Raw genomic sequence first — 54,685 nt, 5'->3', positions numbered from 1 at the left:
TGGACCGCATGTACAAGGAACATCCCAAGGGCCAGGCGCCCGCGGCCATGGAGGCGCTGGCCGGCAAGATCCGCGATGCCGATGCCTTCGTCTTCGTGACCGGCGAATACAACTGGGGCGTGCAGCCGGGGCTGAAGAACCTCACCGACCACTTCCTGGAGGAATGGTTCTGGCGGCCGGCGGCCATCGCCAGCTATTCGGCCGGCCGCTTTTCTGGCGTGCGCTCGGGCACGGCCTGGCATTCGATCCTGTCGGAGATGGGCATGGTGGTGATCTCCAGCACGCTGGCGGTGGGCCCGATCTCGCAGACGCTGGACGAGGCGGGCGAGCCGACGGGCGATGCCGGCAAGTCGCTGGCCAAGGCCTTTTCGCGCTGGGCGGACGACCTGGCCTGGTGGACGAATGCGGCGCGGGTGCAGCGGGCGACGCAGGCGCCGCCGTACTGATCAAGCCGAAGGCGCGGGCGAACGGCCGCGTCGCAACAGCGCTTCCAGCCCCTCGAACAGCAACTCCGACACCAGCGCCAGCGCCGCCGCCGGCAGGGCGCCGGCCATCAGCAGCGCGCGGTCGTTGAGCGCCAGGCCGGTGACGATGCGCTCGCCGAAGCCGCCCGCGCCGATGAAGGCCGCGATGGTGGCCGTGCCCACGGCGATGGTGGTGGCGGTGCGCACGCCGGCGATCAGCGTGGGCAGGGCCAGCGGCAGTTGCACCAGCCGCAGGTTCTGCGGCCCGGTCATGCCCAATGCAGTGCCGGCCTGGGTGAGACCCGCAGGCACCTCGGCCAGGCCGGTGACGGCATTGCGCATGATCGGCAGCAGCGCATAGAGCGTGAGCGCCACCAGCGCCGGCAGCGTGCCGATGGCGCCCAGCAGCGAGATCAGGATGGCCAGCAGCGCCAGCGAGGGCACGGTCTGCAGCAGCCCGGTCAGGCCCAGCACCAGCGCCCGCAGCCGCACATGGGCGAACACCGCCATTGCGAGCGGCACGCCGATCAGCACCGCGAGGCCGACCGACACCGCCACCAGCATCAGGTGCTGGCGCGCCAGCCGGCCCAGGTCGGGCCCGAAGAGCTTGGCGACGAAGCCGCGCGCGGCCTGCGCGTCCGGGCCCGCGCCGCCCGCGAGGAAGTCGCGTGCGATGTCGGCGAAGGCCGTGCCCTGCAGTTCGGCCCGGGCGTTCATGCGGATCATGGCGGCCTCGTCGATGCGGCCTTCCAGCTTCTGCAGCGCGGCCCAGGCCGCGGGCAGGCGCTCAGGCAGGTCCAGGCGGTAGAGCAGCACCGCGTCGTAGCGCGGGAAGTAGTGGCGGTCGTCCTCCAGCACCGTGAGGCCCAGGTGCTCGATCTTGGCGTCGGTGGTGTAGATGTCGATCACGTCCACCTGGCCCGCGCCGATGGCGTCGTAGGCCAGGCCATGGTCCAGCCCGGTGGGCCGCTGCGGTAGGCCATAGCGCGCCGCCACGCCGCGCCAGCCGTCGGCGCGGCCGATGAATTCGTTGGTCAGGCCCAGGCGCAGTTCGGGGTGCTTCGCCAGATCGCCCAGCGTTCGGATGCCCAGGCGTTGGGCCTCGGTGGCGCGCATCGCCAGCGCATAGCCGTCGTTGAAGCCCAGCGGCACGGCCATGCCCAGGCCCAGCGGCTGCAGCGCGGCGCGCATCGCGTCGGGTGCGAGCGGCTTGGCGCTCTTGAGGATCTCCAGCGCGATGGTGCCGGTGTATTCGGCATAGAGGTCGATGCCGCCCGAGCGCAGCGCCTCGTAGACGATGGCCGTGTTGCCCAGGCCCTGGCGCACCGTCGGCGGGCGCTGCAGATGGGGCGCGGCCGTCTGGGCCAGCACCTCGGCCAGGATGTACGACTCGGTGAAGCGCTTGGAGCCGATGCGCAGCTCGCCCGTGTCGCGCTGCTGGGCCCAGACGGCCTGCATGGCGAGCAGTGGCAGCAGCAGGAAGGCCAAGCAGACGCGAAGGCGGGCAGGGCGGACGGTGGCGGTCATTGGGCCAGTATGGCCGGGCTGCGCGTGCGGCGCGCGTGGCATTGCCGCCGCCCATGCGTCAGCTGGCGCCGTCTCGCTTGCTGGCCGTGGTGCTGGTCAGTACGCGCTGCGGGTGGGGGCCGCGCCCGCCTGCCGCCACCGTGCCGCACTCGCATCCAGCGCGCCGCGCAGGGCCACCAGATCCAGCGCCGTCGCCACGAAGAGCGCGCCCAGTTCCAGGCACTGCCGCGCCCGCGCTTCGTCCACCATCAGGATGCCGGGCGCCTTGCCCGCCGCCCGGATGCGTCCGATGGCGTCGTCGATGGCGGCATCCACCTCCGGGTGGCGTGGGTTGCCCGCATGGCCCATGCTGGCCGAGAGGTCGGCCGGGCCGATGAAGATGCCGTCCACGCCCTCGACCGCGGCGATGGCCTCGATCTGGTCCAGCGCCTCGCGCGTCTCCACCTGCACCAGCACGCACAGTTCCTCATGCGCGCGGGCCACGTAGTCGGCTGTGCGGCCGAAGTTGCTCGCGCGCATGGAGCCGCCCATGCCGCGCAGGCCGGCAGGCGCATAGCGGGTGGCGGCGACGGCGGCGCGGGCCTCGTCGGCGTTCTGCACGAAGGGCAGCAGCAGGCTCTGCGCGCCCACGTCCAGGTAGCGCTTGATGAGCACCGGGTCGTTCCACGCGGGGCGTACCACCGGCGCGCAGGGCGCGCAGCCGGCAGCCGGCTGGGCCGCCGCCACGGCCTGCAGCTGCTGCAGCATCAGCGGCACGTCGCTGGGTGTGTGCTCGGTGTCCAGCAACATCCAGTCGAAGCCGGCGCCGGCCACCAGCTCGCTCACGTAGGGCGAAGGCAGGGTGGACCAGACGCCGATCTGCGGCCGGCCCTCGGCCAGGGCCTTCTTGAAAGGGTTGGGAAGCAGCGCCATCGCAACTCCTCAGCCGAAGTGGCAGGCCACGCTGCCGAAGTCGCCGTAGTCGGCCACGATGGTGTCGCCCTGCACCACGTCGATGGGCCGGATGAAGGAGCCGGCCAGCACCACTTCGCCCGTCGCCAGTGTCACGCCGTGCCGGTGCAGCCGGTTGGCCAGCCACGCGATGCCATGGCCCGGATGGTTGAGCACGCCGGCGGCCAGACCGGTCTCTTCCACCTCGCCGTTGCGGCTGACGATGGCGCCGATGCGTCGCATGTCGATGTTCAGGGCGTCGGGCCGGAAGGGCCGCCCGCCCAGCACGATGGCCGCATTGGCCGCGTTGTCGGCGATGGTGTCCAGCACGGTGCGCGTGCGGCCGGTGGCCGGGTCCACGCGCTGGATGCGCGCGTCCAGGATCTCCAGCGCCGGCACCACGTAGGCCGTGGCGTCCAGCACGTCGAAGAGCGTGCAGTCGGGCCCGGTCAGCGGCTTGGCGAGGATGAAGGCCAGCTCCGCCTCGACCTTGAGCTGCAGGAAGCGCCCGGCCGGAATGGTGGCGCCATCACGGTAGAACATGTCGTCCAGCAGCACGCCGAAGTCGGGCTCGTCGATGCGCACGGCGCGCTGCATGGCCTTGGAGGTCAGGCCGATCTTGTGGCCCTTGACGGTGCGGCCGGCCTGCTGCTTGAGCGCCATCCAGGCGGCCTGGATGGCATAGGCGTCGTCCGTGGTCATGCCCGGATGGGCCAGCGACAGCTGGCCGCAGGGCACGCGGCTGCGCTCGGCTTCCTCCAGGCGTGCGGCGGCCTCGCGGCAGGTCTCGGCGCTGAGGGTGGTGCTCATCGCGGCTCGGCCTCCACCACGTTGCGCAGCACGCCGACGCCGGTGACCTCGACCTCCACCACGTCGCCCGGCTGCAGGAAGCGCGGCGGGTCGAAGCGGATGCCGGCGCCGATGGGCGTGCCGGTGGCGATCACGTCGCCGGGCAGCAGCGGCGTGAAGATCGACAGGTAGTGCACCAGGTAGGCGAAGTCGAACATCAGGTGCTCGGACGTGTCGTCCTGCCGCGCCTCGCCGTTCACGCGGGTCTGCACGCGCAGGTTGCCGAAGCCGGCCGGGTACTCGTCGGCCGTGACCAGCCAGGGGCCGATGGAACCCGAGCGGAACCAGTTCTTGCCCTGCGTGACGTTGAACTTGGCATGGTGCACCCAGTCGCGGACGGTGCCTTCGTTGATGCAGGTGAGGCCGGCGATGTGGTCCAGCGCAGTCTCGCGCGCGATGCGCCGGCCGCCCTGGCCGATCACGATGCCGATCTCGCCCTCGTAATCCAGCTGCTGCGATTCGGCCGGCTGCAGCAGCGCCTCGCCATGGCCGCTGAAGGAGTCGGGCACGCGCATGAAGATGCTCGGGTAGCGGGGCAGGTCGCTGCCGTCCTTGTACTCGGCGTTGCGGTGCGCGTAGTTGACGCCGATGCAGAAGATGCGCCGCGGTTCGCGTACCGGCAGATCGAGTTGCACGTCGGCCAGCGCATGGTCGGCATGGGCGCCGGCCCAGGCCTCGCGGGCCTGGGCCATGGCGGCCTCGCCGCCGGCCAGCAGTTCGCGCACGCCGGCGAGGGTGGGCAGGCGGCGGCCCAGGTCAACGACGCCCTGGCCGGATGCATCGAGCGCGCCCCAGCTTGCACGGCCCTGGTGGGTAAAGCTCAGCAGCTTCATGCGGCCACCTCCGCGTGGGCGTCGAAGCCGAAGAAGGCGGCGGCGTTGTCCACCAGGATGCGGCGCAGCATGGCCTCGTCGGGGACGAAGCGCGTGAGCAGGTCGAGCAGAGCGCCCTCGTTGGGCGGCTGCTTGAGCGAGATCGGATGCGGCCAGTCGCTGCCCCACACGCAGCGGTCCGGCGCCGCGTCGATCAGGCGGCGCGCCAGCGGCACCACGTCGTCCCACGGCTCGCCGCTGTGCGAGAGCTTTTCGGAGAGCGACAGCATCACCCAGAAGTTGCCGCGCTGGAACAGCTCCAGCAGGCAGCGAAGGCTGGCGTCGGCCTCGCCAGCGGCGGGGTCGGCGCGGCCCATGTGGTCCACCAGCACCGGCACGTCCAGGTGGGCGAAGGCCTTCATCTGCTCGGCCACGCCCTTCGGCTCGGGCTGCACCTTCACGTACCAGCCCAGCTCGCGCACGCGGCCCAGGGCGCGGTCCATCTCGGCCGGGCCGAAGCTGATGCCCAGGCCGCCGCGGGTGAAGCGGGCGCCGCGCACGCCGGCGTCGTGCAACTGCTGCAGGTAGGCGTCGTCGCGCTCGATCAGCACCGCGGCATTGGCACAGCCCATGTAGCGGCGCGGGCCGTCGCCGTTGAGGCCGGCCAGCGCATCGAGCACCACCTGGTGATCGGCGCCGTAGGTGGTGGCCTGCACGATCACGCCGCGCTGGATGCCCAGCGTGGCATGCAGGCGCTGGGCCACCTGCCAGGTGGCGGTGGGCATCTCGTAGGCAGCGCCGGGGCGCACGGGGTAGCGATCGGGCGGGCCGAAGACGTGGAACTGGCTGTCGCAGGACAGCGGCGGCAACGGCCTGGCCGGCGCGCGCGGATGGGGGTCGAAGGGCAGGTAGTCGGGCATGGGGCAGTCGGGCGAATCAGGCGATGTAGGCGGTGAAGACGCACTCGATGAGCTTGCCCATGTCGAGCTCGGGTGCGTGGATGGCATGGCGCGCAGGGCGCGTGGCGGCGTCGGGGAACATCTCCAGCCAGGGCACGTTGAGGGCGGGCCGCTGGCTGCGGTCCTTCATCCACACCGTGACCTTGACCACGTCGGCCGTGCTGCCGCCGGCGGCCTCGACGATGCGGCGCAGGTTGTCCAGCATGTGGCGGCACTGGGCCTCGATGCCTTCGGCGACCTGGCCGGTGGCCGGGTCGGTGCCCAGCACGCTGCCGCTTTCGACCAGCGGGCCGATGCGGCAGGCGGCGGGAATCGGGTTCTTGTGGCTGAAGCCGCCCACGTAGACGGCGGTGCGGCCGGCGGGCGCGGCGCGCCCCAGGCTCACTGGGCCGTGATATTGGCCTGCTTGATGATGGGGATCCATCGCTTGTCTTCCTTGTCGAGGAACTGGGTGAATTCGGCGGGTGTCATCGCGCGGGCCTGCGAGCCCAGCACGTTGAAGCGCTCCTGCACGGCCTTGTCGGCCAGGATCTTCTGCAGCGCCTGCGACAGCTTCTGCACGATGGCATCGGGCGTGCCCTTGGGCGCCATCAGGCCGGTGAAGGTCTCGGTGCTGAAGTCCTTGAAGCCGGACTCCTGCAGCGTGGGCACGTCGGGCAGCTGCGGCAGGCGCTGCGGCGACGTGACGGCCAGCGGCCGCGTGCGGCCCTGCTGGATGAAGGGCTGGGCCACCGACACCTGGTCGAAGTTGAAGTCCACCTGGCCGCCCAGCAGGTCGGTGGTGGCGGGGGCGTTGCCCTTGTAGTGCACGGTGACCCAATGGGCACCGCTTTCGCGCTGCAGGTATTCGCTGACGAGGTGGTTCTGCGTGCCGGCGCCGGGCGAGGCCATGGTGAGCTTGTTGCCGGGCTTCTTGCCGGCGTCGATCAGCTCGCCGATGGTCTTGTACGGCGTGGAGGGGCTGACCTGCAGCACCAGCGGCGTGAACGAGACCGAGCTCACCGGCACGAAGTCGCGCCGCCATTCGTAGGCGTCGCGCTTGAAGATGGTGGGCGAGAACAGCAGTGGCCCGTTGGCCGTCATGAAGAAGGTGTAGCCATCGGGCGCCGCCTTGGCGACGAACTCGCCGGCGATCAGCCCGCCCGCGCCGGGCTTGTTGTCCACCAGGAAGGGCTGCTTGAACTGGGCCTGCAGCTGGTCGCTGATGATGCGCGCCGCCCCGTCCACATTGCCGCCGGGCGGGTAGGGCAGCACCAGGCGCACGGGCTTGTCGGGCCAGTTGCCCGCGCCTTGCGCTTGCGCTGCCACGGGGGCGAGGGAAATGAGGGCGCCGGCGGCCGTGGCCGCGGCCAGGCACAGGGCCTTGGATCGATGCATGGTTTGTCTCCGTTGGGCTGCTCGGGCAGCGGTCGCGTGTGGCCCCACTGTAGGAAGCGAAGGCATGAACCTGCAATGCGAACATCGCGGATAAGTCCATGATGTGGACTTTCCGGCTTCGCGGCCTTCGGGGCGCGCGTCCACAATGCGGACCATGCAGATCGACCCCCACACCCTCACGCCCGAAGCCACCTACCGCCTGCTCAGCGGCCTGGTGGTGCCGCGGCCCATCGCGTGGATCAGCACGCTCTCGCCCACCGGCGTGGTCAACCTCGCGCCCTTCTCCTGCTTCACCTTCGTGTCGAACAAGCCGCCGCTGCTGGGCGTCAACGTCGGCCGCAAGGCCGGCCGGCGCAAGGACACGGCGGCCCACATCCACAGCCGCGGCGAGTACGTGGTGCACATCGGCGATGCCTCGCAGCTCAACGCCATCCACGAGAGCAGCGAGGAGCACCCCGAGGACGTGAGCGAAGCCGAGCTGCTGGGCCTGGCCACGCTGCCCGGCGAGACGGTGGCCGTGCCGCGCCTGCGCGATGCGCCGGTGGCCATGGAATGCCGGCTGTCGCAGGTCATTCCCTTCGGTGACACGGGCGCGGAATTCATCGTCGGCGAGGTCACGCGCTTCCACCTGCGCGACGGCCTGATGAACGATGGCAAGGTCGAGACGCTGGCGCTCGATCCCGTTTGCCGCATCGGCGGGCCCAACTACGCCACGCTCGGCCGCATCGTCACGCTGCGGCGCATGCAGCAGACCGAGAAGTCGGTCGTCTGATCCCACCGCATCACGAATGCCCGGCAGCGAGAGCGCCACCGCACCGACCACTGGCGCGCAGTCCGTGCGGCGCGCCCTCGCCGTGCTGCGCATCGTGGCGGCGGGCCAGGAGCACGGGGTGCGCCTGCTCGACGTGGCCCAGGCCACCGGGCTGAACCGCGCCACCGTGCACCGCCTGCTGCAGGTGCTGGTGGAAGAGGGCGCGGTGGAGCAGGACGCCGCCACGCGCCGCTACCTGATCGGCGGCGAGGTTTCGTTGATGGGCCTGGCGCGCTCGGCCGGCTTTCCCTTGCGCGCGGTGGCGGCGCCGCACCTGCAGGCCCTGGCCGAGGCCGAGGGCGAGACCTGCTTCCTCACCATCCGCAACGGCGACGACTCGGTCTGCCTGGCGCGGCATCCGGGCAGCTATGTGGTGAAGGTGCTGTCCATCGAGGTGGGCGCGCGCCGGCCGCTGGGCGTGGGCGTGAGCGGCCTGGTGCTGCTGGGCGGCCTGTCCGACGACGAGCGCGCCGACACCATCGCGCGCAATGCGCGGCGGCTGCGCGCCCTGCGCATCGAGCCCGAGGAACTGCGCCAGCGCCTGCGGCTGCTGCAGCGGCGCGGCCATGCCTACGCGCCGGTGGGCGTGGTGCCGGGCACGCGGGCGCTGGCGGTGCCGGTGCGCCATCCGGAGGGGCAGATCCTCGCCGGCCTGGCCATCACGGCGATCCGCGAACGGTTGCCGGACGAGCGGGTGCCGAAGCTGGTGCAAGCCATGGAGCGGCATGCCCGGCTCATCGGCCAGCAATGGGCGCAGCGGGAGCAGGCGCGTCGGCGCTGAGCTCGTCGGGCGCTGCCCGGTCGTCATTGCAGGTGTTCGAAGCCTTCGCACACCCCGCACGAAATTCGGCGCTTCCCGGCATCGGGCCGGCTGCCTAGCATCCGCACCCGCGGGCGGCCGGGGCGACAAGCCTCCGACCCCTCGACCACGACACCCTCCTTCGAAAGACCCTTGCCGATGTCCTCTCCCACCTTCTCCTGGCTGCGCATGGCCGGCCTGGCCCTCGCGGCCGTGCTGGCTGCCGGCTGCGCCTCCACCCAGAGCATCGCGCCGACGGCGGCTTCGACGACCGCCGCGCCAGCACCCACCGCCGCCGCACCCGTGCGCGTCAAGGTCTTCGTGGCCGCCATGTTCGAGATCGGCCAGAACACCGGCGACCGCGCCGGCGAGTTCCAGCACTGGTACGAGCGCTACTGGCGCAGCAGCGCGCCCATCGCGGTGAAGGGTGCGCTGAGCCCCGTGTATTGCAATACCGATGGCGTCTGCGGCGCCGTGCTGGGCATGGGCAAGGTCAACTCGTCCTCGTCGATGCAGGCCATCCTGCTCGACCCACGCTTCGACTTCTCCGAGTCGTACTACATCCTGTCGGGCGTGGCCGGAACGCCGCCCTCGCGCGGCACCATCGGCATGGTGAGCTGGGCCACCTGGCTCGTCGACTACGACCTGGGCCACCGCTGGGCACCCGAAGAGAACACGGCCGGCGCGCCCACCTTCATGCCGCGCAAGGGCTACGAGAACTACCGGCGCTTCCAGCTCAACCCGGCCCTGGTCGGCTGGGCCGTGAAGCTGTCGGCCGACACGCCCCTGGCCGACGACGACAAGGCCCGCGCCTACCGTCTGCGCTACCCGGACGCCGCGGCCCGCCGTGCGCCCTTCGTGGGCACCGGCACGCACATGACGGGCGACACCTTCTTCCACGGCCCTGGGCTGTCGAAGGAGGCGCAGTACATCGCCAAGCTCTACGGCGCCGACGACTACGTCATCACCGAGATGGAGGCTGCGGCCATCACGCTGGTCATCAACCGCACCCACGGCACCAGCCGCGTGATGAGCCTGCGCGGCGCCGTCAACTTCGACCAGGGCAATCCGCGCGAGACCACGCTGGCCCACCTGGACCCGGCTCCGGGGGAGACGGCGGGCGGCTTTGCCGAGACGGTGCTGAACATCGAGCGCGTGGGCTCGCGGGTGGTGGACCACATCGTCGCCAACTGGCCGCAGTGGCGCGTCGGCGTGCCGCCTATGACGCCCTGAAGCCGGGCCGGCACTGGGCCGCCGCTACAGTGCCCGCATGCATGCCAGCGTCCTCAAGTACTTCGTCGAAGTGGCCCGCTGCGGTTCGGTGCGCAAGGCCTCCGAGCGGCTCTTCGTCGCGGCCAGCGCGGTCAACCGCCAGATCCTCAAGCTGGAAGAGGAACTGGGCTGCGAACTCTTCGACCGCCTGCCCGCCGGCCTGCGCCTGAACCCGGCGGGCGAGCGCCTGCTGCGCCATGCGCAGGAGACCCTGCAGCAGTACCAGCTGGTGCGCACCGAGATCGACGCCCTGCGCGGCGAGCGCAGCGGCGAGGTCCGCGTGGCTGCCATGGATTCCTTCTTCGAGGAGCTGTTGCCCGCCACGCTGGAGGAGTTCCTCCAGGTCTTTCCCGCCGCCACCTACAGCCTGGCTGCCGTGCAGCCGATGGCCGTGCCGCCGATGGTCCTCGCGGGCGAGGCCGATGTGGGCCTGTGCTTCCTGCACCGCCTGCCGGCCGGCGTGGACGTGGTCGCCCGCGCCCGGCTGCCGCTCGGCGTGGTGATGCCGCCCGGCCATCCCATGGCGGCGCTGGGCGAGGTGCCGCTGGACGAATGCGCGCGCTATCCCTTCCTGCGCTCGGGCACGCAGCCGGTCATCGATGCGGCCCTGTCGCCCGCCTTCGCGGCCTTCTGGGAGGCGATGACGCCAGCCGCCACCTGCAACTCCACGCCGCTGCTCAAGCGCCTGATCCGCGCGGGGCGCGGCGTCTCGTGCTTCTCCAAGATCGCCTTCATGCAGGAGCTGGCGCGGGGCGAGCTCGTGTGGCGCCCGTTCGCCCTGCCGGCCGTGAATGCACTGCAGGTGGGCGTGCTGCTGCCCTCGCAGCGCAGCGTGCCCGGCGTGTGCCGCGACTTCGCCGAGCGCATGGCGCGGCGGCTGGCGCAGCTGGAGCGGGCGGCGAGCGCGCTGTAGCCCTCGGCGTGTCGCGGGCCGCTTTCCTACGGTCAATGCCGCCCCTCGCCGATGCCCGATGCCGACGGCAACGCGCTCCCGAAGCGGCCTTCGGCCGTCAGCATCACCTCTTCCACTTCCTGCCCGACGATGCCCAACAAGACCGCCGACCGCGACCCCGCCCCGTCCCCACGCCGCCGCCAGCATCACCCGCCCAGCGTGGTGGGCGCCCACCACGGCATGCTGGAGCTGGCCTCGGTGACCATCGCTGGCTACAACCTGGAGGTCAAGGACGACGAGGGCTTCATCGGCGACCGGGCCAGCCAGGGCGCCTTCCGCGACCTGCTCGACGACTGGCGCCGCCGCTGCCGCGAGCGCGGCGAGGCCGATCCCTTCGGCAAGCTGCCCTCGCGCAAGCTCAGCAAGAAGCGCATCGACAAGGCCCTGGCCGATTCACCCAACGTGGGCGCCGACCTGGTCAATGGCGCCATCGAAGAGTTCGCCATCGAGCTGACCCACATCATCCAGCGCTTCATGCGGCAGAAGTCGTGGAAGGGCGTGCAGCGCATCGTGGTGGGCGGCGGCTTTCCCGAAAGCGATGCCGGCGAGCGCGCCATCCTGGAGGCCGCGGCCCTGTGCCATGTGCAGGAGTTGCCCGTCCAGCTGGCCCGCCTGCGTCACGAGGTGGACGATGGCGGTCTCATCGGCTGGGTGCACCTGGCCCCTGCGCACTTCGTGGAGCACGACGACGCATTGCTGGCCCTGGACATCGGCGGCACCAACGTGCGCTGCGGCGTGGTGCGCTTCCGCCGCGACAAGGCCGAGGACCTGTCGCGCGCCGATGTGGTGTGGCGCGAGAAGTGGCGCCACGCGGACGACAAGCCCAGCCGCGCCGCCCTCGTCGAGCGGCTGGCCCAGATGCTGGAGGAGGCCATCGAGTTCGCGCACCACAAGAAGATCAAGCTGGCACCCTTCGTCGGCATCGCGTGCCCGGGGCTGATCCGCGAGGACGGCACCATCGCCCGCGGCGCGCAGAACCTGCCCGGCGACTGGGCGGCCGACACCTTCCACCTGCCCACCCACCTGCGCGAGCGGCTGCCGCTGATCCGCCATCAGCCCACCCAGGTGCTGATGCACAACGACGCGGTGGTGCAGGGCCTGTCGGAGCTGCCCTTCATGCGCGACGTCAAGCGCTGGGCCGTTCTGACCATCGGCACGGGCCTGGGCAATGCGAGCTACGTCAACAACCGCATCGACCGCGAGGCCGTGCGCAGGATCGACAAGAGACGCTGAGCCGTCACAGCTGGAACGCGATGGTCAGCAGCAGCCCTTCGGCCACATCGCGCATCAATCCCGGGCGCCGTGGGCGGTACGGCTGCCCCGCCGCGGCCAGTGCCTCGACCCAGTCCGACAGCCACGCCACATCCTGCGGGTCGTAGAACACCGTCGCGGCCTCGTGGTTGAGCAGCAGGCTGCGCAGGTCGAGGTTGATCGAGCCGCACAGGGCCAGGTCGTCGTCCACCACCACCGCCTTGGCATGGGCCATGAAGGGCAGCATGCGGAACTGCACGCCGGCCCGTGCCAGATCGCGCATGGCGCGGCTTCGCACGAAGTCAGCCATGCGATGGTTGGACTGCTGCGGGATGGCCAGCGTCACCTGCACGCCGCGGCGCGCCGCCAGCCGCAGCGCGTCGCGCAGTCCGTCGCCCGGCACGAAGTACGGTGACACCGCCAGGATTCGGTGCTCCGCACGGAAACAGGCGCCGATCAGCAGCGACTGGGCCGTGTCCTCGGCCTGGTCCGGCCCGCTCGGCAGGAACTGCACCAGGCGGCCATCGGACACGTCCTCGATGGGCGGCACCGTGCGCGGCGTCTCCTCCTCCACCGAGGCCCAGTCCTGCGCGAACTGCCGGGCGGCTGCCGCTGCTGCATCGCCCTGCACGTCGAACGACAGGTCGACCCAGGGCCGCTCGCCGTCGCCGTTGCCGGTGAAGTACTCGCCCGCCAGGTTTCGTCCACCGCTCCAGAGCCAGCGGTCGTCGGCGATGGTGAGCTTGCGGTGGTTGCGCAGGTTGCGCGGTCCGCCGGCGCGCAGGCGCAGCAGCGGCCGGAAGACGCGGACCTCGCCGCCAGCCGCGCGCAGCGCGTCGAAATAGCGGCGAGGCAGCTGCAGCGCGCCGAAGCCGTCCAGCAGCACGCGCACCTGCACGCCGGCCCTGGCCCTGGCCGTGAGTCGCTCGACCACGGCCTGGCCGAGCGGGTCGCTGCCGATGATGAAGGTGCAGACGTCGAGCCGCCGCTCGGCGGCATCGATGACGGCCCAGAGCGCCTCGCGGGCGCCTTCGCCGTCACCGTGGAAGCGCAGGGCACAGCGGCTGGGCGGCGCCAGGCCGAAGCTGTCCAGCAGTTCGGCGGCCCAGTGGGCAGGCAGGGTGGCGCGAGCGGGTCGCGGCGGCACGGTGGGCCGCAACTTGCGCTGGCCGAACATCAGGTAGGCCGGCAGCGCCAGGTAGGGCATCAGCAGCATGCCCAGCACCCAGGCGATGGCGGCCGTGGGCGCCCGCTGCTCGCGCCGGCCGCGGGTGGTCAGCACATACACGAGCAAGGCCAGCACGACGGCCAGGAAATGCTCGGAGATGCTGGGCAGCCAGGGCGCGAAGGAGTGGAGCATGGGCCGAGCTTCGCATACCCGGCCCGCCTCGGACTCAGCTTCCCCAGACCTCTTGCGCCGTCTCGATCACCAGGCGCAGCTTCTGCCGCTGCGCTTCGACGGCGATGTTGTTGCCGTGCACGGTGGACGAGAAGCCGCACTGCGGCGACAGCGCCAGCTGCTCCAGCGGCGCGTGCCTGGCGGCCTCGTCGATGCGCCGCTTGAGCTCGTCCTTGCTTTCCATCTCGCCGAACTTGGTGGTCACCAGGCCCAGCACCACGGTCTTGCCCTTGGGCAGGAAGCGCAGGGGACGGAAGTCGCCGGAGCGGTCGTCGTCGTACTCCAGGAAGAAGGCGTCCAGGTTCATCTCGGCCAGCAGGGCCTCGGCCACGGGCTCGTAGTTGCCGGCCGCCGCGTGGGTGCTCTTGAAGTTGCCGCGGCACAGATGCATGGCCAGCAGCATGCCTTCAGGCTTGTGGGCCACGACCTTGTTGATGAAGCCGGCGTAGCGATGCGGCAGCTCGTTGGGGTCGTCGCCGCGCTGACGGGCGGCCTCACGCATCTTCTCGTCGCACAGGTAGGCGAGGTTGGTGTCGTCCATCTGCACGTAGCGGCAGCCGGCGTCGTAGAGGCTCTTGAGCTCGTCGCCATAGGCCTTGGCGACGTCGTCGTAGAAGGCCGGGTCCAGCTCGGGGTAGGCCGTCTTGCTGATGCCGGCCCGGCCGCCGCGGAAGTGCAGCATGGTGGGCGAAGGGATGGTCACCTTGGGCGTGCAGCCGGCGGCAACCTGGCCCTTGAGGTATTCGAAGTCGGCGCGCTGGATGTCCTTGGCGTGGCGCACCTTGTCGATGACGCGGATCACCGGCGGGGCCAGCTCTTCGGTGCCATCGGCCTTCTTGACCGTGACCGGGATGTCGGTCTTGACGCCGCCCAGCTGCTCCAGGAAGTCGATGTGGAAATACGTGCGGCGGAACTCGCCGTCGGTGATGCTCTTGAGGCCGACGTCCTGCTGGAACTTGACGATCTCGGCGATGGCCTTGTCCTCGACCTCGCGCAGCGCCTCGGCGCCGATCTCGCCTTTGGCCTTCTTGTCGCGGGCCTCCAGCAGGTATTGCGGGCGCAGGAAGCTGCCGACATGGTCGTAGCGGGCGGGCAGTTGCATGGTGTCTCCTGAGAGAGGGGAAAAAAGAACGCCGCCCAGAAGGACGGCTGAGGGATCGTAGCCGCGGACCCTTCGGGATCAAAGGGCCGCGCAGCGGCTTGGGGGGTGCCTCACAGATCCAGCACGAGCAGCGGCGTCTTCGACCGCGAGCAGCAGGGCGTGAACTGGTCGTTGGCCGCCCGCTCGTCGTCGGTGAGGTAGCAGTCGCGGTGGTCGGGCACGCCTTCGAGCACGCGCGTGATGCAGGTGCCGCACACGCCCTGTTCGCACGAGACCATGATCTCCACGCCCTCGGCGCGCAGGGCCTGCACGATGGTCTGGTCCTTGGGGATGCGGTAGGTCTGGCCGCTGCTCGTGAGCTTGACCTCGAAGGGCTGGTCGCCGCTGGTGTCCTGCGCCGCGGCGGCAAAGTACTCCAGGTGGATCTGCTGCGCCGGCCAGCCGTTGGTCTTGGCGGTGTTCACCACATGGTCGATGAAGCCGCCGGGACCACAGACGTAGATCTGCGTGCCGGGCTCGGGCGTCTTGAGCAGTTCGGCCACGCGCAGCTTCTGCGCGTCGGGGCCGTCGTCGTGGTGCAGGTGCACCTTGTCGGCGAAGCCGCTGGCGACGATCTCCTCGCGGAAGGCGGTGCGGGCGGGCGATCGGGTGCAGTAGTGCATCTCGAAGTCCGCGCCCCAGGTGGCCAGGCGCTGCGCCATGCACAGGATGGGCGTGACGCCGATGCCGCCGGCCAGCAGCAGGCTGCGCGGCGCATCGTGCAGCGCAAAGTGGTTGCGCGGTGCGCTGATGGTCAGCACGTCGCCTTCCTTGACCAGGTCGTGCACCGCGGCCGAGCCGCCGCGCGAGGTGGGCTCGCGTAGCACCGCGATGCGGTAGCGGTGGCGCTCGGCCGCGCTGTTGCACAGCGAATACTGGCGCACCAGCCCGTTGGGCAGGTTGACGTCGATGTGCGAGCCGGCGCCGAAGCCCGGCAGCGGGCGCCCGTCGGCGCTCACCAGTTCGAGCGCGACGACGCCCTCGGCCTCCTGAGACTTGCGCTGGACGCGGACCTGCAGCGACGTCATGCGGCCACCGCCTCGGCCGCCGGTGCGCGCTCGGCCGCCAGCAGGCGGTCGATGATGCGGCGTGACTGCACGCCGCCGGCATCGATGTTGAGCATCAGCAGGCGCCGCGCCGGATGGGCCAGCAGCGAGCGTTGCTGGGCTTCGAGCATCTCGGTGTCCTCGGCGAAGACCTTGCCCTGGTTCTCGCGGATCTGCGCGGTGAGGGCCTCGTCCTTGACGTTGAAGTTGCGCGCCATGCCCCAGAAGTACCAGTGCGAGGTCTCGGTCTCGGGCGTGATGAAGTCCACCACCACGCTGTAGACCTTCTTGTCGGCCGGCGCGTGGTAGCCGCCGTGGCCGGCCAGGGCCACGCCCACTTCGATCATCACGTGGCTGGGCGGCGTGAAGCGGCAGACCTGCCAGCGGTCCACCGGCTGGTCGTCGGGCAGGCCGTTGCCGCGCAGGTTGGCCTGCCAGAAGGGTGGCGCCATCACGTTGTCCATGAAGCGGCTGGTGACGACCTGCTCGCCCTCGGTCTTGGTGGTGACCGGCGTCTCGTCGATCTCCTTCTGGCCGATGCTGGTGCTGTGCACGTAGGTCTCGTGCGTCAGGTCCATCAGGTTGTCGATCATGAGCCGGTAGTCGGCCTGGATGTGATACAGCCCGCCGCCATAGGCCCAGTCGGGGTTCTGCGCCCATTCCAGGTGATGGATCTTGGCGGGGTCGGCCTGGGCCTGGTCGCCGGTCCATACCCAGATGAAGCCGTAGCGCTCTTCCACCGCGAAGCGCTTGATGCAGGGGAAGCCGCCGACGCGCTGGCCGGGCATGGAGATGGTCTTGCCTTCCTCGCCCATCACCAGGCCGTGGTAGCCGCAGACCAGCTTGCCTTCGCACACCTGGCCCAGCGACAGCGGGGCACCGCGGTGTGGGCAGAAGTCTTCGAGTGCAACGACACGGCCACCTTCGCCACGGTAGAAGACGATGCGCTCGCCGCAGATGGTGCGGCCGAGCGGCTTCTGGGCGATCTCATCGGGGGTACAGGCCACGTACCAGGCGTTCTTGGGAAACATCGGGGGGTCCTCGGGAATCGGCTTGGGAATGGCGCGATTATGGAAAGCGACCGCGGCGATGTATACAGAACAGTCAACCAAACTCGCGAAAACCTCGGGAAAACCACTAAATCATGCTTTGATCTTTGTCGCAATGTATACAGATAGACTCTGTCACCATGCAAGACGCAGCCGCTTCCAACCCTGCTGACGCCGGCGCCTCCCAGGCGGTGCGGGCCCAGTTGCGGCTGCGCGAGATGATCCTGGCCGGCGAGTTGCCGCCCGGCGAGCGCGTGGGCGAGGTCGCCATCGTCGAGAAGCTGGGCATCTCCCGCACGCCCATCCGCACGGCACTCGTCCGGCTGGAGCAGGAAGGTCTGCTCCAGGCACTGGCGCACGGCGGCTTCGCGGTGCGCTCCTTCTCTGAGCGCGAGGTGTCCGACGCGATCGAGCTGCGCGGCACGCTCGAAGGGCTGATGGCCCGTCTGGCCGCCGAGCGCGGTGCGGCCCCGGCGTTGCTCGCCCAGGCCGAGGAGAGCCTGGCCGACATCGACGCCGTGCTGGCCCGGCCCCGCCTGGACGATGCCGACTTCCTGCGCTATGTGGAGGCGAACCAGCGCTTCCATCGTCTGCTGGGCCAGATGGCCGACAGCAGCGTGCTGCAGCGCGAGCTGGACCGCGCGGTTCAGATGCCCTTCGCCTCGCCCTCGGGCTTCGTGGTGGTGCAGGCCAATTCGCCCCAGGCGCGCGACATGTTCATCGTGGCGCAGGACCACCACCGCGCCATCCTCGAAGCCATCCGCCACCGCGAGGGCGCGCGCGCCGAGGCGCTGGTGCGTGAGCATGCACGCATCGCCCAGCGCAATCTGCGCGCAGCCATGCGCGACCGCGAAGGCCAGCGTCTGCCGGGCGTGGGCCTGATCCGGCCCGATGCGCCGCGTGCGGCCTGATGGCGCTGCCCATGCCTGTCATGCTGTTCATGCCGCGTGCCGTGTTGGTGTCTGCCCCGAGGGCGGCCGCGCCTTCGTCCGCTCACAATCGCCGGCTCGCCCGGCGCAGCCGTCATCGGCCGGGTGCCTGACCGCGGCCTGCGCCCCTTCCCCACCTGTTTCCATCCTTTCTTCAGACCCACGGAGACCTCCATGCAAAAGAGACTGTTCGTCCAGGCCACGCTCGCGGCCGCTGCCCTTGTCAGCGCCCCCGCCTGGGCGCAGGGCGCGCCCTTCAAGATCGGCCTGATCCTGCCGATGACCGGTCAGCAGGCCTCCACCGGCCGTCAGGTCGAAGCCGCCGCGCGCCTGTACATGGCCCAGAACGGCGACACCGTGGCCGGCCGCAAGATCGAGCTCATCGTCAAGGACGACACCGGCCTGCCGGATGTGAGCAAGCGCCTGGCGCAGGAGCTGGTGGTCAACGAGAAGGTCAATGTGCTGGCCGGCTTCGGTCTTACGCCGCTGGCCCTGGCCGTGGCCCCCATCGCCACGCAGAGCAAGACGCCGCAGGTGGTCATGGCCGCCGCCACGTCGAGCATCACCGAGGCCTCGCCCTTCATCGTGCGCTCCAGCTTCACGCTGCCGCAGGTGTCGGTGGCCATGGGCGACTGGGCCCCCAAGAACGGCATCAAGAGCGTGGTCTCGCTGGTCAGCGACTACGGCCCGGGCAACGATGCCGAGAAGTACTTCACCGAGCGCTTCCAGCTCAACGGCGGCAAGGTCATCGAGAAGCTGCGCGTGCCGCTGCGCAACCCCGACTTCGCGCCTTTCCTGCAGAAGGTGCGCGACGCCAAGCCCGACGCGCTGTTCGTCTTCGTGCCCTCGGGCGCGGGCGCGGCGGTGATGAAGCAGTTCCTGGAGCGCGGCATGGACAAGGCCGGCATCAAGCTGATCGCCACCGGCGACGTGACGGACGACGACCAACTGGCCGACATGGGCGACGGCGCCCTGGGCGTGGTCACCTCGCACCACTACTCGGCGGCGCACCCGTCGGCGATGAACAAGAAGTTCGTCGAGGCCTTCGAGAAGGCCAACAAGGGCATGCGCCCCAACTTCATGGCCGTGGGCGGCTATGACGGCATGCGCGTGATCTACGAAGCGCTCAAGGCCACCGGCGGCAAGGGCGATGGCCCGGCGCTGCTGGACAAGATGAAGGGCCAGATCTTCGAGAGCCCGCGCGGCCAGGTGCTGATCGACGCCCAGACCCGCGACATCGTGCAGGACGTGTACCTGCGCAAGGTCGAGAAGAAGGATGGGTCGCTCTACAACGTGGAGTTCGACGTGATCAAGGCCGTCAAGGACCCGGGCAAGGCCAAGTAACGGGGCTCGCCTCCAGGCTGCGCGGCCCTGAGGGCCCGCGCAGCCGGCCCCCGCCCCGCCGGGGGCGCGCGCCAGTGGTCCGGCAACGCCGGTCCACGGTCTCTTCTCTTCCTTTCTCGATGCGGCGCCCATGCTGACTATCCTGTTCGACGGCATTGCCTACGGCATGCTGCTATTCGTGCTCGCCGTGGGGCTGGCCGTGACGCTGGGGCTGATGAACTTCATCAACCTCGCGCACGGCGCCTTCGCCATGGCGGGCGGCTACATCACGGTCTATGCGATGCAGAAGCTGGGGCTGCCCTTTCTGCTGTGCCTGCCGCTGGCCTTCGTGTTGACGGCGCTGATCGGCGCCCTGCTGGAGCGCACGCTCTACCGGCCGATGTACGGCAAGCCGCACCTGGACCAGGTGCTGTTCTCCATCGGCCTGGCCTTCATGGCGGTCGCGGGCCTGGACTACTTCGTGGGTTCCTCGCAGCAGAACCTGCAACTGCCCGAGTGGTTGCGCGGCCGCACCGAGATCGGCGATGGCGCGCTGCTATTGGGCATGGGCCACTACCGCCTTTTCATCATCGCGGTGTGCGCGGTGCTCGCGGTGGTGCTGCAGCTCGTGCTCACGCGCACCCGTTTCGGCAGCCGGCTGCGTGCGGCGGTCGACGACCCCACCGTGGCCGCGGGCCTGGGCATCAACGTGAACCAGGTCTTCCTGGCCACCTTCGCGGTGGGCTCGGGCCTTGCGGGCCTAGGCGGTGCGCTGGGTGCCGAGGTGCTGGGCATGGACCCGACCTTTCCGCTCAAGTACATGATCTATTTCCTGATCGTGGTGGCCGTGGGCGGCACGTCGTCCATCACCGGCCCGCTGGCGGCGGCACTGCTGCTGGGCATTGCCGACGTGGGCGGCAAGTACTTCATTCCAAAGATGGGCGCCTTCACGGTGTACCTGCTGATGATCCTGATCCTGATGTGGCGCCCGCAAGGCCTCTTCACCCGTAAGGGAGGGAAATGATGCCCACCCCCGTTTCTTGCTCACTGCGTGTCGCCGAATCCCCCCTCGCAGGGGGCGCACCCGTTCGCCCGGCCAAGCCGGATCGACGGGTGCACTGGCATGGCCTGCTCCGCGGCCTCTCGAAAGGAGTCGCAGCATGATCACCAAAGGAAGCAACCACGACTGGCGCGCCCCGCTGCTTGGTCAGGCCCGCTGGCGCTGGTGGGAATTCCTGCTCTGGGCGCTGGCCTTCGCCGCGCCGCTGGTGCTGCCGCAGCATGCGCTGATGGTCAACGAGATCGCCATCGTGGCGCTCTTCGCGATGTCGCTGGATCTGGTGCTGGGCTACACGGGCATCGTCTCGCTGGGCCATGCGGCCTTCTTCGGCTTCGGCGCCTATGCCGCGGCGCTCTTCGCCAAGCTGGTGATGCCCGACCCGACCGTGGGCCTCGTCGTCGCCACGGTGCTGGCCGCGGTGCTGGGCCTGCTCGCCAGCGTGACGATCCTGCGCGGCAGCGACCTCACGCGGCTGATGGTGACGCTGGGCACGGCCCTGCTGCTGCTGGAGCTGGCCAACAAGCTCGACTGGCTGACCGGTGGCGCCGACGGCCTGCAGGGCGTGGTGATGGGGCCGGTGCTGGGCCTGTTTGACTTCGACCTCTATGGCCGCGTGGCGGCCTGGTACTCGCTGGCCGTGGCGCTCGTGCTCTTCCTGCTCATGCGCCGGCTGGTGCATTCGCCCTTCGGCGCCACGCTGATGGCCATCCGCGACAACCGGCTGCGGGCCATGGCCATCGGCATTCCGGTCACGGCCCGCATGTCGGTGATCTACACCATCGCCGCCGCTGTCGCCGGCGCTGCGGGCGCACTGCTGGCGCAGACCACCGGCTTCGCCTCGCTGGACGTGCTGGCCTTCGACCGCTCGGCCGACGTGCTGCTGATGCTGGTCATCGGTGGCGTGGGTTGGCTCTATGGCGGCGTGGCGGGCGCCATCGTCTTCAAGCTGCTGCAGGACACGCTGTCCAGTGTCACGCCGCAGTACTGGATGTTCTGGATCGGCCTGCTGCTGGTGCTGCTGATGCTGGTGGGGCGCGAGCGCCTGCTGCGTCCGCAGAGCTGGTTCCGCAAGGGAGGTGCGGCATGACGGCCATGTCTCCCGGGACTCCCGAGATCGTGCTCGAGGCCGAGTCGCTGGTGATGCGCTTTGGCGGCATCACCGCCACCGACCATGTGTCGATGCGCCTGGCCAAGGGCGCGCGCCATGCGCTCATCGGCCCCAATGGCGCCGGCAAGACCACGCTCATCAACCAACTCACCGGTGTGCTGACGCCCAGTGAAGGCCGCATCCGTCTGATGGGCGAGGACATCACGCGCCTGGCGCCCCATCGGCGCGTGGCGCGGGGCCTGGTTCGTACCTTCCAGATCAACCAGCTCTTCGACAGCATGACGCCGCTGCAGACGCTGGCGCTTGTCGTGGCGCAGCACCGCGGGCAGGGCGCCCGATGGTGGCAACCGCTGGGCCGCGATGCGTCGGTGGCCGAGCGTGCCGGCGAATTGCTGACGCAGTTCCACCTGGCCGACGTGGCCCATGTGGAAGTGCGTCACCTGGCCTATGGCAAGCGCCGCCTGCTCGAGATCGCCATCGCGCTGGCCTGCGAACCGCAGGTGCTGCTGCTGGACGAGCCGGTCGCCGGCGTGCCAGCCGGCGAGCGCGAGGAACTGCTGCAGACCGTGGCCGCGTTGCCGGCCGATGTCTCCGTCCTGCTGATCGAACACGACATGGATCTCGTCTTCAGCTTTGCCAAACGCATGACCGTGCTGGTCAATGGCGCCCTGCTCACCGAGGGCACGCCCGAGGAGATCGCAGCCGACCCGCGGGTGCGCGAGGTCTACCTGGGCCAGACGGAGGTGCACGCATGAGCGGCCCGACGAATGCGCTGTTGCAGATCGAGGGCCTCAGCGCCGGCTATGGCGAGGCCGTGGTGCTCAACGACGTCTCGCTGTCGCTGGGCGAGGGCGAGACGCTGGCGCTGCTGGGCCGCAACGGCACCGGCAAGACCACGCTGATCAACACCCTGGCCGGCGCCACGCGCCAGCATGGCGGACGCATCCTGCTGGGTGGCCAGCCGCTGCACACGCTGCCGGCCTACCGCCGGGCCGCCGCCGGTATCGGCTGGGTGCCGCAGGAGCGCAACATCTTCAAGTCGCTCACCGTGCACGAGAACCTCACGGCGGTGGCGCGGCCCGGCCGTTGGAGTCCGGCGCGCGTCTACGAGATGTTCCCGCGCCTGGCCGAGCGCAAAGGCAACCTGGGCACGCAGCTGTCGGGGGGTGAGCAGCAGATGCTGGCCGTCGGCCGCGCACTGGTGCTCAATCCGCGGCTGGTGCTGCTGGACGAACCGCTGGAAGGTCTGGCGCCGATCATCGTGGAGGAATTGCTGCGCGCCATTCGCCGGCTGACCCGCGATGAAGGATTGACGGCCATCATCGTGGAACAGCACCCACAGGCCATTCTGGCGATTTCGGATCGTGCCGCGGTGCTGGACCACAGCTCGGTTGTGCATCGCGGCGATGCCGCGGAATTGCTGGCCCAGCCGGCATTGCTGGATCGTTTGCTGGGCCTCGCGCGCTGACAGCAGCCGTAGACCGCGGGGCGGCTGCGCCGCCTCGATCTTCTTTATTTTGAGATGGATGCCCTTGTAGAGCGAGGGTATTCAATTCGTGCGCCCCGGGGCGGCGGCTTGCGGTCGTCAATTCTTCAATTAGAATTCGCGGCACTGCTTTCTCAAAACAAAGGATTCTCGAAATGGCAACTTTGGCAGAGATCACCGCGCAGATCCAGCAGCGGGATCAGGAAATCGCGGAATTGCGTCGTCAGGCCGAGGAACTTCGAAGCCACGAGCGCGTCGGCGTGATCGAAGAACTCCGCAAGAAGATCGCTGAATACGGCATTACCGCCGCTGACCTCAAGCTGAATGGCCGGGGCGCCAGTACCGGCACCAAGCGCAGCGTTTCCGCTGCACCGACCAAGACCGCATCGGTCGTCAAATACCGCAGCCCTACGGGTGAAACCTGGTCGGGCGGGCGCGGACGCAAGCCCCGCTGGGTGACCGAGGCCCTGGCCGCCGGCAAATCGCTGGAAGAGTTCGAGGTCAAGTAAGCAACATCGCTGCGTCGGCCGCAGCATGTACAAACAAAAAACCCACGCAATGCGTGGGTTTTTTGTTTACGGATTTCCGGTTTTACGGGTTCACCATCACCAGCTTGCCCTTGACCCCCCGCGAGCCCATGTGGGCATAGGCGGCCTTCAGTTCGCTCATCGGCATGGTGCGGTCGATCACCGGCTTGATCTTGCCTTGGGCGTACCAAGTGGCCAGTTCCTGCATCATGCTTGCATTGGCCTTGGGCTCCCGCCGCGCGAAATCACCCCAGAACACGCCGACCAGCGAGGCGCCCTTGAGCAGCGTCAGGTTCAGCGGCAGCGAGGGAATCGGGCCGGAGGCAAATCCCACCACCAGATAACGGCCGCGCCAAGCGATGGATCGGAATGCAGGTTCGGCGAAATCGCCGCCCACCGGGTCGTAAATCACGTCCGGGCCTTTGCCGTCCGTCGCTTCCTTCACAGCGTCGCGAAAGCCCTGGGGCAAGGAGTGCTGCGTGTAATTGATCGTCGCGTCGGCCCCGATGCTTTTGCACAGTTCGCATTTCTCGTCAGTGGAGGCGGCTGCGATCACCCGGGCGCCCGCCGCCTTGGCAATCTGGATCGCGGAAGTGCCCACGCCGCCCGCAGCGCCCAGCACCAGCACTGTTTCGCCGGCTTTGAGCGCCGCGCGGTCCATCAAGGCGTGCCAAGAGGTGGCATAGATCATGATGAAGGCTGCCGCATCCACCATGTCGAATTGCGGTGGCAGCGGCATGCACATGGCTGCCGGGGCCAGCGTGTGGGTGCCGAAACCGCCGGTGCCGGAAAGGCAGGCGATGGGCTGGCCGACTTTCAGATGGGTGACGCCTTCGCCGACGGCCTGCACGATGCCCGCATATTCGGAGCCCGGCACGAAGGGCAGCTTCGGCTTGATCTGGTATTTGTTCTGCACGATGAGCAGATCGGGAAAATTCAGGCTGGCGGCCTTGATTTCCACTAGCACTTCGCCCGGTCCGGGTTGCGGGGTGGGCAATTCCTTCCAGGTCAGCGCGTCGACGCCCACCGGGTTTTCGCAAAGCCATGCGTGCATGGAAACAGTCTCCGTCGTCATTGAGGCGCAGGCATGATAGGGGGCTGCCTCGCGGCGTTCTTGTCTCTGCGGCGACCTCCCGTTGCATCGGCCATCGCCTCCTAAAATCCCGCCGCCCATGAAGATCCTCATCTCCAACGACGATGGCTACCAAGCCCCTGGCATCGTGGCCCTGCACGATGCACTGCGCGAGGTGGCCGATGTCGAAGTCATCGCCCCCGAACACAACAACAGTGCCAAGTCGAACGCGCTGACCCTGGCGGCACCGCTTTACGTGCACCGTGCGCACAACGGCTTCCGCTATGTCACCGGCACGCCTGCAGACTGCGTGCACATCGCGCTCAAGGGCTTGCTCGACTACCGGCCCGATCTGGTCGTCTCCGGCATCAACAACGGCGCCAACATGGGCGACGACACCATCTATTCGGGCACGGTGGGGGCCGCCATGGAGGCCTACCTGTTCGGTATTCCCGCCATCGCCTTCTCGCAGACCGAGAAGGGCTGGGCCCATGTCGATGCCGCGGCCCAGGCGGCGCGGCGACTGGTGGAGCGCATCCGGCGCGAGCGCATGCACGAGCAGCCGGCCTGGCTGCTGAACGTCAACATCCCCAATCTGCCGGCCGATGACCTCAAGCCGATCAAGATCTGTCGCCTCGGCCGCCGGCACGCCGCCGAGAAGGTGATCACACAGCAGAGCCCCCGGGGTGAAACCATGTACTGGATCGCCGGCGCCGGCGGCGCCAAGGACAGCGGCGAAGGCACCGATTTCCACGCCACCGCCGCGGGCCATGTGGCCGTCACGCCGCTGCAGATCGACCTGACCGACCACGCCAGCCTGGGCGAGTGGCGCGAGGCCGTCCGCCGCCTGGACGCGAGCGACTGAGCGGCGCCGACGCAGGAGTCCCGGTGCCTCAGCCGCCACGTTCCCGTCCCACCTTTCCGGTCACGCTCCCGCGGGCTCCCGTGCCCGGTTCGGCGGCGGCTGCGCGCACCCGAGCATCGGTGGTGCCTCCCACGCCCGTGCATGCCACGCCGGCCATGGCCTCGGACGCGGTCCGCCAGCGGATGGTGCAGCGCCTGGCCGCGCAGGGGATTGCCGACGAGCGGGTGTTGCGGGCCATGGGCGCTGTGGCGCGGCACGCCTTCGTCGACGGCGCGCTGGCCGCGCAGGCTTATGAGGACACCAGCCTCCCCATAGGACTGGGCCAGACCATCTCCAAGCCGAACGTTGTGGCGCGGATGATCGAGCTTCTGCTGGCTGCCCCCGCGCTGGCCGATCAGCCGCAGGGGCGCCTCGGCCGCGTGCTGGAGATCGGCACCGGGTGCGGCTACCAGGCCGCGGTGCTCAGCCAGGTGGCGCGGGAGGTCTACAGCATCGAGCGCCTGCGTGGGCTGCACGAGAAGGCGCGCGCCAATCTCCGGCCTCTGCGGCTCGCGACCGTGCACCTGCTGCTGGGCGACGGCATGCAGGGCTATCCGGCCGGCGCGCCTTACGCCGGCATCATCGCCGCGGCCGGGGGCGCCGATCTGCCATCGACGTGGCTCGACCAGCTTGCCCCCGGAGGCCGGATCGTTGCTCCAGTGCAGTCTGGAAATACAGGCCAAGCGCTTGTCATCATTGATAAAACGAACAGGGGGATAGAGCGCAGGCTTCTTGAGGCCGTCAATTTCGTGCCTCTAAAATCAGGGATTGCATGAAGGAAAGACATATGCAGGGTTCTGGTCGCTGGCACACGCTGGCTTGGATGGGCGCTGCGGCGGCCTGCGTGGTGCTGGCGGGCTGCGCCTCGTCCCGCGGGCCGGCGCCGGTGGAAGATCGCGCCCCTGTGGGCATGGCGGGCACGACGACGGCATCCTCTGCTTCGGGGCTGCCCACCACGGACGCCAGCGGCAAGCCGCTGCCCGGCATCGAAAACCTGGGAAAGCCGGGCTACTACGCCGTGCGGCCGGGTGACACCGTGCGGCGCATCGCCCTGGATACGGGCCAGAACTGGCGTGACATCGTGCGCTGGAACGGCCTGGACAACCCCGACCGCATCGAAGTGGGCCAGGTGCTGCGCGTGGTGCCGCCCGTCGCCGGTGGGGTGGTGACGCCGCCTCCGGCCGTCGCTGGCGTGGGCACCTTGCCCCCGACCACCACCACCGCGCCTGCAGTGCCACCGCCGGTGGCTCCGCCCGTCGTGGCGGGCTCGACGCCCACGCCCAAGCCCGCGGGCAACCCGCCCTCGGCAAGCGGAGACGATGACCTGGGATGGATCTGGCCTGCGCAGGGCGCCCTGATCGCCGGCTTCGACGACGCGAAGAACAAGGGTCTGGATATCGCGGGCCGTGCCGGCGATCCGGTGCTGGCGGCGGCGGACGGCAAGGTCGTGTACGCCGGCGCGGGCCTGCGCGGCTACGGCAACCTGATCATCCTCAAGCACAACAACACTTTCCTGACGGCCTACGCGCACAACCAGGCGCTGCTGGTCAAGGAAGACCAGTCGGTGCAGAAGGGCCAGAAGATCGCCGAGATGGGCAGCAGCGACGCCGACCGCGTGAAACTGCACTTCGAGATCCGCCGCCAGGGCAAGCCGGTGGATCCTTCGCGCTACCTGCCGGCGCGGCCCTGACCGGGCGCCGGCCGCACATTGGGACGGCCGGCGACAATCGAGGGATGACGGATTCCCTCGATGACAAGGACACCCTTCCCACGTCCAACGCTCCCGCCGACACCGAAGCCTTCGCGGGCGTGTCGGCCGCTTCTTCCTCCTCCGACAGGATCGTGACGCCCGCCGGTCCATCCGCGGTCGCCGCTGCCGCGATCGAGCCGGGTTGGCTTGCCGTCGAGTCGCTCGACCTCGAGGCCCAGGGCGTGGCCCGCCGGGACGATGGCAAAGTCGTCTTCATCGATGGCGCCCTGCCGGGCGAGATCGTGCGGGCCAACGTGCATCGCAAGAAGAACAACTGGGAGCAGGGCCAGCTCACGGACATCCGGCGCGAGTCGCCGCTGCGTGTTCGTCCTGGTTGCCCGCACTTCGGTCTGCACGCTGGCGCTTGCGGTGGATGCAAGATGCAGCATCTGCATGCCTCGGCCCAGGTGGCGGTGAAGCAGCGGGCGCTCGAAGACAACCTCTGGCACCTGGGCAAGGTACGCCCGGACACCCTGCTGCGACCCATCGAGGGCCCGGCATGGCACTACCGCTACCGCGCCCGCCTGTCGGTGCGCTACGTGCAGAAGAAGGGCACGACGCTGATCGGCTTCCACGAGCGCAAGAGCCGCTACGTGGCCGACATGTTGGTGTGCCCAGTCCTGCCTCGGCCCGTGAGCGAGATGCTGGTGCCCTTGCGCACGCTGATCGACTCGATGGACGCGCGCCTGACCTGCCCGCAGATCGAGGTCGCCTGCGGCGATGCTCCCGGGACCACGCAGTTGGGTGTGATCGCGCTGGTGCTGCGGCATCTGGAGCCGTTGGGTGAAGCTGATCGCGAGCGACTGCGCGCCTTTGCTTCTGCGCATCCCGGCGTGCAGTGGTGGCTGCAGCCCAAGGGCCCCGACACAGTCCGCCTGATGGACGAAGGCGTGCCCCCGCTGGCCTATGAGTTGCCCGAGTTCGGCATCACCATGCCTTTCCGGCCCACCGATTTCACGCAGGTCAACCCGCACATCAACCGGGTGCTGGTATCGCGTGCCCTTCGCCTGCTTGCCGTGCAACCCGAGGAGCGGGTCATCGACTGGTTCTGCGGTCTGGGCAACTTCACGCTGCCGCTGGCCACCGAGGCGCGTGAGGTGCTGGGCATCGAGGGCAGCGAGACCCTGGTGGCCCGGGCTCGTGACAATGCATCCGCCAACCGGTCGGTCGCCCGGCGAGCGTGGGGCAACACCGACTTCGTGGCCCGCAATCTGTTCGAGATGACGCCAGAGATGCTCGTGGCGGATGGCCCCGCCGACCGCTGGCTGGTCGATCCGCCGCGCGAGGGCGCCTTCGCACTCGTCAAGGCGCTCGCGGATCTTCACCAGCAGCCAGAACTGCGCACGGGCGGGTGGCAGCCACCGGAGCGCATCGTCTATGTGAGCTGCAACCCGGCCACGCTGGCACGTGACGCGGGTCTTCTGGTGCACCAGGCGGGCTATCGCTGCAGTTTTGCTGGGGCGGTGAACATGTTTCCGCACACGGCGCACGTCGAGTCCATTGCCGTCTTCGACCTGGCGGACTGAGGCACCCCGGCACGCCAAAAGCAAAGGGGCCCGAGAGGGCCCCTTTGTCGTTGGCGCGCGGGCTACGGTGCGCGTCAGTCGCGTTCGCCGCCAAAGATGCCCAGCAGGGCCAGCAGGCTCTGGAACACGTTGAACACGTCCAGGTACAGCGCGAGCGTGGCGCTGATGTAGTTGGTCTCGCCGCCGTCGATGATCTGCTTCAGGTCATACAGCATGTAGGCCGAAAAGATACCGATGGCCGCCACCGAGATCGCCATCATTCCGGCGCTGGAGCCGATGAAGACATTGATGATCGAGCCGACGAACAGCACCAGCACGCCCACGAACATGAACTTGCCCATGCCGCTCAGGTCGCGCTTGATCACTGTGGCCAGCGATGCCATCACGAAGAACACGCCTGCCGTTCCCGCGAAGGCGGTCATCACGAGTTCTGAACCGTTCTTGAAGCCCAGCACCATCGCGATGAGGCGCGACAGCATCAGCCCCATGAAGAAGGTGAAGCCGAGCAGCACCGGAACGCCGGCGGCCGAGTTCTTGGTCTTCTCGATGGCGAACATGAAGCCGAAGGCGCCGACCAGGAACACCACGAGGCCCAGGCCGCCCGTGAGGGCCGCCGTGATGCCGGTGGCGACACCCAGCCAGGCGCCCAGCACGGTCGGCACCATGCTCAGGGCGAGCAACCAGTAGGTATTGCGCAGAACGCGGTGGCGCTCTGCCTGGGGCAGCACCTGGCCGTAACCGGCCGGTGTGTCGAAGGTGGGGGCTCTGTCGTTCATGGCAAAACTCCTGAAGAGGTTGAGGGGACTGCTTGACGGGCAGTTGTGGGTCATTCTAGGAAAGATCAAGGCCGATGCAGGCATATCCGGATGGCGCGTCGTCCTTTGGGATCATGGGGTCTTGCAGGCGGCGCGGCAATGAGACGTGCCGGGCATCCGAGATGGTTCCTGTATTCTTCGCCCCCATGAAGACCAAGCACTTTCTCGAACTCGAAGACGTCAAGAAGATCGCCGCCGCCGCAGAGGCGGAAGCCATCAATAACCAGTGGGCCGTGACCATCGCGATCTGCGACGACGGTGGCCATCTGCTGTGGCTGCAGCGCCTGGATGGTGCAGCGCCGGTCTCCGCACACATCGGTCCAGCCAAGGCTCGCACTGCGGCGTTGGGCCGGCGCGAGAGCAAGGTCTACGAGGACATCATCAATGGCGGTCGTACGGCGTTCCTGTCGGCACCGACGGTCGACGGTCTGTTGGAGGGCGGCGTGCCCATCGTCAAGGACGGCCAGGTGATCGGCGCCGTGGGTGTGAGTGGCGTGAAGTCCAACGAGGACGCCCAGATCGCCAAGGCGGGGATCGCAGCCATCGGTCTGTAAGCGTGGGTGGCGACCTCGTCGCCCTCGCCAACGGAAAGAGCCCCGCCGGACGATTCCGGCGGGGCTCTTTTCATTGGGTCTGGATGGGTTCAGCGCGGAAAAAAAGGCGTGGCTGGTCGATTCACTGGCTGGCCAAAAACGACCCTTGGAGAGTCAGATCTCCTCGAGTCGCCCCACGATGAACGGTCAGGGCAGGGGCCGCATCACTTGGTGAGGATGAGCTTGCCCAATTTGGTGGCCTGCAGGCGATAGAGCGAACCGTTGTGCAGGATGCCGATGGTCTTCTGGCCTTTGAGGAGTTCGCTGCTTTGCAGCAAGGCATGCGCGGGAGAAGGCGTGCCATGCGCTGCGGCGCCGCTGCCGGCCTGATCGAGCGAGGAATGGCTGAGCACTTTCTGGGAATGCGAGGACTGGGCTTGCACGGGTGGGTCCTTTCGAATCGGATCGGGTGAAGCGGATGAGCAAATGATAACGATTCGCACTCAGGTGCGCAATCGTAGCGATGAGTTTTTTTGTGGGCAGCGCAGCCACCGAATGTGGTTGAAGCGCGCCGCGCGCTTTGGCAGAGATTTGCGCCGCCTTTGGCAGAAACTGTCGCGCGCTTTGGCAGAGGAAGTTAGTGCGTGCTCTGCCGCGCGCTTTGGCAGAGCCGACCAAAGTTAACCGTCCCAGGCGCCCGGAGAACAAACTGGGAAAAACGCGTCGGGCAGGCCTTGCGCGCCGCTCCAAGATCCTGGCTCCTCCACAACCAAGGCTGAAGCCATGGAACTCGAAGCCCTCTCTCCAACCCGCCGCGCCTGGCACGCAAAGGTGGTCGCCCGCTACTTCCCGCCGCTGTCCATCCCCAACCCTGGCCAGCTCGGTGCGCTTAGCCACTTCCCGTCTCGGCAACCGTCCGTCGACGAGGTCTTCCTGCGTTATCCCATGCCCGACGACTGGCAGGCCACCGACCCGCTGCCGCTGATGTAGCCCACGAGCCGCCCAGTAGAAAGGCCCCCGAAGGGGCCTTCTTTCTGCCTGGCGCGGCGCTCAGCGTACAGGCGGCATGAACTCGGTGGCCTCCAACAACCGGCCCTGGATCGCGCCGAGGTCGCCTGCGAAGCCCCAGTTCGTCGGGTCGGCCGCCGCGCGCTCTGCGTGCGCCGCGAGGCGATCATGCAGCGCGGCCAGGATGATCGCAATGTTCGCCTGGTGCGCCTGGTACGCAGCTTCGGCCGTGGGCTCGCTCTGAGCCAGGATCAGGTTGAGGCCGGTGTCGGAGGTCTGGGTCTTCATGGTGGTTTGCGGTTGCGTTGGAACACCGCCAGTACCGCTCTGACGGCGCCGGCCAGCAACCAAGCCAGACCGCCCCACTCAGCCACTGCGCCCCGCCTTGAAGTTGGTGATGAGCACCTCGCCCACCTCCTGTTTGGCCGTGGCCGAGATCGAGTAGCGGGTCTTGACCGCCTCGATCCTGAACTCCCGAAAAGTCTCACGCACGCCGGGTGTGTCGTTGAGGCTCAAGATGAACTTGCCCCTACAAGCCCCCAGAAGGGCCGCCAGGCGCGCGAAGTCGTCACGGGTGAACAGACCCTCGCCATAGTCCTTCTCGCAGCCCCAATAGGGCGGGTCGACGTAGAACAGCGTTCCCGGCCTGTCGAAGCGCTGCAGCACCACGTCGAAGGGCTTGTTCTCGATGAACACACGCGCCAGGCGCGCATGGGCATCGGACAGTTCCTCCTCTATCCGCAGCAGGTTCAAGCGCGGGGCGCCCGTCGCCGCGATGCCGAAGGTCGGCTTGTGGATCTTGGCGCCGAAGCTCGACTTGGCCAGGTAGAAGAACCGAGCCGCCCGCTGGATGTCGGTGAGCGACTCGGCGGGCGTCTGCAGGAAGCGGTCGAAGTCATCGCGGGCCACCAGCATCCACCGGAACTGCGCCACTAGCTCCACCAAGTGATGCTTCACGCAGCGGTACAGGTTGGTCAGCTCGGAGTTGATGTCGTTGATGATCTCGACCTTGCTTTCCGGCTTTTTAAAGAGCACCCAGGCGGCCCCTGCGAAGACCTCGCAGTACGTCTGGTGAGCGGGCATCCGCTCAATGATCTGGTCTGCCAGGCGGCTCTTGCCACCCAGCCACGCCAGCGGGCTTTTCTGCGTCATGAACGTCCTTTGGTTCAAAGGGCGCTCGGTGGCGCGCTGGTGTGGGGCTCGGGCTGCTCCGATCAGCAGCGCTGTCCCTCCAGTGGTTCAACGTCCCGCAGCGCGGGCACTTGATCTCTACGCTTCCCCCATCGGCCATCGCCAGCTTTCGCCGGCACTGGCCGCATCGAATCTCTCTCATCGGGCATCACCTATCATGCGCCCCGCCTGGTACCAGGTGGCAGGGTCTTCGGTCGATGCCGTGCTCGTTCACGGCGGAGGCGGGTGCCCGAGGTGCTGCAACACCGGAGGCATTCGCCCTGTCTTTTTTCGGTCGGTCCTTGTGCTCAGATGACCGTGATCAGGTTGTCCAAGAAGAACAAGCGCCACTTCAGATACCGGTCCAGGATCTTGGACTCCGGCTGTGCGCCCTGGTAGACGTCGGCGCAGCGAGTGATGAAGGTGCCATCACTTGGCGCCGACAAACCATTGACCTTGAATGGCCACCGCGGTGCGATCTGCGGCGCGGGTGCGGTCAGAAAGTACTTTTTGAGCCGGCCTTCTTCGCCCACATACAGCGTGATCGCCTGCCCGCTGACCACGAGCCCTGCGAACGTGTCCTGGCCCACCCTCGCAGAGATGCCGGTGTCAACGTTCGCGTCGGTCGTGTCTCCGGTGCGCACGCCAACGAAGAACTGGCCGCTCGAATTGATCGCGAGCCCGCACCAGCCGCCCGAGCCGTCCCAGGTAGCGAGGGCCAAGCGAATGCTCGCGTAGACAGCTGCGGGGGAGTCGGAGTTGAAGACGGTGCACAGACTGTAGGCAGGCGTGGTCACCGGTGCCTCGGTCGAAACTGCATCGGCGCCCGTCAGCCGGGCACCGAAGTCCTCGAAGACCGGCGGCGAGTTGCTCCCGTAGTAGACGGGCGCGGGGCCGTGGATGACGGACTGATCGAGGGTGCCAGCGCCAGAGAAGAAGCCGCTCCAAGCCGCGTCCATATCGAGTGGAGGCTCTGCCAGGGCGACAGGACTGTCGAACGTCGGGATCTTGGTGAGGAACTGCATGTGTGTCCTTAAGCGAAGGTGTGGTCGAAGACTTGCATGTAATGGTCAAGCGGCACGTGAGCGCCGAGCACCTCGGCGACGTCGAGATCGCCGCTGTCGTCCCGAACGTTCCCGCCGATCCGGCCATACAGCAGGTACGCCCCGGAGGGAACGTCGCCAGTGGTCCTGATGTGGATGCGGCGGGGTGATGCCATGTAGACATCGGCGATGCCGACGCTGCCGGCCGACATCAGCTCAAAGCCCGCGGCCGCGCGGTGCGGATTGCCCGTCGCCGTGTCGCTGCGGTCAATGACTGCCCGGCTGCCCGGCACTGCCAGGTCTACTCCGATCAGCCGGGGCGAAAGCAGCGTTACCGCCGTTGCTCGAAGACCATTCGTTCCGGCGCCATCCAGCGCCCATTGCTTGAGGCTGCGGCCGATATACGCACCGATGAGTCGAGATGCCGCAGCGCTGAGGTGCACGCCGTCGAACCAAGGGGCCAGCACCGTCTGCAGCGGGTAGACCGGTGCCGCCACGAAGGCATTGGCTAGCGCATCCGCCACGTCGGCCTGCGCCAGCGCAGCTGCGACGTTGGACGTGCCCGACGTCTGATACAGCGGGAAAAGGACATCCTCGGCCTGTCCAGTGATCGCCTTGATCTGGGTATTCAAGGCCGTGAGCACCTGCTGAAGTCCGATGGCGTAGACGTTGCGTGCATATGGGCCGCTCTCGCCCTGGAGCCAGGGAACAGCCAGGACGCGATAGCTCTTGCTGGCTGCGTCGGCCAGCGCCTTGGCCGCCGTGACCTGCGCCAGGACTCGCGCGAAAGGCGCGGTTCCATCTGCGAGGCCATCTAGGGCCGTTCCTCCACGGCCCGCGCACGAACCCAACAGCTGGAAAGGGTAGTCGGCCGGCGCGATGCCATCCGCGAGCAGCGCGGCCTTGATCTGATCGCAGCATCCCGACAAAGGTGTTTCGCCAGGGTTGGCGATGCCCGCCAAGTCCTGGTTGATCCCTGCTCGCGCGCTCTCGATGAGTGGCACGAACGAAGCGTAAGGGGCAGCGTCTCCGTACACGTCCGGCTGCGTTCCGCTGACAAACATCAGGCTGTCAAAGCGCTGGCTGGTGCTGAGCACGGTGGTGCCGTTCACAAGAGCTCGCTCGCCGCGAGACAACGATTGCCCGTACATGATGATGTGGCAGATCTCTGCGGGGAAAGCACGCGCGATGGATTGATCGAGACGTCGGACCCGGGCGACTCGCGCCGACATTCGGTCGATGTTGGCTCGGCCGAAGCGCGCTCCGTCACGCCCGATGAGAAAGCCGATGGTGTTGTCACGTGCACCAATGCCCCAAGGGCGAACCGTCGACCGGCCGCGAGATGCTTCCGTGCCGCCGATGAGCGCGCGAACGGAGCGCAGGCTGGGGGCGTCAACAACGCCACTGGCGCGGACCTTGAATGCACTGCTTCCGTCGCGCGCACGCACGTCAATGGGGTCTTTGGACTTTTGCAGCCGCTCCCCATCCAGCTTGCCCCCAACATCGAAGGCACGGGCGTGGAAGGAGTCACGAGTCACGCCCGCGATTGACGTGCCGTCCGCCGCAACGAAATTCGAAGCGGCCCCGCCAGGGCGCTGACGAATCAAGCTGTCGAACTCAGCCCCGGAAAGGGGATCAAGAACCGGCACGAGCGTGCCGCTGCGCTTGACGAAGGTGGTCGTGCGCTTCAATCCGTCAGGACCGCCGGCGAGGATCGTGCAAACACCCTCCTCAGCAACGGACGCGGCACCCGTTGCCAGGTCCGGCTGAATGTTGATGGTGGCCAGCGAAACCGTGGCACTGGACTCGGCTCGCGTCGCTGCATCTTGTGCAGTTGAGACACCAGCCGCAACCAGCTCGGCCCGTTCACGCACGTCCGCCTGCAGCGCCAAAAGCTCAGGTGTGCTGACCATCTCGCCCGCATAGGCCCAGGCCGTGCCGTTCCAGACGTGGAGGCTCGATCCCGCCACGATGTAGCCGTCACCTGCGGTGTTTCCTTCGGCGGGCAGGTCGGACACTGCGGCCACTGCCCCCTTGAGCACGAGGCCGCGCCCCTGCAGGTCACCGGCGTGCCAGGCCTGCCAGATGTCTCCGAACTCGCTCAGGATCTGCTGCATGGTCTGCAGCGCGGTGGGCACGTAGCCCTGCGTCGGCACCAGGGCGTAGCTCACGCCAGCAGCGGTGGCGCCGCCGTACGGCAGCACCAGCTCCAGCTGCGTGTCCGAGACGATGCGCTTCACCTCCAGCACAGCCCCAGGCACCGACAGGATGTCGCCCGGCAGGGCGTTGGCCACCCAGGCCGTACCGGTGCCGTTCACCAAGGCAGAGCCGTTGGTGAGCGCGATGGTGCCCGTGCGGTACCAGGCCATCAGATCACCTCGCGCACAGCCGCCGCGCCGGCCAGGATGTTCTTCTCGCTGGCGCTCTCCATGAGCTGCGCGTAGATCCACTGATCCACATCGCCCACAGGCAGCCCGGGTAGCTGTACCTGAATCAGCGACACATGGGCCGCGCCCTCGACCGCGTGCTGGTGCGAGGTGTACGACCGGAGCGTGGCGACCGTGCTGCGGACCTGGAACCCGATCTGGCAGGCATAGAGCGTGTGGTAGCCCAACTGGGCGCGCGTGCGCGGATCCTCGATGGTCTTCTCGAGGCCGATGATGGGTGAGGTGGCGAGTGCGTCGGTCATGGGGCGTCGGTGGTGGTGGGATCGTTGGGCCAGGTAATGGCCTGGACGGCCTCGGCGGTGGTGGCCGCCTCGATGGCGTCGCGCAGCGCCTGGCGGGTGCCCACCAGGTACTGGCTGGCCTGGCGGAATGCGTTCACGGCCGCGAGCGTCTTGGCGCGCATCTCAGTGGCCGGAATGCCGCGCACGGCGGCGATGCCATCCAGGAAGGGCGTCGGCGCGGCCGGGTTAACTTCCCAGGCCAGCGCCTCGCGCTCCTGCGTCGGCCACGTCTTCTGTTCGAAGTCGGGATAGCCGGCGGTGAGAGCAGCGGCGCGGCGGCGCCCCTCTGCACTGATCGCGGCCTGCTGGTCTGCCTTGATCTCGGCGAGCGTCCGTGGGTCGATCCACGAATGGCTGGGCCAGTCGAAGACATGGCGTGCAGAAGGGCGCGGGCTGGGCTCGCACCAAGCCTGCGTGGCGAAGTCCCAGAACGAGGTGGGCGACGGCGGCTCGGTGCCGAGTAGGGTGCAGGCTTCGGGGCAGGCTGGCGGCTGCGGCGACATACCGCTCATCACCAGCTTGCCGTGGGCGTCAACGATGGCGAAGGGACGCATCAGCATCAGGCGCCTCGCTTCCCGATGAAGACCGCCAGGCGAGTGGTCTCGCCACCCACTGCGGTGATGGTCTGGAAGCCGGCGCCAAACGTGGCGATGCCCGTCATCATGGAGGCCGGAAAGCGATAGATGTTGCCGCCACCTTCGCCCATGTCCTGCCACTGTGCGTCGGGATGGATCACCGTGCTGCCGGCGCCGGTCAGCGACCGGGTTTCCGTGGTGGAGCTTGCCGGGCCCCACGTGGATTGCTGCCCAAACTCGGCGACGGCGAACGCTTCCCAGACCTGGCCGGCTGGCACCGTGAAGCTGATCGAGGCAGAGCCGGCGCCGGAGGCGAAGGCTGGCGCCACGATGGCACCGCCCGCAACCTTGAGCGTGTCGATCTCCGCGTTGCGGATCATGGCCATGTCGATGTACGTCCGGCCGTCCTGCACCTTGAACGGCGCGTCCATCGCGGAGCCCAGGTCGTTCATGACGCGGAACACGCTGGCCAGCACTGCGACTTCCGACTGCACGTCCGTGCCGCCGTTCATGCTGCTCACGCTCGACTTGATGCCTGCAATCACGCGTTTGCCGCCTGCCGAGATCTCGGTCTTCAGCATCATCTGCGCGGCCACGTTGCCGTCGAGGCTGGCCAGCGTCATCGACTGATTGCTGACCGTGGCGGATAGCTCTCCCACCGGTCCGATGGCCGAGACCAGGTATTCGTTGTTCTCCGCGATGGCCGAGCCCAGCGTGGCCGTCAGTTCGACGTGGCTGACATAGGTCGCCTCGATGTCATCGACCCGGGCGCGCATCGTCAGGATGTCGCTGGCCAGCGCGTCGTCAGCGGTGGCGCGCACGAGCTGCTCTTCAAGGATGTCGGCCTGCGCCTGCTCCAGCCCGGCGGACAGCAGCGTGATGCGGCTCGCCATCGCCTCGTCGGCGGCCACCAACACCTCGATCTGCTCGGCGTAGATCGCATAGTTGTGATCGACCTTCGCTTCCAGGATGGTGGTCAGCCGACGCAGGCTCTTGCCCATCTCGGACACGCTCACCTCCGCCCGCAGGATGCCGTTCAGGTCCGCCGCTGCAGCCTGGTCGCGGAACGACTGCAGCCGCGAGTCCACGCGCTCCACATACTTCGCAATGTTGGGCACGTCATCGAAGTCGCCGAGCGTCATCGCCTCGCTGGTTCCCCACGGCCCGGCATTGCCGCCCATGTCGACCGCGCGGATCCAGTAGCGGTGCAGCCCGGGCTCGGGTTCAACCCGCGTTAGCGACCGCGCCACCGTGCGGCCGATCTCCACGGCTGCGCCCAGCGTGTCGCCCTTGGCGATCTGGTACTCGCGGATCGGCTGCGTGGTGCGGCAGTCCGACCAGGTCAGCGCAACGGACCGCCCTTGCGTGCTGTCCTGCACGGCGGGCGTCAGCGGCGCCAGCACGGTGAGGCTGGCGGACATCGGCGTCGACCAGAACCCATTGCGGCTGTGATGCGCCGCCCAGGCTTTCTGCAGGCCGGCCGGGAAGAAGCCCAGCAGCGCGCTGGTGGCGTGGCCGTCGAAGTGCGTGTCGCCCTCGGCCTCTTCCCAGGTGGGGCCGCGGCGCACCTGGGTGCGGTCCCACTCGATCAGGTCCAGATCGGTGGGCGCCAGCCAGCTGGCCAGGATGCCGTCATCGGTCACCTGCAGCGTCAGGTTGCTGACGTCGCTGGGCGCACCGGTGCCCTGGAGCACGTCGCCCACATAGGCCCAGTCCGAGGACGCGAAGGCCGTCTCGAAACGCACGCGCGCCGAGAACGCCTGGCCCACGTCCAGGCCGAGCAGGTAGACCTCGCGCGCGTCGCCAGCCATGAGCGTCGAGATCCAGGGCAGCGTCCCCGCCTCGGGCACGCCACCCTCGCCGAGCACAAGGGCCTCCTGCCGGTGATCGATCCGCACCCGGCCGCCCAGCAGCACAGCGGCCGTGGTGGACCGGTTCCAGCTGATGCGCGCGCGGGCCAGCAGCGTGGCACCCTGGCGGGCCAGCTCATCGATGCCGCTGGCCGCCTGCAGGTTCTCCGGCTTGGCCGGCGCCTCGAAGGGGTTCGGCAGGTTCGTGTTGGGCGCCGCGTCCAGCAGCTGCTCGTCGGCCAGGTCGTAGTAGGCCGGCACGTCCTCTTCCAGCAGCAGCGACAGGGCCTTCGTGCGCGAGTAGGCCCAGTCCGTGACGATGAAGCTCTTGTTCGTGAAGCCGAAGAAGGCCGACGACAGCAGCACGCGGTCGCCCGGCTGCAGGCCCCACGCGAACATCTTGGGCGAGATCCGCACGGTGAAGCCGCCCCGGCTCTTCTCGACCTTGATGCGCGCGATCTGGTGGCAGCGCACCTGGGAACCGACCCACGGCAGCGCCACGTCGGTCAGCTTCTCCTTGCCATCGGCCGCCAGGAAGGTGGGGTTGCTGTACGGCGCGAAGTCCTGCGACACGCCGTTGCCGTTGGCCGCGATGAAGGTGCCGCGGGCGCCGTTGAACCGCGCCGTGCCCGGGAAGCAGGTCTGTTCAACCGCAGTGGGCGCCACCATGTCGTCATCGCCCAGCGACATAACGGGCGTGGTCCACGCGCCGGGCACGAAGCGCCACACGCCGGCCGATTCGACCGTGAAGCCGGCCATGGCCTCTTCCAGCTGCTGCAGCGTCGTCTCGCGCGACTGGTCGGTGCGGAACATGCCGTCGACCACGTAGCGCGACCGCGAGTAGCCGTAGTTGAGCGGATCCGCGTCGGCCTCGATGCCGTAGACCTGCATGTCGCAGGCATTGGCCCCGGCGATCCAGGTGTTGATGTCGAGCTGATCGGCGCTGGCGCCGTACCCCTGGGCCGAGCGGATGAAGTCTGCCAGGCACAGCACCACGTTGCGGCTGTAGGCGGTCTGGCCCGTGCGCGGGTCCAGCACCTTCTTGCCGCGGATCTTGGCCTTGACGTTGGGCGGGCCCGACTGGAAGCGGTCCAACACCTTGTTGACCGACACCACCGCGTAGGTGTAGCCCGTGAGCTTGTGGGCCGTGGTCCACATGCCCGGGGCGCCGCCCGTGTTGCAGGCGTTGATCAGCCACGGGTCGGCCACGTCCTCACCGGCGCCCAGGTGCTTGGTGATGTGGACCGCCGGGCCCGCCGAGTAGTCCAGGCCGGTGGCGACGATGGTCAGGTTCTCGTTCGTCGTGTAGCCGTTCTCGTCCGCCGCAATGGCGTCGTCGTCGATGTAGATCTCGTCGATGGCCTCGCACTCGTGCGCCGCGAAGATGATCACCAGGTGCGTCCACTCCGCGCCCATGCCGGTGGTGACCATGGCCACCAGCGCACCGGCGAACGGCGCCGGGCTGCCGTAGACCACGGCGTGGGGCGAATCGCTGCCCAACAGGGTGATGGTGCGGTCCTGCAGGTTCGCGATGTCCTGCGCCAGCTTGCGCTGCGCTTCCTGGCGGGCCTTCTTCTTGGCCTGGCTGCTGGCGTAGGCGCTCGAGACGATGCTGACCGCCGTCGTGACGACGAAGGCGCCCACGGCCGCCGCAGACGCGCCGGAGGCGCCCACCAAGCCGCCGACCCATGTGAAGAACGTCACGACCTCGGCATGGGCCGGTGCAGCGGCAAACAACGCGAGCAGACCGAGCAATGCGCGCATCAGACCCGCCATGCCGCCTCCGCGCCGGTGACCGGGAGAAATGCGATGCCGTGAGCGCCAGGCGCTGCAATGTTGGCGCCGGTGCACACCCCAAAGGCCAGGCCGCGCACGCGCCCCGCACGCTGGCCGCTGCGCACCAACACCACATCACCGCGCTGGGCCATCAGCCCGGGCATGGCGGGCCCGAGCAGCTCGCTGGCCACCACGGCAAACCCGCCCCGGGCCCGAACCTTGCGCAGGGCAGGCAGCAGCCGGCGGCCAGCGAGCATGCCGCCCTCGGCGCGCAGCGGTGCGAGCGGGTCGGCGCCCGTGCGCTGCAGCACCCACTCGGCGGCCAGGATGGTGCAGTCGGCGTCCCACCAGGCGAACGCGCGGCCGGCGCGCAGATGGATGAAGGCGTCCAACTCGTCCATCACTGCAGTCCCAGCATCGAGCGGATGCGCAGATAAGCGCCGAAGGCCTTCGACGTGTAGATCGCCGGGTTACCGATCAGGCTCTGCAGGTACTGAAAGCCCAGCTCGCCGGGATACTTGGCGCGGTGCTGGGCATCGTTCATGCGCAGCGCGCTCGGGTTGCTGCGCACGTCGTAGCTCGCCACGCGGCAGGTCAGCTCCAGCGAGATCGTGCGGGCCTCGTCATCGCGCGGGAACTTCATCACGTCCATCACGCCGCCGAAGCGCAGCACCGGCGCCCCGGCGGGCTGGAAAGTCTGCGCATCGATCATGCAGATCCACAGCCGGATCGGCCGGTCCTGGTAGTCGGACGCCTCGCCCAACGCGAAGCCCCGAATGCCGATGTCGATGGGTGTCAGAGACATGGTCAGCTCCTGCGCGCCGCCGTCGTCGGCCTCACGCAGCTCGCCGACTTGGCCCAGCGCACCGATGCCGCGCCAGGTGTTGCCCAGCGCCACCAGGTCCACAGGCCAGTCGGTTAACCGCACCGTCCCCGACCGGGCCTGCGCCTCGACCATGGTGGCGATGCCGTAGGCGGCCGAGCCCGCGACCGCGTCGAAGCCTGCGTTCGTCTGGACGGTCATTCCCAGCTCTCCAGCAGGTCGAGGCTGAAGCCGCCTTCGCGGCTGCCCTTCGTGTCCCACTGCGTGTCGTTCGAGGTGCGGCGCATGCGGCACGTCGGCCGGTCCCACACCACCACGCTGCCGGCGACCAGCGTGCGGCGCAGCACGGGCTCCACGGTGACCAGCAGCACGCCGTCGACGCCAACCACCGCGTCCGCCTGCACGCTCAGCAGCTGGCGGTCATCGCTGTCTTGTTGGACGCCGATGCGGTCGCCCTGCAGCAACGTCTTTCCGGCCTGGCCGACGCCGGCATTGATCGAGATCTGCGCCGCGCCGGCCAGCGACCCCACGGCCGTCCACGCGCCGCGGGCGGTGCCGCGCGGCTGGGGCCGCAGCCGGTCGTACACGGCCAGGCAGTTCACCTGGCCGCGCAGCGACAGGATGGTCGCGCGCCACAGCGCAGCATCGGCCACCACGGGGATGCGCTCCTCGCTGGTCATCGAGCACTTCCAGCGCGGAGGGCCGAACACCCCAACCTGCATCGAGCCCGTGTCGGCGTTCGCGAAGGTCAGGTCGAAGTTGCGGATGCCCCAGACCTGGGCACCGATGGCCAGCGTGTCTGGCATGGCGATGGTGGTCATTCGGGCATCACCCCCGCGCGCTTGAACTCGGCAGCCTGGCGCTTGTTGTTCTCGGCCAGCATGCGCTGGCCAGCCGCCATGGACGCGCCGAGGTCGGCACGTGCATCCATGTAGAGATGGCTCACCGGCGCGAAGGTGATTTGGGTGCCGCCGTTTGCACCGCCCATGGCGATCACGCCCAGGCGGCCCTGGCTGTCCCGCTTCAGCGGGAAGATGCCCTCGGTGCCGGCCTCGCCCATCAGGCCGATGCCGCCCTTGGCGAACGGGAAGATCGTGGGACGGTCCACGACGCTGCTGCTGTAGGCGCGTAGGCCCGCGGTGCCGTCATACACCCCGCCGTTGGCGTTCTTGGCCAACCCCATCAGACCGATCATGGTGCCGAGCGAGTCATCCTTCCCGACAATGCTCGCCACCGCGGCGGCCGAGTCGCCCGACAGGCCACCCGCATAGGCACTGCCCAGCCCCTTCAAGATGCTGACGCCGAGTGACACGCCCGAGCTGCCAGAACCGCCGCCCATCGCGTCGCGCAATGCAGACGACAGCCAGCTCGTGAACTGCTCGACCGACTGCTTGATCGTGGCGTCGTAGAACGCGCCTGCAATCGCGGTGACGATGGTGTTCCTGAACGACTTGCCGATGGAGGCGAGGGCGCTCGTGTCGCCTTCCATCAGGCTCGTGACACCCTGCAGGAAGTTGGACCGCACGTCCTCGCCCATCTTGCGCGCCTGATCGCGCTGCTGGTTCTGCCAGTCCACCGCGATCTGTATGCCTTCGCCCGCCCCAACAACTCGGCGCAGGCGCTGCTCGGCGGCGATGCGGTCATCGAGTGCTTTGACGTAGCCGGGGATGACGTTGTCCGTGGCCTCCAGGTCGGCGCGCTGGCGCTGAAGTTGCGCGATGGTGAAGTCGTTGGCCGCCGTCTTGGCCTTGCCGATAGAGGCGTTCTGCAGCTCCTGCGCCGCGATCTGCTCGTAGGTGCTGGCCACCGTGTCGCGCATGGCCTTCAGCTGGGCCAGCTGTGGCGCGACGAGCAGCTCTTCCTGATCGCGGCCGGACTTGTTCAGCAGCGTCTGCCGCTGCGCAGCCAGCTCCACCAGCTCACCTTCCAGGGCGGCGGCTTCCTTCTGCGAGTCCTTCTTCTTGCGCGTCAGCTCCAGCTCGCGGCGCAGGGCCTGCTCCCGGCTTTGCAGGTCGGCCAGTTGAAGTTCGCGGCGGCGCGCGACGGCCGAGTACTCCGACAGCAGGTCGCGCTTGACCAGGCTGTCGATCTCGTCCAGCCCATCAGCGGTGGCCACCGCCTTCAGCTTGTAGCCCTGCTTGACGGCCTCGATCTGCGCGTCCAGGTTGTGCTTGTCCGCCTGCACAGCGTCGGCGTTGAGGGCCTTGATGGCCTTGTCGCGCTCTTGCTTCAGGCCCTTCTCGTTCTCGAGCTGGCGGGCCTGGGCGTCTTCCAGCGTCCGCAGTGATGCGCCGCCGGGCTGGGCCTTCAGCACCTCCAGGTACTGCTGGAACGCGTTGCGGCTGGCCTGCAGCTTCTGCTGGTATTCCTGCTGGATGGCAGAGCCGGTCTTCACGTCCGCGTTGGACTTCATCCATGCCTGCCGCGCGCCCTCCAGGGTCAGCGTCATCTGCTGGTTGCCCTGGCTGGCCTGGCCGGACGCGGCCTTGACCTTGCCGAGCCGCTCTTCGAGCTGGGCGATGCCGGCGTTCACGCTGTCGAGCGTCGATTTAACCGGCGCCCCGTTGATCCATTCCGTACTGCTGCCACCGGAGGCCATCAGCTCGTCGCGCTTCTGCTTCCAGCGGCCCAGCTCCGCTTCCATGGCGGCGACGTCGCGCAGCTCGGGCGTCTTGCCGCTGGCGGCCATCTGCTCGGCCCGCTGGATCTGCACGGCCGTCACGGCCGCGTCGTCGGCGGCGGACTTGAGGCGGTAGAGCCACATGGCCAGGCCGGTGACGGCCATGATGGCGATGCCGACCGGGCCGCCCAGCGCACCCACCACCACGCCGAAGCCGCGCGCGGCCAGGGAGGCGGCACCCGCAGCAGCCCCCGCAGCGCCGGTCGCAGCGGCGAGACGGCCGGCGGAGGCAGCAGCGGCCTCCTGTGCCGCGGTCTGCGCGGCCGTCGCCGCCGCGAGCTGCGCGCTCACCCGGGTCTGCTGCTGGCCCAGCACAGCCAGCTCCGCCATCAGCGCTGCATGGCGAGCCTGCGCGGCCGCCAGCGTGGCGGTGCCTTCACGCAGCGTCGCGAGCGCATAGCTCTGGGCGCCTGCTGCGGCAGCGGCCTGGATCTGCGCCTGGGCCTGGGCCATCGTGGCGCGGGCGGCCTCCATCTTCGCCACCACTTCGGCCCGCGATGCCACGATTGCCTCGTTCGTCGCGGCCAGCTGGGTCACCTTGGACGCTGCAGCCTGCGCCTCGGCCGCGGTAGTGGCCTGTGTCGCCTGCAGTTCCGCGAGCAGTGCGGCGACCTTCTCGCGGCTTGTCATCGCGGCCTGTGCATCCGTGGCCACGGTCGCAGCCGCCTCAACGCGCGCCAGTCGCGAGGCCTGGGCAAGATCGAGCTGCGCGCGCACCGCGGTTGCCGCCTCGGCACCCCACTGGCCCAGCCGGAAGGCTGCATAGGCACCCGCCAGCGCGACGATGGCGTCCCGGTGCGCCCATGCCTGCACTGCCACGTCCCGGCCCACCTGGAGCGCGGTGGCGGCGCCCTGGGCATATTCACGAATGCCGGCGACCAGCTGCTGATTGACCTGCTGCTGCCCGCTGGCATCCGTGGTCACGAAGAGCTTGGCGCTTTCCTGCACCGCCGCCTTGATGGCCTCGGTGAGCGGCTGCATGCCATCGGCCGCGACGCGGGTTGCACCCTCCTGCAGCTGGTCGAGGCTGCCCTTCAGCGTGTTGCCGAAGGCGTCGGAGGAATCCTTGAAGCCCTGCAGCCGCTTCATCAGGAAGTTAAACAGGCCCTCGCTCGATGCCTTCGCCTTCGCGATGTCCTCGTCCTTCAGGCCAAGGGCGGTGGCCAGCGACGAGCCGGCCGTGGTGATGCCGCCCTGCACCAGGTCGCGCAGCTCCTGCACCACCTGGGCGCCGTTCAGGCCCAGGCTCTTCACGGCGTTGGTGCCGACGACAGTCAGCTCGCGGATCTGGTCGAGCGTCATGCGGGCGGCCAGGCCAGGGCCGAGCAGCGCCTGGAATACGCCCACCAGCTCCTGGCTCGACGCTGCCGTGCGCAGCGCGTCGTCGTTGAGCTTGCCGATCATGTCGCCGGCAATGCCAAGGGCCTGGTTCCACTCGGTCTGCCGGCCGTTGACGGCCGTCATGGAGCGCAGGATGCCGGCCATGCCCAGCTGGGCCACCTCGATCTCGGCGCTGAAACCGATGCCGCGCTGCGGCAGGCTGGTAAGGGCCTGCGTGACGGCCGCCACGCCCGCCGCCACGACGGTCAGACCGGCCGCGCTTCCGATCAGGTCGCGCGTGGAGATCCGCACGCGGTCCAGGCCCTGGGTCGCCTTCTGCGAGGCGGCGACCACCTGGCTGCCGAAGCGGTCGACCTCGCGGCCAGCCACCGGCAGACCCGACACCACCGAAGTGGCGTCGAGGGTCATCCGAATACCGACCTGCCGCTCTTGACCTGCCATGCCGGCATGGTCTGCGCGCGGCCCCAAATGAATAAGGCCGACGCGTGTCGGCCTTTTTGCTGTTGGCTGGCTCCAGTCTGCCCGGCGCCAGCGTGGGCGTCAACGCGCGTTGAGCACGTCGCGCCCTTCCTCTTCCATCACCCGGAGCTGAAGCAGCACCGTCTCCGACCGTTCATCGGGGACACGCAGGCGCCGCATCGCCACGTCCACCGCACCCAGATCCAGGCCCTCATACCAGACCGTGCCGAACCCGAGGCTGAAGCGCCACTGGCGCGCGCAAAGGTAGAAGACCTGGAAGGCTTCGACGTGCTCCTCCCACAGTTCGAAGCCACCGGCGTCGCGGCGGGCGTCATCGCTGCACAACCGCGCAGCATCGATGCCAAGCCGAACAGCCTGGCTCTGAAGATCATCGTCAAGCTCATCGTGAACGCTGGCCGCGCCGCCGCCTAGGAGGAAGCGGACGGCCGCGCGGAGTTTTTTATGACGGCCGCGTCGTTGTGCTTGAAGTAGCTGAAGATGATGGCCGCCGCGAAGGTCGGCCAGTCCTCGCGCGCCGCCGCCAGGTTCTCGGCGGTGAACGCGAACGGGGTGCCGTCGTCGGCCTCCAGCTGCGACCAGCCGCACAGCACCAGGGCGATCAGCTCGTCGTCCGTCATGGTGCCGCCGTCCATGCGCTTCTGGACGTCCTTAGCCTGCGAATCGGGCAGGCGGCGGAATACGGCCGTGAAGTGCACCTCCACCGTCTTGCCGTCGTCGCCGGCCAGGGTCAGCAGCACCGGGGCGCTGAAGGTGGGCTTGGCGTTGATCTTGAGCTTCTGGGCCATGGCGTTCAGTGGATGACGATGGAGAACTCGTCGTTGCCGCTGGTGGGCACGAACGTCAGCGGCAGCGTGACCATCTGGATGCCATCGCTGTCGGAGTAGGTGGGCTTGCCCAGCTCGGCCTTCGGTGCATTGAGCTGCACCACGTTCGTGGCGGCCTGGCCGTGGTTCAGCACCAGGGGCACCTGGGCGCTGGCAGCGGCCATGTTCACCCAAGCCTTGGCGGCTACCGACGTGGCTTCGAGCGTCACCGAGCCAACCGACTTGCGGTTGCTGATCTCCACCGAGTCGACGCCGATCAGATCGCGCTTGACCACCGTGTTGCCCGCGTCGAAGCTGAAGGCACTGGCGGCGGCCGTGTAGCCGTCGAGCGTGAGGGTGGTGTTGAGCTTGTTGACCGGCAGCGGGCGCTGGTAGGCCGTGTACACCGCCACGGGCATCGCCACGTCGGCCACGGGCACGAAGAGACCGGTGAACTCGAAGTCCCACTTCGGAATGCCCTTGGCATCCGCCGTCAGCTTCACCGTGCCGTGCGCGTCGAGCATCTTGTGCACCACCCCGTCCACCACGCCGTAGATCGTGACCGACTCCATGGCGTCCGAGATCGGCGCGAAGGTGCACGTCGCGCCGGCAGCCACGGTGACCGACATGGCGCAGGCGCGCAGCAGCGCGGTGTAGGCGGGCTGGTCGCCGGCTGCGGCCACGCCGGCCGCCTCGACGCTGAAGGCCACCTTGTTGAAGAGCGTGGCCATCACCGAGCCGCCGGCACCCAGATAGGGGCGGATCACGTCGCGCTCGACGGCGTCGCCATCCAGCGGCGTGAGGTTGACGTTGCTGGCCAGGATGGCATTGGCCGCCCCGGTGGGCACGGCGTCAGTGCCGCGAACGGCCTCGATCTTGGCCAGCAGGGCCATCTTGCGCATGAATTTCGCCATGGCGTTTAACTCCTTGTGGGTGGGGTCTGCCGATCAGGCCTGGGCGTCGCCGCCGCGCTCGATCAGTACGCGCTTGCCGTCGCGCATTTCGTACAGGCCGCCCCGGCCGGCGTGTTCGTCGGCGGCGGGCGCTTCGGGCGCGGGGGCCGGTTGGGGCGCGGCCGGCGCTTGGGCCGCGGGCACGGGGGTGTCGGTGTCAACGTTGGGCCTTCGGGTCACAGGTAGCTCCAGGTCTTGAGGGAAAGCACCGCGCTGTTGCACAGCACGTTGCAGAACAGCACGGGGTTCAGGTCTTCGACCTGGACGCCGCTCTGGGTGTCGCCGTCGACCTGGTCGCCGGGGATGCACACGCCGCCGAAGGTCGGGTCGGCGCGCACCGCATCGCGGAAGGCTTCGATCAGCCGGTCGAACTCCAGCTCGGACGCGTCGGCGTCGGCGAGCGACATGTAGCCCCGCATGCGCCAGTCGTGAACGTTGATGACGCGGCCGATGTGAGGCGAGCGCTCCACCGTGCGCACCCGGCGCATCCACCAGCCGCGAAGCTGCAACGGACCGTTCGACGGCGTGAAGGTGTAGAGCTGCTTGAACTTCGCTTCGTCGCGCACGTACCGCTCGTACTCATGCACTTGGCCGAAGTCAGGCACGGCGCGGGCGGCAGCCGCGATGGCGGCCCGCACTTCGGCCACGGTGCTCACGCTGCACCTCCGGCCATGCGCGCGGCGATGCGGACAGCAGCGGCCTCGAACATGCGCAGCACCTGCGACTCGGTCGCCGCGATGGCCTTGGCGAACGGGGCCTGGGCTTCCGTGCCGCGGCGGGCGATCTTGCGGGCGACCAGGTAGGCCACGCCCAGCTCCTCCTTGGCCGACACTCCCAGCACGGCGCGCACCCACGGCACCAGGGCCGAGACTGGCGGCATATGCGGGCGGGTACCGAACTCGACGGCACCCGCCGAGGGCAGCGAGCTGGCGACCACGCCCAGCACCCCGGCGGGCGTGCTGAAGGCGTCGGACTGGATGCTCTGTGCCGTCAACCCCGTGGCGCCGCGCGGCATACGTTCCTTCGCCTCGCGCTCGACCAGCAGCGTGGCCTCGGTCATCGTGATGAGCAGCTCGCGCCGCGCCATGGCCGGATCCTGCTGCAGCCCCTGGCTGATGGCCGCAAGGGCGGGCGCGCTCAGGGCAAGCGCGCTCACAGGTCCAGCCCCATGCGGGTCAGACGGTTGCGCGGCCGCCCGGGCCAGCTGCCCACTGATGCAGCCGGCGTCGCACCCGACCCGGCGGTCTGGCCGCTCGTCAACAGGGCAGGATCCGGCTTGCCGAGCGCGCCGTAGTAGACGGCCCGGTATTCCTTGGCCCGGGCCGCATAGTTGCGTGCCCGGCTCTCGGTGTTGCTCCCATCCGCATTGATGGACGCCTCGCGCTCCCCGCTGAAGCGCGCCGCCAGCTGGCGGCACAGCGAATGCGCCGCATAGCTGGCCACCGCCTCGCGGTGCACCAGCGGGATGGTGTCGGCCTGGTCGGTCAGCATGTGCGGTGCCGAGAAGGAGATCCGCACCTCGGCAGCGGCCGGGAGCGAGTCGACGGTCACCAGCACGGCGCCGCCGTCGTCCTCGTAGATTGAGGCGGGGATGATGCGGGGCGGCTGGCGGCCAATGGGGTATTCCGCCGAGAGAACCTTGCTGGCCGTCTCCCAGCCGGCGGGGAGCGGGCCGAGATAGCCGGACACCAGCCATGCCGTGTCGCGGATCAGCACGCGGGGCATGTCGGCGCTGTAACGGACCAGCGCCAGGCCGATGGCGTCGTCGATGTCGCCATCGCTCGCGGTCGCGTCCGAGCCGCCGATGAGACGGCGCACGAGCTGCTGGTAGTCGGACAGGGCCATGGAAGTTAAACGGGGCGTCGGGTTTCTTCAGGGGCCAGGGCGGCGCCTGGAGAAACCCGCCTCCATTCGGAGGCGGGGGCGTAGGGCGCCACCCTCACTGCTTGCCCTTCGCGGGCGTTCAGGTTCTTCTTCAGGCCACCACGGCCTTGGTGGTGGCCTTGAAGCCGTCGACCAGCACGTTGCCGCCGTAGATGTGGCGGATCTTGTAGGTCACCTTGTCGTTGGTGAACATGGAGCCGACGTTGGGCATGTCCTGCACGAACAGCTCGGGCTCTTCGCGGCCGTCGAGGAAGCCGATCTCCACCACAGGCGTGCGGTTGGGGTCGCCCACCGTCACCCAGTCGTTGCCATCGGTCCAGTACGACACCGGAATGACTTCCGGGTTGATGGTCTGGACGAAGGTCTTGTCCAGGTTCTGGCCGCGCACGAACAGGTTGTAGGCCGTCTCCTGAAGCTCGAAGGGCACCAGCAGCGCGGTGGGCGCCGTGGCCAGCCGCTTGCCGCTGCCGGCGCGCGTCTGCTTCTGCATGGCCAGGCGGTGCGCGGCGAATTCGGCGGCCGAAAGCGCGGCCGTGAACAGGTTGCCGTGGTCCGCGTGGTACAGGGCCTTGGTGTCGTAGATCGTCGGGTTCGAGCGATAGAAGTCGAACACGAACTCGTACAGCGTGTTCTTGGCGGCCAGGGCCAGCTCCAGCGGGATCCGGCGCAGCGCCTGCACGTCGTCGTTCTTGATCGCCTCCAGCGTCACGTCCTCGGTACCACCGCGCTTGCTGACGGCATAGGTCGCCTTCTCGTCGCCCGGGCTGGTCAGCGCCTGGTAGGCGGCGCCCTGGGCCACGGCCGGCAGGTTGCCATAGCCGCCGATGCGGATGCGTTCCTGCGTGCGGAAGTCGTTCACCGGGCCCCAGATCGCCACCTTCTTCCAGGTGTCCAGATCCGCCATGCCCAGGTACAGGACCTGCATGCGGCGGGTGATGCTGTCGCCCAGCGCGGCCGAGAAGGTCGAGCTGGAAACCGACTCGCGCATGATGCCCAGGCTCTCCGACAGGCGACTCAGGTCGCAGTTCTCGATGCGGCCGGTCACGCGGCGGTCGCCCGTGATCTCCACGTAGCATTCGCGGAACGACTGGACGTTGCGGTGGTCCTTGTGGGCCGGGTCGAAGAAGGCGTCCAGCATGCCCTTGATGACGGCGCTGCGGTCTTCCACCGACACGGTGCCGAAGGACGGCACGCGAACGGCGCCGGACTCGGTGAAGCGGGCCAGGTAGTCGCCCTCGTCCTTGATGGCCGAATCGATCTCGGCCTCGGTGAAGCGCTCCAGCGCGTTGAACCGGGTGGCCAGGCGATCCTTGGCCGGCTGCGGCAGCTTGCTGGCGCCGATGCGCGTCACGGCCGTCTGGCGCAGCTGGAACATGGCCAGGTCAGCGCGCGTGATGGGGGCGTTCTCGCCCTGCTGAGCGGCCTCGGTGACGCGGGACGTGCCGGGCGGCGTCACCAGCGAGCCGCAGACCGACTCGTGCAGGTTGACCAGCTCGTCGTCACCGATGGTGGCGGGGTCGATCTTGGCGTGCGCGGCCGGATCCTTGGCCTGGATGGCCTCCAGCAGGCGCTTCTTCCACAGGGGCATGGTGCTTCCTTCGGGGGAGTTGGGGGAGATGTCGGTGGCGGTGGCTTCGGTGAGACGATCCAGGCCGCCACCAGCGCCCGGCTCGACGATCAGGTCGACGGAATGAACCTTGATGAACTTGGCGGCCTCGCGCAGCACCTCGCGGCCTTGCTGGCGCTTCTTGGTCTGAGCGACTGCGTCGATGGACAGGCCCAGCAGCCCAGCCAGGCCGCGCTTGACCGCCTCGGTCATCTTGACCACGGAGGCATCCTTGGGGTCCAGCGGCTTGAAGGTGCCCGTCAGCGCACCCTGGTCGGCGCCCTTGCCTTCGACGAAGCGCACGCCGTAGACGCCGCCGATCAGGTTGCGCACGGACTTGCCGGTGCCCTTGGTGTGCTCGTCGTCGCTCTTGACGAAGACGCGCACCCCCTCGAACTGGGGCGCCGCTTCGCGCAGCACAGCGTCCGGGTAGTAGTTGCCGTTGAGCGACTGGCCGGCGCGCAGCAGGGTGACCTGGATGGAGCCGTCCGCGGCTTCGCGCAGCACCGCCGCGATATCGCCGCCGAGCTGCCCGTCATCGATGACCACGACATTGGGGCGCCGGCCGCCCGGTTGCTGGGCGCTCTCGCGCACCGGCGCCGGGTCGGCGCCTGCCACTGGCTGATAGCTCGCCACGACCTCCTGCTCGTCGCCCACCGACACGGTGTTGGTGGCGTCGATGGTGTAGGGGTAGGCGTAGAGCCGGCCGCGCAGGCATACCACCACTTGGTCGGGCCAGATGCCGCGCACGTCGACGTAGTAGTCGCTCGTGATGCCGCCGGCCAGGCGCACCTTGGCCAGGACCGCCTGGCGCACCAGCTCGATGAGCTGGCTGTACTCGGTGGTGACGGCCTCGGTGATGCGGGCGAAGCCGCTGCCCGCGGGAATCAGCTTGACGGCCATGGGCGGTTCAGGCGTCCAGGCTCGACAGCTTCTGGCCGTCTCGGGTGACCACGACGACGTGGCTGCCGTAGTCCTTGAAGTCCAGCACCTCGGAGGCGGTCACGCCGACCTTCTTGGGCTTCTGGACCTTGACGGCGTTGCCGTCGTTGTCCTTGCCGTCGACCGTCTCCACGACGGTGCGGCGCACGAGCTTGGCCGCATCGTTCGCGGTCAGCTGCTTGGCGGCCTTGTCGGCCTGGGTGGGATCGGACATCGAGATCGCTCCAGATAAGGGATGGAGCGACTGTCAGCGACGGCCGACATATAGATAAGGCCGACAGGCGTCGGCCGGGGCCCGTGGAGAGCGTTTTCAGGCTACCACGGCCCCCGGCCGAACTCCAGACCGCCGGGTGGGGCCGGGAATAGGTTTAACTCCACGCAAACCGTGCGATGGCGGGCCGCGCCGGAAAAATCCATACCCTGGTGGCGTGGAGGTCGGATCGCGGCTCCTACGGCCTCGAGCCGTTTCAGGCGGTTTCCTGCCGCCGTCCGGCGCGCTTGGCGGCCTGGTCAAGGGCAGCTTTTCGGCCGTCCTGTTGAAGCTCTTTCTTGGTGAAAGGCTTGGCGCCCGGGGTCATCACCTGCCATCCCTTCATGGTCGGGAGCATCACGCAGCCGCAGTTGATCACCTGCTCGGCGGGTGCCTGAGGGTCGTGGGGGCACTTCATCATGTCGAAGCCGCCGCCGGGATTGGGCACCTTGAACGACTCCTTCGCCCCCACGACCTGGCCGTCCATCAGGTCGTGCGTCCACCGGCTGTGGATCTTGGCGCTGCGCCGCCACTGTTTCTGCAGATCCGGCACCAGGTCGGCCGCCTGCTCCAGGCGGTCCTCGCTGGCCACCGCGAACACCCGGCCAACCTCAGTGCGCACGATGGTGGTCGCGCGCACGGGCGTCGGGCCCGCCAGCTGGGCCTGGATGGCCCGGACGGCGTCCTGGACCGGCTGGGCGCCGATGGTGACCTGGCTGAGCTGCGCGCCGATCTTGCTGGTGGCTTCCCTCCCCACGTCCTTGAGGCGCAGCTGGCCGAAGCTGCGCATCGCCGTCAGGACGCGGGTGTCGAGGAGGGGCAGCTGCAGCTCCACGGCGCGGCCGATCACGGCGAGCGGCTTGTCGATGAAGTCCTCGCCCTGCTGCCAGATCGCCCGGGCAGTGCTGTCGAACAGCACGCCGGCCTGGGTGGTTGCCCCGTCGATCACGTCGTTGATCTGGCCCAGAAGGCGTGAGAGCTGCCACTGTTGATAGTCCGACGGCAGACCCGCCAGGATGGACAAGATGCTGGCGCGTGCCTGGGCCAGCTGCTTGAGCACCTGGGTCTCGCCCGACAGCTGGGTGCGCGCCCGCTCACGCAGGCGCTCAGCCAGCGCGGCCTGGAAGGACTTCTGCTCCGGCGTCATGCGCCCGGGGCGGGCCCAGGAGCTGGCGCGGGCGTGGATGCGCCGCTGCCGCTGTCCCGCGCGGCCTGCTGGAGATCCGCAGGCAGGTTGAACACGTCCTGGGCGGCCTGGGCGGCCTTTCGCTGGGCGTGCTCGGCGCGGGCTTGCTGCAGCTCTGCCTTGGCGTCGAACTCCTGCCCGAAGCGCTGCGCAACGTCGGCCACGATGCCCAGGGCGGTTTCCTCGGTCATCAGGCCCTTGTCGATCAGCATCGAGACAGCGTTGACCACGCCCTGCATAGCGGCGGCAAACTTCGTCAGGTCGGCATTGATCAGCTCAGGGAAGACGGCCGTCACCTGCCACGCCGGATCGCTCCAGTCCGGCGTGTCGCCGCTGCGGTCCGACTGCATCAGCACGTAGCGGCCGATCTCCTCGAGCATCAGCTTCAGCTTGGTCTGCCGGCTGGTGAGCACCTTGAACGTGGGCTCGCCCATCTCCGAGGCCGCCGCGCGGTTGACGTCGCCGCCGCCGCCGAACCAGTGCTCGGGCACCGTGGCACCACCCAGGACGTGGTTGCGCAGAAGGCGGGCGCTGGTGCTGGTGTCGGCCGCCTGGAGGCTGGGGGACTTCGCTTCAAGCTTGACCGAGTCGTTGTGGACGAAGGTGCTGTTGGGCGCGGGGGGCGTGAAGTTCTTCTCGAACTCCTTGACCTTGTCCTCGTCCGCGCCCGCCATTGTCACGTCCCAGGCGAACGAGCGGAGGAAGCCGATCCGGTCGATCTCGTCGAACAGGAAGTTGTCGTAGGCGTCCAGCCAGTCCATCTGGCCCAGCAGGTCTGACCGGCCGCGCGTCCCACTGGGCAGCTTGTTGATCTGGAAGAGGAAGCACTCCCCATCTTGGAAGTCGTTCTCGCGGATCTGGGCCGTGCGCTGAGTGAACAGCTCGGCATCGTCGCCCAGCACCACGACGCGGAACTTGTTGTAGCGCCCCTTGGTGTCTTTCCGAGTGACCACGCCGATGGGCTGCTCGGGGTTGTCCGGGTCCATCACCACGGTGGAGATCTGCCGCGGGTCAAGGTAGCCCAGGCGCACCATGCCGCTGCCTTCGTTGACGTGGCAGATGTAGCACTGCTCCCCGGCCAGGAACAGCTCGCGCACGCGGGGTTCCAGCTTCATGGGCCAGTTGTTGATGGGGTCGTTCCAGAAACGGTCGAGCACCTTCTGGTGCTGATCGTCCTTGCACTGCAGCGTCACACCTTCGGCCAGCAGGTAGGCAAGCGTCAGCTCCACCAGGCGGTTGGCCAGCAGGTTGGATTGCCACAGGTATTCCGCCAGCTTCACCATGCGGTCCTGCGCCAGCGGCGCCAGGTCGCGCTCGTTGTAGCGGCCGGTGCCGTCGCCCGTCAGGCGCGTCCACCCGGGTTCGTCTTTGCTCTGGACGGCGGCGGCTTCGCGCATGGGCTCGGCTGTGGCGGGGCTGGACTGAAGGCCAAGGGCCTCGGCGATGCGGGTGAGCAGGCTCATGGTGGTCTCGTGGTCAGCGGAACATGCGCCGCGCCTGGCGGCCGTAGCGCTCCCGCGCGGTCTGGGCGGGGGCCTTGGCGCCCCCCTGGGCGGCCGCCGCCACGCCACCGGTCACGCACAGCGTCCAGAGCATCTGGACCATGTCGGGACCGTCGTCGTGGTCAGCGTTGGGGAAGTGGCGGAACTGGTCGATCAGCGTCGACTGGCTGGAATGCAGCCGGATCAGCCCGTTGTGCATGTGGGGCTGCAGGCTCTCGATGCGCAGATCCTTGTCCGTGATCGGCGTGAGCGCGCGGGCGGGCACCGGCACGCCTTGTTGGGCGCTGCGCTTGATCAGCTCGGTGCGCAGGAACTCCTGGAACTGCACACTTTCTATGCCCCACACGATGCAGCAGTACTCCCGCTGCAGCTCGATGATGTCGCTGATGATCCGGTCGGGCGTGCGCTTCTTGA

At 68.6% G+C, this 54,685-nt stretch carries 57 protein-coding genes (2 of these 57 only partly in view); 19 read left to right on the top strand and 38 right to left on the bottom strand.

Going from position 1 to position 54,685, the window contains the following annotated elements:
• On the top strand, positions 1–446 hold the 3' portion of the coding sequence (locus BXA03_RS15185; RefSeq protein WP_076509273.1) for an NADPH-dependent FMN reductase. Its footprint begins 145 nt before the window's first position; 446 of the gene's 591 nt are visible here — the last part of the coding sequence; its start codon lies beyond the left edge, outside the window; its stop codon occupies positions 444–446.
• On the opposite strand, the gene BXA03_RS15180 is transcribed toward BXA03_RS15185, so the two are convergent.
• The 7 genes from BXA03_RS15180 to BXA03_RS15150 all read right to left on the bottom strand — a co-directional run bounded on the left by BXA03_RS15180 (position 447) and on the right by BXA03_RS15150 (position 6,918).
• On the bottom strand, positions 447–1,991 hold the full coding sequence (locus BXA03_RS15180) for an ABC transporter permease/substrate-binding protein (RefSeq protein WP_083716098.1): 1,545 nt from the start codon (positions 1,989–1,991) through the stop codon (positions 447–449).
• Positions 1,992–2,087: 96 nt separating this feature from the next.
• Positions 2,088–2,903 carry an aldolase/citrate lyase family protein gene (locus BXA03_RS15175; RefSeq protein ID WP_076509270.1) on the bottom strand — a complete coding sequence of 272 codons (816 nt, stop codon included), beginning with the start codon at positions 2,901–2,903 and terminating at the stop codon, positions 2,088–2,090.
• Between the two features lie 9 nt (positions 2,904–2,912).
• Entirely contained in the window at positions 2,913–3,731 is an 819-nt protein-coding gene (gene hpaH, locus BXA03_RS15170) for a 2-oxo-hept-4-ene-1,7-dioate hydratase (RefSeq protein ID WP_076509268.1), read from the bottom strand.
• Complete coding sequence (locus tag BXA03_RS15165; protein WP_076509265.1) at positions 3,728–4,603, bottom strand: fumarylacetoacetate hydrolase family protein; 876 nt, start codon at positions 4,601–4,603, stop codon at positions 3,728–3,730. The genes hpaH and BXA03_RS15165 overlap by 4 nt, the downstream gene beginning before the upstream one ends.
• Complete coding sequence (locus BXA03_RS15160) at positions 4,600–5,502, bottom strand: amidohydrolase family protein (RefSeq protein WP_076509262.1); 903 nt, start codon at positions 5,500–5,502, stop codon at positions 4,600–4,602. Before BXA03_RS15160 ends, BXA03_RS15165 begins: the two co-directional genes overlap by 4 nt.
• Before the next feature lie 16 nt (positions 5,503–5,518).
• Entirely contained in the window at positions 5,519–5,965 is a 447-nt protein-coding gene (locus BXA03_RS15155) for a RidA family protein (protein ID WP_083716097.1), read from the bottom strand.
• Positions 5,923–6,918 carry a Bug family tripartite tricarboxylate transporter substrate binding protein gene (locus tag BXA03_RS15150; protein ID WP_076509260.1) on the bottom strand — a complete coding sequence of 332 codons (996 nt, stop codon included), beginning with the start codon at positions 6,916–6,918 and terminating at the stop codon, positions 5,923–5,925. The genes BXA03_RS15155 and BXA03_RS15150 overlap by 43 nt, the downstream gene beginning before the upstream one ends.
• A gap of 154 nt (positions 6,919–7,072) precedes the next feature.
• Between BXA03_RS15150 and BXA03_RS15145 the strand changes: the two genes are divergently transcribed.
• The 5 genes from BXA03_RS15145 (at position 7,073) to BXA03_RS15125 (ending at position 11,985) form a co-directional block, all read left to right on the top strand.
• Positions 7,073–7,690, top strand: a complete 618-nt coding sequence (locus BXA03_RS15145) for a flavin reductase family protein (RefSeq protein ID WP_076509257.1) — start codon at positions 7,073–7,075, stop codon at positions 7,688–7,690.
• A 16-nt stretch (positions 7,691–7,706) separates the two neighbouring features.
• A complete protein-coding gene (locus BXA03_RS15140; RefSeq protein WP_076509254.1) occupies positions 7,707–8,510 on the top strand; it encodes an IclR family transcriptional regulator in 804 nt (267 codons plus the stop codon).
• Positions 8,511–8,687: 177 nt separating this feature from the next.
• Complete coding sequence (locus BXA03_RS15135; protein ID WP_076509252.1) at positions 8,688–9,761, top strand: purine-nucleoside phosphorylase; 1,074 nt, start codon at positions 8,688–8,690, stop codon at positions 9,759–9,761.
• A gap of 37 nt (positions 9,762–9,798) precedes the next feature.
• A complete protein-coding gene (locus BXA03_RS15130) occupies positions 9,799–10,713 on the top strand; it encodes a LysR family transcriptional regulator (RefSeq protein WP_076509250.1) in 915 nt (304 codons plus the stop codon).
• 129 nt (positions 10,714–10,842) lie between these two features.
• On the top strand, positions 10,843–11,985 hold the full coding sequence (locus BXA03_RS15125) for an ROK family protein (protein WP_083716104.1): 1,143 nt from the start codon (positions 10,843–10,845) through the stop codon (positions 11,983–11,985).
• 4 nt (positions 11,986–11,989) lie between these two features.
• On the opposite strand, the gene BXA03_RS15120 is transcribed toward BXA03_RS15125, so the two are convergent.
• The 4 genes from BXA03_RS15120 to BXA03_RS15105 form a co-directional block, all read right to left on the bottom strand.
• The gene (locus BXA03_RS15120) at positions 11,990–13,363 is read right to left on the bottom strand and encodes a phospholipase D-like domain-containing protein (RefSeq protein WP_076509249.1); all 1,374 of its coding nucleotides are present in this window, start codon (positions 13,361–13,363) and stop codon (positions 11,990–11,992) included.
• A 34-nt stretch (positions 13,364–13,397) separates the two neighbouring features.
• Positions 13,398–14,504, bottom strand: coding sequence for a 5-methyltetrahydropteroyltriglutamate--homocysteine S-methyltransferase (locus BXA03_RS15115; protein WP_076509247.1), 1,107 nt, complete (start codon positions 14,502–14,504; stop codon positions 13,398–13,400).
• A 110-nt stretch (positions 14,505–14,614) separates the two neighbouring features.
• Positions 14,615–15,571, bottom strand: coding sequence for a PDR/VanB family oxidoreductase (locus tag BXA03_RS15110; protein ID WP_076509245.1), 957 nt, complete (start codon positions 15,569–15,571; stop codon positions 14,615–14,617).
• Entirely contained in the window at positions 15,568–16,620 is a 1,053-nt protein-coding gene (locus BXA03_RS15105) for an aromatic ring-hydroxylating oxygenase subunit alpha (RefSeq protein ID WP_076509244.1), read from the bottom strand. Before BXA03_RS15105 ends, BXA03_RS15110 begins: the two co-directional genes overlap by 4 nt.
• A gap of 158 nt (positions 16,621–16,778) precedes the next feature.
• Between BXA03_RS15105 and BXA03_RS15100 the strand changes: the two genes are divergently transcribed.
• The 7 genes from BXA03_RS15100 to BXA03_RS15070 all read left to right on the top strand — a co-directional run bounded on the left by BXA03_RS15100 (position 16,779) and on the right by BXA03_RS15070 (position 23,053).
• The gene (locus tag BXA03_RS15100; protein ID WP_076509242.1) at positions 16,779–17,549 is read left to right on the top strand and encodes a GntR family transcriptional regulator; all 771 of its coding nucleotides are present in this window, start codon (positions 16,779–16,781) and stop codon (positions 17,547–17,549) included.
• A gap of 192 nt (positions 17,550–17,741) precedes the next feature.
• Complete coding sequence (locus tag BXA03_RS15095; protein ID WP_076509240.1) at positions 17,742–18,911, top strand: ABC transporter substrate-binding protein; 1,170 nt, start codon at positions 17,742–17,744, stop codon at positions 18,909–18,911.
• A gap of 130 nt (positions 18,912–19,041) precedes the next feature.
• On the top strand, positions 19,042–19,914 hold the full coding sequence (locus BXA03_RS15090) for a branched-chain amino acid ABC transporter permease (protein WP_017760123.1): 873 nt from the start codon (positions 19,042–19,044) through the stop codon (positions 19,912–19,914).
• 136 nt (positions 19,915–20,050) lie between these two features.
• Complete coding sequence (locus BXA03_RS15085) at positions 20,051–21,037, top strand: branched-chain amino acid ABC transporter permease (RefSeq protein WP_076509238.1); 987 nt, start codon at positions 20,051–20,053, stop codon at positions 21,035–21,037.
• A complete protein-coding gene (locus tag BXA03_RS15080) occupies positions 21,034–21,813 on the top strand; it encodes an ABC transporter ATP-binding protein (RefSeq protein ID WP_076509236.1) in 780 nt (259 codons plus the stop codon). Before BXA03_RS15085 ends, BXA03_RS15080 begins: the two co-directional genes overlap by 4 nt.
• On the top strand, positions 21,810–22,526 hold the full coding sequence (locus BXA03_RS15075; RefSeq protein WP_076509234.1) for an ABC transporter ATP-binding protein: 717 nt from the start codon (positions 21,810–21,812) through the stop codon (positions 22,524–22,526). Before BXA03_RS15080 ends, BXA03_RS15075 begins: the two co-directional genes overlap by 4 nt.
• Positions 22,527–22,699: 173 nt before the next feature.
• Positions 22,700–23,053: an H-NS histone family protein gene (locus BXA03_RS15070; RefSeq protein ID WP_076509232.1), complete on the top strand. Its 354-nt coding sequence runs from the start codon at positions 22,700–22,702 to the stop codon at positions 23,051–23,053.
• A gap of 82 nt (positions 23,054–23,135) precedes the next feature.
• Here the strand turns inward: BXA03_RS15070 and BXA03_RS15065 are convergent, their stop codons facing one another.
• Positions 23,136–24,125 (bottom strand): NADPH:quinone oxidoreductase family protein, encoded by a 990-nt coding sequence (locus BXA03_RS15065; RefSeq protein ID WP_076509230.1) that lies wholly within the window; start codon positions 24,123–24,125, stop codon positions 23,136–23,138.
• A 118-nt stretch (positions 24,126–24,243) separates the two neighbouring features.
• Here BXA03_RS15065 and surE point away from each other — a divergent pair, with 118 nt between their 5' ends.
• Genes surE through rlmD form a run of 4 tightly spaced genes read left to right on the top strand, consistent with a single transcriptional unit; the run spans position 24,244 to position 28,323 of the window.
• Positions 24,244–25,008 carry a 5'/3'-nucleotidase SurE gene (surE, locus tag BXA03_RS15060; RefSeq protein ID WP_076509228.1) on the top strand — a complete coding sequence of 255 codons (765 nt, stop codon included), beginning with the start codon at positions 24,244–24,246 and terminating at the stop codon, positions 25,006–25,008.
• A gap of 23 nt (positions 25,009–25,031) precedes the next feature.
• The gene (locus BXA03_RS15055) at positions 25,032–25,823 is read left to right on the top strand and encodes a protein-L-isoaspartate(D-aspartate) O-methyltransferase (RefSeq protein WP_076509226.1); all 792 of its coding nucleotides are present in this window, start codon (positions 25,032–25,034) and stop codon (positions 25,821–25,823) included.
• An 11-nt stretch (positions 25,824–25,834) separates the two neighbouring features.
• Positions 25,835–26,737: a peptidoglycan DD-metalloendopeptidase family protein gene (locus BXA03_RS15050; protein WP_076509224.1), complete on the top strand. Its 903-nt coding sequence runs from the start codon at positions 25,835–25,837 to the stop codon at positions 26,735–26,737.
• 44 nt (positions 26,738–26,781) lie between these two features.
• The gene (gene rlmD, locus BXA03_RS15045) at positions 26,782–28,323 is read left to right on the top strand and encodes a 23S rRNA (uracil(1939)-C(5))-methyltransferase RlmD (protein WP_083716096.1); all 1,542 of its coding nucleotides are present in this window, start codon (positions 26,782–26,784) and stop codon (positions 28,321–28,323) included.
• A gap of 74 nt (positions 28,324–28,397) precedes the next feature.
• On the opposite strand, the gene BXA03_RS15040 is transcribed toward rlmD, so the two are convergent.
• Positions 28,398–29,099, bottom strand: coding sequence for a Bax inhibitor-1/YccA family protein (locus tag BXA03_RS15040; protein ID WP_076509222.1), 702 nt, complete (start codon positions 29,097–29,099; stop codon positions 28,398–28,400).
• Between the two features lie 185 nt (positions 29,100–29,284).
• On the opposite strand from BXA03_RS15040, the gene BXA03_RS15035 reads away from it, so the two are divergent.
• Positions 29,285–29,692 (top strand): GlcG/HbpS family heme-binding protein, encoded by a 408-nt coding sequence (locus tag BXA03_RS15035; RefSeq protein ID WP_076509357.1) that lies wholly within the window; start codon positions 29,285–29,287, stop codon positions 29,690–29,692.
• A 203-nt stretch (positions 29,693–29,895) separates the two neighbouring features.
• Here BXA03_RS15035 and hemP read toward each other — a convergent pair whose 3' ends face one another.
• Positions 29,896–30,114 (bottom strand): hemin uptake protein HemP, encoded by a 219-nt coding sequence (hemP, locus tag BXA03_RS15030; RefSeq protein WP_076509220.1) that lies wholly within the window; start codon positions 30,112–30,114, stop codon positions 29,896–29,898.
• Positions 30,115–30,454: 340 nt separating this feature from the next.
• Here hemP and BXA03_RS15025 point away from each other — a divergent pair, with 340 nt between their 5' ends.
• Entirely contained in the window at positions 30,455–30,661 is a 207-nt protein-coding gene (locus tag BXA03_RS15025; protein WP_076509218.1) for a hypothetical protein, read from the top strand.
• Positions 30,662–30,721: 60 nt separating this feature from the next.
• Here BXA03_RS15025 and BXA03_RS15020 read toward each other — a convergent pair whose 3' ends face one another.
• The 24 genes from BXA03_RS15020 to terL all read right to left on the bottom strand — a co-directional run.
• Positions 30,722–30,967: a hypothetical protein gene (locus tag BXA03_RS15020; protein ID WP_076509216.1), complete on the bottom strand. Its 246-nt coding sequence runs from the start codon at positions 30,965–30,967 to the stop codon at positions 30,722–30,724.
• 78 nt (positions 30,968–31,045) lie between these two features.
• Positions 31,046–31,831 (bottom strand): DNA adenine methylase, encoded by a 786-nt coding sequence (locus BXA03_RS15015; RefSeq protein ID WP_076509214.1) that lies wholly within the window; start codon positions 31,829–31,831, stop codon positions 31,046–31,048.
• On the bottom strand, positions 31,767–32,012 hold the full coding sequence (locus BXA03_RS15010; RefSeq protein WP_076509212.1) for a zinc finger domain-containing protein: 246 nt from the start codon (positions 32,010–32,012) through the stop codon (positions 31,767–31,769). Before BXA03_RS15010 ends, BXA03_RS15015 begins: the two co-directional genes overlap by 65 nt.
• 145 nt (positions 32,013–32,157) lie before the next feature.
• Entirely contained in the window at positions 32,158–32,874 is a 717-nt protein-coding gene (locus BXA03_RS15005) for a hypothetical protein (RefSeq protein ID WP_076509210.1), read from the bottom strand.
• 8 nt (positions 32,875–32,882) lie between these two features.
• On the bottom strand, positions 32,883–35,261 hold the full coding sequence (locus tag BXA03_RS15000) for a hypothetical protein (protein ID WP_076509208.1): 2,379 nt from the start codon (positions 35,259–35,261) through the stop codon (positions 32,883–32,885).
• Positions 35,261–35,581 (bottom strand): hypothetical protein, encoded by a 321-nt coding sequence (locus BXA03_RS14995; protein ID WP_076509206.1) that lies wholly within the window; start codon positions 35,579–35,581, stop codon positions 35,261–35,263. The genes BXA03_RS15000 and BXA03_RS14995 overlap by 1 nt, the downstream gene beginning before the upstream one ends.
• A complete protein-coding gene (locus BXA03_RS14990) occupies positions 35,578–36,180 on the bottom strand; it encodes a hypothetical protein (RefSeq protein WP_076509203.1) in 603 nt (200 codons plus the stop codon). Before BXA03_RS14990 ends, BXA03_RS14995 begins: the two co-directional genes overlap by 4 nt.
• Positions 36,180–39,809, bottom strand: a complete 3,630-nt coding sequence (locus BXA03_RS14985; RefSeq protein WP_143476321.1) for a phage tail tip fiber protein — start codon at positions 39,807–39,809, stop codon at positions 36,180–36,182. Before BXA03_RS14985 ends, BXA03_RS14990 begins: the two co-directional genes overlap by 1 nt.
• A complete protein-coding gene (locus BXA03_RS14980) occupies positions 39,809–40,222 on the bottom strand; it encodes a DUF6950 family protein (RefSeq protein WP_076509199.1) in 414 nt (137 codons plus the stop codon). Before BXA03_RS14980 ends, BXA03_RS14985 begins: the two co-directional genes overlap by 1 nt.
• On the bottom strand, positions 40,222–40,845 hold the full coding sequence (locus BXA03_RS14975) for a hypothetical protein (RefSeq protein WP_076509196.1): 624 nt from the start codon (positions 40,843–40,845) through the stop codon (positions 40,222–40,224). Before BXA03_RS14975 ends, BXA03_RS14980 begins: the two co-directional genes overlap by 1 nt.
• Positions 40,842–41,465 carry a hypothetical protein gene (locus BXA03_RS14970; protein ID WP_076509194.1) on the bottom strand — a complete coding sequence of 208 codons (624 nt, stop codon included), beginning with the start codon at positions 41,463–41,465 and terminating at the stop codon, positions 40,842–40,844. Before BXA03_RS14970 ends, BXA03_RS14975 begins: the two co-directional genes overlap by 4 nt.
• On the bottom strand, positions 41,462–45,073 hold the full coding sequence (locus tag BXA03_RS27505) for a phage tail tape measure protein (protein WP_076509191.1): 3,612 nt from the start codon (positions 45,071–45,073) through the stop codon (positions 41,462–41,464). Before BXA03_RS27505 ends, BXA03_RS14970 begins: the two co-directional genes overlap by 4 nt.
• Positions 45,074–45,205: 132 nt before the next feature.
• Positions 45,206–45,469 carry a DUF1799 domain-containing protein gene (locus BXA03_RS26895; RefSeq protein ID WP_076509188.1) on the bottom strand — a complete coding sequence of 88 codons (264 nt, stop codon included), beginning with the start codon at positions 45,467–45,469 and terminating at the stop codon, positions 45,206–45,208.
• Between the two features lie 83 nt (positions 45,470–45,552).
• Positions 45,553–45,930, bottom strand: coding sequence for a phage tail assembly chaperone (locus BXA03_RS26890; RefSeq protein WP_076509185.1), 378 nt, complete (start codon positions 45,928–45,930; stop codon positions 45,553–45,555).
• Between the two features lie 5 nt (positions 45,931–45,935).
• Positions 45,936–46,862 (bottom strand): phage tail tube protein, encoded by a 927-nt coding sequence (locus BXA03_RS14950; protein WP_076509182.1) that lies wholly within the window; start codon positions 46,860–46,862, stop codon positions 45,936–45,938.
• 33 nt (positions 46,863–46,895) lie between these two features.
• Positions 46,896–47,081, bottom strand: coding sequence for a hypothetical protein (locus BXA03_RS26885; protein ID WP_234983697.1), 186 nt, complete (start codon positions 47,079–47,081; stop codon positions 46,896–46,898).
• Positions 47,078–47,557 (bottom strand): hypothetical protein, encoded by a 480-nt coding sequence (locus tag BXA03_RS14945; protein WP_076509180.1) that lies wholly within the window; start codon positions 47,555–47,557, stop codon positions 47,078–47,080. The genes BXA03_RS26885 and BXA03_RS14945 overlap by 4 nt, the downstream gene beginning before the upstream one ends.
• Entirely contained in the window at positions 47,554–48,057 is a 504-nt protein-coding gene (locus BXA03_RS14940; protein ID WP_076509177.1) for a hypothetical protein, read from the bottom strand. The genes BXA03_RS14945 and BXA03_RS14940 overlap by 4 nt, the downstream gene beginning before the upstream one ends.
• Entirely contained in the window at positions 48,054–48,746 is a 693-nt protein-coding gene (locus BXA03_RS14935) for a hypothetical protein (RefSeq protein WP_076509174.1), read from the bottom strand. Before BXA03_RS14935 ends, BXA03_RS14940 begins: the two co-directional genes overlap by 4 nt.
• A 130-nt stretch (positions 48,747–48,876) precedes the next feature.
• Entirely contained in the window at positions 48,877–51,294 is a 2,418-nt protein-coding gene (locus BXA03_RS14930) for a phage major capsid protein (protein ID WP_076509172.1), read from the bottom strand.
• Positions 51,295–51,301: 7 nt separating this feature from the next.
• A complete protein-coding gene (locus BXA03_RS14925) occupies positions 51,302–51,547 on the bottom strand; it encodes a hypothetical protein (protein ID WP_076509169.1) in 246 nt (81 codons plus the stop codon).
• A 253-nt stretch (positions 51,548–51,800) separates the two neighbouring features.
• A complete protein-coding gene (locus BXA03_RS14920) occupies positions 51,801–52,730 on the bottom strand; it encodes a hypothetical protein (protein ID WP_076509166.1) in 930 nt (309 codons plus the stop codon).
• Positions 52,727–54,232, bottom strand: coding sequence for a phage portal protein (locus tag BXA03_RS14915; RefSeq protein WP_200803383.1), 1,506 nt, complete (start codon positions 54,230–54,232; stop codon positions 52,727–52,729). The genes BXA03_RS14920 and BXA03_RS14915 overlap by 4 nt, the downstream gene beginning before the upstream one ends.
• 13 nt (positions 54,233–54,245) lie before the next feature.
• On the bottom strand, positions 54,246–54,685 hold the 3' portion of the coding sequence (gene terL, locus BXA03_RS14910; RefSeq protein ID WP_076509164.1) for a phage terminase large subunit. The gene runs 1,237 nt beyond the window's last position; the window shows 440 of its 1,677 coding nt (coding positions 1,238–1,677); its start codon lies off the right edge, out of view; the stop codon is at positions 54,246–54,248.

The sequence above is a fragment of the Pseudacidovorax sp. RU35E genome (genome assembly GCF_900156165.1).
GTDB lineage: Bacteria > Pseudomonadota > Gammaproteobacteria > Burkholderiales > Burkholderiaceae_C > Xenophilus.
The sequence above is the reverse complement of the archived record's forward strand: the minus strand, read 5'-3'. Positions and strand labels throughout refer to the sequence as shown.

Bases quoted from the DNA above. Each gene is read 5' to 3' on its own strand.
- BXA03_RS15025 (WP_076509218.1), top strand. From the start codon at position 30,455: ATGGAACTCGAAGCCCTCTCTCCAACCCGCCGCGCCTGGCACGCAAAG.
- BXA03_RS15105 (WP_076509244.1), bottom strand. From the start codon at position 16,620: ATGTTTCCCAAGAACGCCTGGTACGTGGCCTGTACCCCCGATGAGATC.
- BXA03_RS15110 (WP_076509245.1), bottom strand. From the start codon at position 15,571: ATGACGTCGCTGCAGGTCCGCGTCCAGCGCAAGTCTCAGGAGGCCGAG.
- BXA03_RS14995 (WP_076509206.1), bottom strand. From the start codon at position 35,581: ATGACCGACGCACTCGCCACCTCACCCATCATCGGCCTCGAGAAGACC.
- BXA03_RS14930 (WP_076509172.1), bottom strand. From the start codon at position 51,294: ATGGCCGTCAAGCTGATTCCCGCGGGCAGCGGCTTCGCCCGCATCACC.
- BXA03_RS15140 (WP_076509254.1), top strand. From the start codon at position 7,707: ATGCCCGGCAGCGAGAGCGCCACCGCACCGACCACTGGCGCGCAGTCC.
- BXA03_RS15085 (WP_076509238.1), top strand. From the start codon at position 20,051: ATGATCACCAAAGGAAGCAACCACGACTGGCGCGCCCCGCTGCTTGGT.
- BXA03_RS15100 (WP_076509242.1), top strand. From the start codon at position 16,779: ATGCAAGACGCAGCCGCTTCCAACCCTGCTGACGCCGGCGCCTCCCAG.
- BXA03_RS14975 (WP_076509196.1), bottom strand. From the start codon at position 40,845: ATGACCGTCCAGACGAACGCAGGCTTCGACGCGGTCGCGGGCTCGGCC.
- BXA03_RS15115 (WP_076509247.1), bottom strand. From the start codon at position 14,504: ATGCAACTGCCCGCCCGCTACGACCATGTCGGCAGCTTCCTGCGCCCG.
- BXA03_RS15040 (WP_076509222.1), bottom strand. From the start codon at position 29,099: ATGAACGACAGAGCCCCCACCTTCGACACACCGGCCGGTTACGGCCAG.
- BXA03_RS15005 (WP_076509210.1), bottom strand. From the start codon at position 32,874: ATGCAGTTCCTCACCAAGATCCCGACGTTCGACAGTCCTGTCGCCCTG.
- BXA03_RS15050 (WP_076509224.1), top strand. From the start codon at position 25,835: ATGCAGGGTTCTGGTCGCTGGCACACGCTGGCTTGGATGGGCGCTGCG.
- BXA03_RS15020 (WP_076509216.1), bottom strand. From the start codon at position 30,967: ATGAAGACCCAGACCTCCGACACCGGCCTCAACCTGATCCTGGCTCAG.
- BXA03_RS15065 (WP_076509230.1), bottom strand. From the start codon at position 24,125: ATGCACGCATGGCTTTGCGAAAACCCGGTGGGCGTCGACGCGCTGACC.
- BXA03_RS15120 (WP_076509249.1), bottom strand. From the start codon at position 13,363: ATGCTCCACTCCTTCGCGCCCTGGCTGCCCAGCATCTCCGAGCATTTC.
- BXA03_RS15130 (WP_076509250.1), top strand. From the start codon at position 9,799: ATGCATGCCAGCGTCCTCAAGTACTTCGTCGAAGTGGCCCGCTGCGGT.
- BXA03_RS26890 (WP_076509185.1), bottom strand. From the start codon at position 45,930: ATGGCCCAGAAGCTCAAGATCAACGCCAAGCCCACCTTCAGCGCCCCG.
- BXA03_RS15075 (WP_076509234.1), top strand. From the start codon at position 21,810: ATGAGCGGCCCGACGAATGCGCTGTTGCAGATCGAGGGCCTCAGCGCC.
- BXA03_RS15165 (WP_076509265.1), bottom strand. From the start codon at position 4,603: ATGAAGCTGCTGAGCTTTACCCACCAGGGCCGTGCAAGCTGGGGCGCG.
- BXA03_RS15125 (WP_083716104.1), top strand. From the start codon at position 10,843: ATGCCCAACAAGACCGCCGACCGCGACCCCGCCCCGTCCCCACGCCGC.
- BXA03_RS15135 (WP_076509252.1), top strand. From the start codon at position 8,688: ATGTCCTCTCCCACCTTCTCCTGGCTGCGCATGGCCGGCCTGGCCCTC.
- BXA03_RS15150 (WP_076509260.1), bottom strand. From the start codon at position 6,918: ATGCATCGATCCAAGGCCCTGTGCCTGGCCGCGGCCACGGCCGCCGGC.
- BXA03_RS14925 (WP_076509169.1), bottom strand. From the start codon at position 51,547: ATGTCCGATCCCACCCAGGCCGACAAGGCCGCCAAGCAGCTGACCGCG.
- BXA03_RS14970 (WP_076509194.1), bottom strand. From the start codon at position 41,465: ATGACCACCATCGCCATGCCAGACACGCTGGCCATCGGTGCCCAGGTC.
- BXA03_RS15010 (WP_076509212.1), bottom strand. From the start codon at position 32,012: ATGAGAGAGATTCGATGCGGCCAGTGCCGGCGAAAGCTGGCGATGGCC.
- BXA03_RS15000 (WP_076509208.1), bottom strand. From the start codon at position 35,261: ATGGCCTGGTACCGCACGGGCACCATCGCGCTCACCAACGGCTCTGCC.
- BXA03_RS15035 (WP_076509357.1), top strand. From the start codon at position 29,285: ATGAAGACCAAGCACTTTCTCGAACTCGAAGACGTCAAGAAGATCGCC.
- BXA03_RS15180 (WP_083716098.1), bottom strand. From the start codon at position 1,991: ATGACCGCCACCGTCCGCCCTGCCCGCCTTCGCGTCTGCTTGGCCTTC.
- BXA03_RS15160 (WP_076509262.1), bottom strand. From the start codon at position 5,502: ATGCCCGACTACCTGCCCTTCGACCCCCATCCGCGCGCGCCGGCCAGG.
- rlmD (WP_083716096.1), top strand. From the start codon at position 26,782: ATGACGGATTCCCTCGATGACAAGGACACCCTTCCCACGTCCAACGCT.
- BXA03_RS14935 (WP_076509174.1), bottom strand. From the start codon at position 48,746: ATGGCCCTGTCCGACTACCAGCAGCTCGTGCGCCGTCTCATCGGCGGC.
- BXA03_RS14915 (WP_200803383.1), bottom strand. From the start codon at position 54,232: ATGAGCCTGCTCACCCGCATCGCCGAGGCCCTTGGCCTTCAGTCCAGC.
- BXA03_RS14990 (WP_076509203.1), bottom strand. From the start codon at position 36,180: ATGCTGATGCGTCCCTTCGCCATCGTTGACGCCCACGGCAAGCTGGTG.
- BXA03_RS15015 (WP_076509214.1), bottom strand. From the start codon at position 31,831: ATGACGCAGAAAAGCCCGCTGGCGTGGCTGGGTGGCAAGAGCCGCCTG.
- BXA03_RS15090 (WP_017760123.1), top strand. From the start codon at position 19,042: ATGCTGACTATCCTGTTCGACGGCATTGCCTACGGCATGCTGCTATTC.
- BXA03_RS14920 (WP_076509166.1), bottom strand. From the start codon at position 52,730: ATGACGCCGGAGCAGAAGTCCTTCCAGGCCGCGCTGGCTGAGCGCCTG.
- hpaH (WP_076509268.1), bottom strand. From the start codon at position 3,731: ATGAGCACCACCCTCAGCGCCGAGACCTGCCGCGAGGCCGCCGCACGC.
- BXA03_RS15175 (WP_076509270.1), bottom strand. From the start codon at position 2,903: ATGGCGCTGCTTCCCAACCCTTTCAAGAAGGCCCTGGCCGAGGGCCGG.
- BXA03_RS14950 (WP_076509182.1), bottom strand. From the start codon at position 46,862: ATGGCGAAATTCATGCGCAAGATGGCCCTGCTGGCCAAGATCGAGGCC.
- BXA03_RS15080 (WP_076509236.1), top strand. From the start codon at position 21,034: ATGACGGCCATGTCTCCCGGGACTCCCGAGATCGTGCTCGAGGCCGAG.
- BXA03_RS15145 (WP_076509257.1), top strand. From the start codon at position 7,073: ATGCAGATCGACCCCCACACCCTCACGCCCGAAGCCACCTACCGCCTG.
- BXA03_RS15070 (WP_076509232.1), top strand. From the start codon at position 22,700: ATGGCAACTTTGGCAGAGATCACCGCGCAGATCCAGCAGCGGGATCAG.
- BXA03_RS14985 (WP_143476321.1), bottom strand. From the start codon at position 39,809: ATGCGCGCATTGCTCGGTCTGCTCGCGTTGTTTGCCGCTGCACCGGCC.
- BXA03_RS15095 (WP_076509240.1), top strand. From the start codon at position 17,742: ATGCAAAAGAGACTGTTCGTCCAGGCCACGCTCGCGGCCGCTGCCCTT.
- BXA03_RS14980 (WP_076509199.1), bottom strand. From the start codon at position 40,222: ATGGACGAGTTGGACGCCTTCATCCATCTGCGCGCCGGCCGCGCGTTC.
- BXA03_RS27505 (WP_076509191.1), bottom strand. From the start codon at position 45,073: ATGACCCTCGACGCCACTTCGGTGGTGTCGGGTCTGCCGGTGGCTGGC.
- surE (WP_076509228.1), top strand. From the start codon at position 24,244: ATGAAGATCCTCATCTCCAACGACGATGGCTACCAAGCCCCTGGCATC.
- BXA03_RS15155 (WP_083716097.1), bottom strand. From the start codon at position 5,965: ATGGATCCCCATCATCAAGCAGGCCAATATCACGGCCCAGTGAGCCTG.